Source organism: Dactylosporangium sp. NPDC050588 (assembly GCF_040654975.1).
Lineage (GTDB): Bacteria > Actinomycetota > Actinomycetes > Mycobacteriales > Micromonosporaceae > Dactylosporangium > Dactylosporangium maewongense.
In genome coordinates this window covers 57,672-113,471 of sequence record NZ_JBFAJA010000023.1, presented here as the reverse complement: position 1 = coordinate 113,471, position 55,800 = coordinate 57,672, and the positions used below count along the sequence as shown (strand labels likewise).

The 55,800-nt window shown below is 73.9% G+C and carries 53 protein-coding genes (2 of these 53 running past the window's edge); 34 read left to right on the top strand and 19 right to left on the bottom strand.

All coding sequences use genetic code 11. The features are described 5' to 3' along the window. On the top strand, positions 1-84 hold the final stretch of the coding sequence (locus AB0I21_RS18150) for a cold-shock protein (protein WP_360562411.1). It extends 120 nt beyond the left edge of the window; only the last 84 of its 204 coding nucleotides appear in the window; its start codon lies off the left edge, out of view; its stop codon occupies positions 82-84. A gap of 69 nt (positions 85-153) precedes the next feature. Here the strand turns inward: AB0I21_RS18150 and AB0I21_RS18145 are convergent, their stop codons facing one another. After that, complete coding sequence (locus AB0I21_RS18145; RefSeq protein WP_360562409.1) at positions 154-1,041, bottom strand: cobalamin-binding protein; 888 nt, start codon at positions 1,039-1,041, stop codon at positions 154-156. A gap of 228 nt (positions 1,042-1,269) precedes the next feature. Here AB0I21_RS18145 and AB0I21_RS18140 point away from each other — a divergent pair, with 228 nt between their 5' ends. Then, a complete protein-coding gene (locus tag AB0I21_RS18140) occupies positions 1,270-2,520 on the top strand; it encodes an acyltransferase (protein WP_360562407.1) in 1,251 nt (416 codons plus the stop codon). On the opposite strand, the gene AB0I21_RS18135 is transcribed toward AB0I21_RS18140, so the two are convergent. From AB0I21_RS18135 to AB0I21_RS18125, 3 genes are all read right to left on the bottom strand, one after another. After that, complete coding sequence (locus AB0I21_RS18135; RefSeq protein ID WP_360562406.1) at positions 2,492-2,803, bottom strand: STAS domain-containing protein; 312 nt, start codon at positions 2,801-2,803, stop codon at positions 2,492-2,494. The two genes, AB0I21_RS18140 and AB0I21_RS18135, sit on opposite strands and share 29 nt — an antisense overlap. Before the next feature lie 168 nt (positions 2,804-2,971). Then, a complete protein-coding gene (locus tag AB0I21_RS18130) occupies positions 2,972-3,910 on the bottom strand; it encodes a hypothetical protein (protein ID WP_360562404.1) in 939 nt (312 codons plus the stop codon). A gap of 115 nt (positions 3,911-4,025) precedes the next feature. Beyond that, positions 4,026-5,003, bottom strand: a complete 978-nt coding sequence (locus AB0I21_RS18125) for an alpha/beta hydrolase (protein WP_360562403.1) — start codon at positions 5,001-5,003, stop codon at positions 4,026-4,028. A 122-nt stretch (positions 5,004-5,125) separates the two neighbouring features. Between AB0I21_RS18125 and AB0I21_RS18120 the strand changes: the two genes are divergently transcribed. Continuing rightward, positions 5,126-5,773 carry an acetoacetate decarboxylase family protein gene (locus tag AB0I21_RS18120; protein WP_360562402.1) on the top strand — a complete coding sequence of 216 codons (648 nt, stop codon included), beginning with the start codon at positions 5,126-5,128 and terminating at the stop codon, positions 5,771-5,773. Here AB0I21_RS18120 and AB0I21_RS18115 read toward each other — a convergent pair. Together AB0I21_RS18115 and AB0I21_RS18110 are read right to left on the bottom strand one after the other, a co-directional pair. Next, complete coding sequence (locus tag AB0I21_RS18115; RefSeq protein ID WP_360562400.1) at positions 5,743-7,194, bottom strand: NAD(P)/FAD-dependent oxidoreductase; 1,452 nt, start codon at positions 7,192-7,194, stop codon at positions 5,743-5,745. The two genes, AB0I21_RS18120 and AB0I21_RS18115, sit on opposite strands and share 31 nt — an antisense overlap. Next, positions 7,191-7,808 carry a TetR/AcrR family transcriptional regulator gene (locus AB0I21_RS18110; protein ID WP_360562398.1) on the bottom strand — a complete coding sequence of 206 codons (618 nt, stop codon included), beginning with the start codon at positions 7,806-7,808 and terminating at the stop codon, positions 7,191-7,193. Before AB0I21_RS18110 ends, AB0I21_RS18115 begins: the two co-directional genes overlap by 4 nt. A 54-nt stretch (positions 7,809-7,862) precedes the next feature. Here AB0I21_RS18110 and AB0I21_RS18105 point away from each other — a divergent pair, with 54 nt between their 5' ends. Further along, the gene (locus tag AB0I21_RS18105; RefSeq protein WP_360562396.1) at positions 7,863-8,717 is read left to right on the top strand and encodes an alpha/beta fold hydrolase; all 855 of its coding nucleotides are present in this window, start codon (positions 7,863-7,865) and stop codon (positions 8,715-8,717) included. 222 nt (positions 8,718-8,939) lie between these two features. Here the strand turns inward: AB0I21_RS18105 and AB0I21_RS18100 are convergent, their stop codons facing one another. Further along, positions 8,940-10,262, bottom strand: a complete 1,323-nt coding sequence (locus tag AB0I21_RS18100; protein WP_360562394.1) for a zinc metallopeptidase — start codon at positions 10,260-10,262, stop codon at positions 8,940-8,942. Between the two features lie 256 nt (positions 10,263-10,518). Here AB0I21_RS18100 and AB0I21_RS18095 point away from each other — a divergent pair, with 256 nt between their 5' ends. The 3 genes from AB0I21_RS18095 to AB0I21_RS18085 are packed head-to-tail and all read left to right on the top strand — an operon-like array spanning position 10,519 to position 12,591. Then, complete coding sequence (locus AB0I21_RS18095; protein ID WP_360562392.1) at positions 10,519-11,352, top strand: alpha/beta hydrolase; 834 nt, start codon at positions 10,519-10,521, stop codon at positions 11,350-11,352. A 60-nt stretch (positions 11,353-11,412) separates the two neighbouring features. Continuing rightward, complete coding sequence (locus tag AB0I21_RS18090) at positions 11,413-11,988, top strand: hypothetical protein (RefSeq protein ID WP_360562391.1); 576 nt, start codon at positions 11,413-11,415, stop codon at positions 11,986-11,988. Positions 11,989-11,991: 3 nt separating this feature from the next. Continuing rightward, the gene (locus AB0I21_RS18085; protein ID WP_360562389.1) at positions 11,992-12,591 is read left to right on the top strand and encodes a phosphoribosyltransferase family protein; all 600 of its coding nucleotides are present in this window, start codon (positions 11,992-11,994) and stop codon (positions 12,589-12,591) included. Here AB0I21_RS18085 and AB0I21_RS18080 read toward each other — a convergent pair. After that, positions 12,555-12,938 carry a hypothetical protein gene (locus tag AB0I21_RS18080; protein WP_360562387.1) on the bottom strand — a complete coding sequence of 128 codons (384 nt, stop codon included), beginning with the start codon at positions 12,936-12,938 and terminating at the stop codon, positions 12,555-12,557. The two genes, AB0I21_RS18085 and AB0I21_RS18080, sit on opposite strands and share 37 nt — an antisense overlap. Positions 12,939-13,158: 220 nt before the next feature. Between AB0I21_RS18080 and AB0I21_RS18075 the strand changes: the two genes are divergently transcribed. Further along, the gene (locus tag AB0I21_RS18075) at positions 13,159-14,505 is read left to right on the top strand and encodes a hemolysin family protein (RefSeq protein WP_360562386.1); all 1,347 of its coding nucleotides are present in this window, start codon (positions 13,159-13,161) and stop codon (positions 14,503-14,505) included. An 82-nt stretch (positions 14,506-14,587) separates the two neighbouring features. Continuing rightward, positions 14,588-15,682 (top strand): hemolysin family protein, encoded by a 1,095-nt coding sequence (locus AB0I21_RS18070; RefSeq protein ID WP_360562384.1) that lies wholly within the window; start codon positions 14,588-14,590, stop codon positions 15,680-15,682. On the opposite strand, the gene AB0I21_RS18065 is transcribed toward AB0I21_RS18070, so the two are convergent. Further along, complete coding sequence (locus AB0I21_RS18065) at positions 15,632-16,852, bottom strand: PP2C family protein-serine/threonine phosphatase (protein ID WP_360562382.1); 1,221 nt, start codon at positions 16,850-16,852, stop codon at positions 15,632-15,634. The two genes, AB0I21_RS18070 and AB0I21_RS18065, sit on opposite strands and share 51 nt — an antisense overlap. A gap of 159 nt (positions 16,853-17,011) precedes the next feature. On the opposite strand from AB0I21_RS18065, the gene AB0I21_RS18060 reads away from it, so the two are divergent. From AB0I21_RS18060 to AB0I21_RS18030, 7 genes are all read left to right on the top strand, one after another. Then, a complete protein-coding gene (locus AB0I21_RS18060) occupies positions 17,012-17,392 on the top strand; it encodes an STAS domain-containing protein (protein ID WP_360562381.1) in 381 nt (126 codons plus the stop codon). 116 nt (positions 17,393-17,508) lie between these two features. Then, positions 17,509-18,834: an alpha/beta hydrolase domain-containing protein gene (locus tag AB0I21_RS18055; protein WP_360562379.1), complete on the top strand. Its 1,326-nt coding sequence runs from the start codon at positions 17,509-17,511 to the stop codon at positions 18,832-18,834. 56 nt (positions 18,835-18,890) lie between these two features. Further along, a complete protein-coding gene (locus tag AB0I21_RS18050; RefSeq protein ID WP_360562377.1) occupies positions 18,891-20,273 on the top strand; it encodes a ferredoxin reductase family protein in 1,383 nt (460 codons plus the stop codon). 16 nt (positions 20,274-20,289) lie between these two features. Then, positions 20,290-20,841 carry an FMN-binding protein gene (locus tag AB0I21_RS18045; protein ID WP_360562375.1) on the top strand — a complete coding sequence of 184 codons (552 nt, stop codon included), beginning with the start codon at positions 20,290-20,292 and terminating at the stop codon, positions 20,839-20,841. Continuing rightward, a complete protein-coding gene (locus AB0I21_RS18040) occupies positions 20,838-21,608 on the top strand; it encodes an FAD:protein FMN transferase (RefSeq protein ID WP_360562374.1) in 771 nt (256 codons plus the stop codon). Before AB0I21_RS18045 ends, AB0I21_RS18040 begins: the two co-directional genes overlap by 4 nt. A gap of 40 nt (positions 21,609-21,648) precedes the next feature. Continuing rightward, on the top strand, positions 21,649-22,341 hold the full coding sequence (locus tag AB0I21_RS18035; RefSeq protein WP_360562372.1) for a response regulator transcription factor: 693 nt from the start codon (positions 21,649-21,651) through the stop codon (positions 22,339-22,341). 44 nt (positions 22,342-22,385) lie between these two features. Continuing rightward, positions 22,386-23,798: a HAMP domain-containing sensor histidine kinase gene (locus AB0I21_RS18030; RefSeq protein ID WP_360562370.1), complete on the top strand. Its 1,413-nt coding sequence runs from the start codon at positions 22,386-22,388 to the stop codon at positions 23,796-23,798. Here AB0I21_RS18030 and AB0I21_RS18025 read toward each other — a convergent pair. After that, positions 23,773-24,681, bottom strand: coding sequence for an EamA family transporter (locus AB0I21_RS18025; RefSeq protein WP_360562369.1), 909 nt, complete (start codon positions 24,679-24,681; stop codon positions 23,773-23,775). The genes AB0I21_RS18030 and AB0I21_RS18025 overlap by 26 nt on opposite strands. Positions 24,682-24,810: 129 nt before the next feature. Here AB0I21_RS18025 and AB0I21_RS18020 point away from each other — a divergent pair, with 129 nt between their 5' ends. Together AB0I21_RS18020 and AB0I21_RS18015 are read left to right on the top strand one after the other, a co-directional pair. After that, positions 24,811-25,668, top strand: coding sequence for a LysR family transcriptional regulator (locus tag AB0I21_RS18020; RefSeq protein WP_360562368.1), 858 nt, complete (start codon positions 24,811-24,813; stop codon positions 25,666-25,668). A gap of 83 nt (positions 25,669-25,751) precedes the next feature. Next, positions 25,752-26,459 (top strand): alpha/beta fold hydrolase, encoded by a 708-nt coding sequence (locus AB0I21_RS18015; protein ID WP_360562366.1) that lies wholly within the window; start codon positions 25,752-25,754, stop codon positions 26,457-26,459. 4 nt (positions 26,460-26,463) lie between these two features. Here AB0I21_RS18015 and AB0I21_RS18010 read toward each other — a convergent pair whose 3' ends face one another. Beyond that, positions 26,464-28,584 carry an MMPL family transporter gene (locus tag AB0I21_RS18010; RefSeq protein WP_360562364.1) on the bottom strand — a complete coding sequence of 707 codons (2,121 nt, stop codon included), beginning with the start codon at positions 28,582-28,584 and terminating at the stop codon, positions 26,464-26,466. A 144-nt stretch (positions 28,585-28,728) separates the two neighbouring features. Between AB0I21_RS18010 and AB0I21_RS18005 the strand changes: the two genes are divergently transcribed. Then, positions 28,729-29,925: a hypothetical protein gene (locus AB0I21_RS18005; protein ID WP_360562362.1), complete on the top strand. Its 1,197-nt coding sequence runs from the start codon at positions 28,729-28,731 to the stop codon at positions 29,923-29,925. 281 nt (positions 29,926-30,206) lie between these two features. Here the strand turns inward: AB0I21_RS18005 and AB0I21_RS18000 are convergent, their stop codons facing one another. Further along, positions 30,207-31,052 (bottom strand): expansin EXLX1 family cellulose-binding protein, encoded by an 846-nt coding sequence (locus tag AB0I21_RS18000; protein WP_360562361.1) that lies wholly within the window; start codon positions 31,050-31,052, stop codon positions 30,207-30,209. 110 nt (positions 31,053-31,162) lie between these two features. On the opposite strand from AB0I21_RS18000, the gene AB0I21_RS17995 reads away from it, so the two are divergent. The 6 genes from AB0I21_RS17995 to AB0I21_RS17970 all read left to right on the top strand — a co-directional run bounded on the left by AB0I21_RS17995 (position 31,163) and on the right by AB0I21_RS17970 (position 40,629). Beyond that, complete coding sequence (locus tag AB0I21_RS17995) at positions 31,163-32,542, top strand: phthalyl amidase (RefSeq protein ID WP_360562359.1); 1,380 nt, start codon at positions 31,163-31,165, stop codon at positions 32,540-32,542. A 163-nt stretch (positions 32,543-32,705) separates the two neighbouring features. Then, positions 32,706-33,689, top strand: a complete 984-nt coding sequence (locus AB0I21_RS17990; RefSeq protein WP_360562357.1) for a serine hydrolase domain-containing protein — start codon at positions 32,706-32,708, stop codon at positions 33,687-33,689. Positions 33,690-33,786: 97 nt separating this feature from the next. After that, the gene (locus AB0I21_RS17985; RefSeq protein WP_360562356.1) at positions 33,787-37,392 is read left to right on the top strand and encodes a BTAD domain-containing putative transcriptional regulator; all 3,606 of its coding nucleotides are present in this window, start codon (positions 33,787-33,789) and stop codon (positions 37,390-37,392) included. A gap of 73 nt (positions 37,393-37,465) precedes the next feature. Then, entirely contained in the window at positions 37,466-38,839 is a 1,374-nt protein-coding gene (locus AB0I21_RS17980; protein ID WP_360562355.1) for an FAD-binding oxidoreductase, read from the top strand. Positions 38,840-39,070: 231 nt separating this feature from the next. After that, positions 39,071-39,388, top strand: coding sequence for a transposase (locus tag AB0I21_RS17975; RefSeq protein WP_360562354.1), 318 nt, complete (start codon positions 39,071-39,073; stop codon positions 39,386-39,388). Positions 39,389-39,648: 260 nt separating this feature from the next. Next, on the top strand, positions 39,649-40,629 hold the full coding sequence (locus AB0I21_RS17970; protein WP_360562352.1) for a glycine betaine ABC transporter substrate-binding protein: 981 nt from the start codon (positions 39,649-39,651) through the stop codon (positions 40,627-40,629). Between the two features lie 30 nt (positions 40,630-40,659). On the opposite strand, the gene AB0I21_RS17965 is transcribed toward AB0I21_RS17970, so the two are convergent. Continuing rightward, positions 40,660-41,382: an SDR family oxidoreductase gene (locus tag AB0I21_RS17965; RefSeq protein ID WP_360562350.1), complete on the bottom strand. Its 723-nt coding sequence runs from the start codon at positions 41,380-41,382 to the stop codon at positions 40,660-40,662. A gap of 70 nt (positions 41,383-41,452) precedes the next feature. On the opposite strand from AB0I21_RS17965, the gene AB0I21_RS17960 reads away from it, so the two are divergent. Continuing rightward, positions 41,453-42,319, top strand: a complete 867-nt coding sequence (locus tag AB0I21_RS17960; protein ID WP_360562348.1) for a LysR family transcriptional regulator — start codon at positions 41,453-41,455, stop codon at positions 42,317-42,319. A gap of 53 nt (positions 42,320-42,372) precedes the next feature. Here AB0I21_RS17960 and AB0I21_RS17955 read toward each other — a convergent pair whose 3' ends face one another. From AB0I21_RS17955 to AB0I21_RS17945, 3 genes are all read right to left on the bottom strand, one after another. After that, positions 42,373-42,696, bottom strand: coding sequence for an IS3 family transposase (locus tag AB0I21_RS17955; protein ID WP_360562435.1), 324 nt, complete (start codon positions 42,694-42,696; stop codon positions 42,373-42,375). Between the two features lie 502 nt (positions 42,697-43,198). Continuing rightward, the gene (locus tag AB0I21_RS17950; RefSeq protein ID WP_360562347.1) at positions 43,199-43,591 is read right to left on the bottom strand and encodes a MerR family transcriptional regulator; all 393 of its coding nucleotides are present in this window, start codon (positions 43,589-43,591) and stop codon (positions 43,199-43,201) included. 3 nt (positions 43,592-43,594) lie between these two features. Further along, the gene (locus AB0I21_RS17945; RefSeq protein ID WP_360562345.1) at positions 43,595-44,395 is read right to left on the bottom strand and encodes a serine hydrolase; all 801 of its coding nucleotides are present in this window, start codon (positions 44,393-44,395) and stop codon (positions 43,595-43,597) included. Between AB0I21_RS17945 and AB0I21_RS17940 the strand changes: the two genes are divergently transcribed. Beyond that, positions 44,394-45,182 (top strand): endo alpha-1,4 polygalactosaminidase, encoded by a 789-nt coding sequence (locus AB0I21_RS17940; RefSeq protein ID WP_360562343.1) that lies wholly within the window; start codon positions 44,394-44,396, stop codon positions 45,180-45,182. The two genes, AB0I21_RS17945 and AB0I21_RS17940, sit on opposite strands and share 2 nt — an antisense overlap. Positions 45,183-45,189: 7 nt before the next feature. On the opposite strand, the gene AB0I21_RS17935 is transcribed toward AB0I21_RS17940, so the two are convergent. The 3 genes from AB0I21_RS17935 to AB0I21_RS17925 all read right to left on the bottom strand — a co-directional run bounded on the left by AB0I21_RS17935 (position 45,190) and on the right by AB0I21_RS17925 (position 48,358). Continuing rightward, a complete protein-coding gene (locus AB0I21_RS17935; RefSeq protein WP_360562341.1) occupies positions 45,190-45,357 on the bottom strand; it encodes a hypothetical protein in 168 nt (55 codons plus the stop codon). Between the two features lie 977 nt (positions 45,358-46,334). Further along, positions 46,335-47,699, bottom strand: coding sequence for a HAMP domain-containing sensor histidine kinase (locus AB0I21_RS17930; protein ID WP_360562340.1), 1,365 nt, complete (start codon positions 47,697-47,699; stop codon positions 46,335-46,337). After that, a complete protein-coding gene (locus tag AB0I21_RS17925) occupies positions 47,696-48,358 on the bottom strand; it encodes a response regulator transcription factor (protein WP_360562338.1) in 663 nt (220 codons plus the stop codon). The genes AB0I21_RS17930 and AB0I21_RS17925 overlap by 4 nt, the downstream gene beginning before the upstream one ends. Positions 48,359-48,445: 87 nt before the next feature. Here AB0I21_RS17925 and AB0I21_RS17920 point away from each other — a divergent pair, with 87 nt between their 5' ends. From AB0I21_RS17920 to AB0I21_RS17890, 7 genes are all read left to right on the top strand, one after another. Further along, complete coding sequence (locus AB0I21_RS17920; protein WP_360562336.1) at positions 48,446-49,375, top strand: ATP-binding cassette domain-containing protein; 930 nt, start codon at positions 48,446-48,448, stop codon at positions 49,373-49,375. Between the two features lie 47 nt (positions 49,376-49,422). Beyond that, positions 49,423-50,931 (top strand): ABC transporter permease subunit, encoded by a 1,509-nt coding sequence (locus AB0I21_RS17915; protein ID WP_360562334.1) that lies wholly within the window; start codon positions 49,423-49,425, stop codon positions 50,929-50,931. Beyond that, positions 50,928-52,034: a hypothetical protein gene (locus AB0I21_RS17910; RefSeq protein WP_360562333.1), complete on the top strand. Its 1,107-nt coding sequence runs from the start codon at positions 50,928-50,930 to the stop codon at positions 52,032-52,034. The genes AB0I21_RS17915 and AB0I21_RS17910 overlap by 4 nt, the downstream gene beginning before the upstream one ends. 785 nt (positions 52,035-52,819) lie before the next feature. Beyond that, positions 52,820-53,677, top strand: a complete 858-nt coding sequence (locus AB0I21_RS17905; protein ID WP_360562331.1) for a diacylglycerol kinase family protein — start codon at positions 52,820-52,822, stop codon at positions 53,675-53,677. A gap of 23 nt (positions 53,678-53,700) precedes the next feature. Next, positions 53,701-54,579 (top strand): hypothetical protein, encoded by an 879-nt coding sequence (locus AB0I21_RS17900; RefSeq protein ID WP_360562330.1) that lies wholly within the window; start codon positions 53,701-53,703, stop codon positions 54,577-54,579. 8 nt (positions 54,580-54,587) lie between these two features. After that, entirely contained in the window at positions 54,588-55,622 is a 1,035-nt protein-coding gene (locus tag AB0I21_RS17895; protein WP_360562328.1) for an LLM class flavin-dependent oxidoreductase, read from the top strand. 28 nt (positions 55,623-55,650) lie between these two features. Further along, positions 55,651-55,800 carry the start of a dihydrofolate reductase family protein gene (locus tag AB0I21_RS17890; RefSeq protein ID WP_360562327.1) on the top strand. Its footprint extends 432 nt past the window's final position, so 150 of the gene's 582 nt are visible here — the first part of the coding sequence; the start codon lies at positions 55,651-55,653; its stop codon lies off the right edge, out of view.

The window sequence follows — 55,800 nt, the reverse complement described above, 5'->3', positions numbered from 1 at the left end:
GAGCTCACCGAGGGCCAGAAGGTCGAATACGACGTGACCCAGGGCCAGAAGGGCCCGCAGGCGGACAACGTTCGCGGTCTCTGACCTTCTCGATCCTGCTTCGGAAGCCGCGCACCTGCCGGTGACCGCTTGCATGACGGGCCCGTGCGACGCTCACACGATGGGCGTGGCGCGGGCCCGTCGCCATTGCTGAGGGCAGGCGTCCGGGTGCAGCAGCGCGGCGAGCGCCTCCACCCCGTCGACGAGCCGCGGGCCGGGCCGCACCACGATGCCGTCGGCGTCGATCGCCCACACCGCGGCGTCCGGAAAGCGCGGCGCGACGAGCCGGGCCTGTTCGGCGGCGCCGTCGAGATGGAACCCGCACGGCGACACCACGACCACGTCCGGCCCCACCGCGGTCAGCGCGTCCCAGGTCGTCGCCTGTGACCGCGCGCCGGGATGCGCCGCGACCGGCTCCCCACCGGCGGCGGTGACCAGGTCCGGCACCCAGTGGCCGGCGGTGAACGGCGGGTCGACCCACTCCACGACCAGCACCCGCGGCCGGGGACGTCCGGCGACCGCCGCGGCGACCGCGTCCAGCCGCGCCCGCAGGTCCGCGACCAGCCGGTCCGCCCGGTCCGGCACCCCGGCGCGGGCGCCGACCGCCTCGATCGTGCCGAGCACCTCCGTCAGCGAGTGCGGGTCCAGCGACAGCACGTCGGCGCGGCAGCCGAGGTGCTCCAGGGCGTCGGACACGTGCCCCGACGGCAGCGCGCACACCCGGCACAGGTCCTGCGTCAGGATCAGCTCCGGGTCGAGCGCGGCCAGGGCGCCGGCGTGCAGCGTGTAGAGGTCCTCGCCCGCGGCGAACCGCTCCCGCACATACGCGTCGATCTCCGCCGGCGCCATCCCGCGGGTGTCGCGCCCGCCGACGACCACTGTCTTGCCGGTCCGCGCGGCCGGCGGCTCGTCGCACTCGAACGTCACGCCGACCAGGTCGTCGCCGAGCCCCAGCGCGTAGACGATCTCCGTCGCGGACGGCAGCAACGACACCAGGCGCACGCCGGCCAGCCTAACGGGTGAGTGAACGGACGCCGGGATTCACCCGTCGACACTTCACCGTGCTGCCGCCCCGCATTCACACGGCGTCCCGAGATCGGTGGGATAGCCTCGTCGAGGACGCGGAGCCCGCGTCCACTCCCCCCGTGAAATCCGCGATTGTCTCGAGGTCTGACGCTGGTCCGCCCGGCCCGCGTCCCGACCCGTCGCGCCTGCGCGAGGGAGAGGTATGTGTTGACGCGAGTTCGGCCGCGGCACGGGCGCAGGCCCGCGACGCTCGAGCAGTTGTATGCGGGACGGGACAACGGGATCGGCGCGATCCGGCTGGGCCTGGCGATCGTCGTCGTGTTCACGCACGGCACGTCGCTCGGCTTCGGCTGGGAGGACCTCGGCGAGTCGCTGTTCCTTGGACAGACCAACACCGGCACCCTCGCGGTGTTCGGCTTCTTCGTGCTGTCGGGGCTGCTCATCACGCGCAGCGCGGCGCGCACGACGATCGGCCGGTTCGTGTGGCACCGGATGCTGCGCATCCTGCCGGCGCTGTGGGTGTGCCTACTCGTGACGGCGTTCGTGGTCGCGCCGCTCGTCGCGTTGCATGAATGGGGGACGCTCAAAGGGTTCTGGTCCGGGCCGAAGGGGCCGCTGCAGTACGTCATCGGCAACTGGTTCGCCGGCGTCCGCCAGTACGGCATCCACGACCTGCTCGGCGCGTCCACCCCCTGGGGGCGGCAGTCCGGCGGCAGCGTGTTCGACGGTGCGTTGTGGTCGCTGGTGTACGAGGTGCTCTGCTACGGGCTGGCCGGGGCGCTCGCCGTCACCGCGGTCCTGCACCGCAGGCGGTGGCTGGTCGTGTGCCTCGCCGTCGCGCTGTACGGCGTCGTCGTCACCGACCAGATCCAGGGCCGCCCGCTGATCGGGCCGCCGACCCCGCACTACGGCCAGGTGCACCTGCCGCTGCTGGGCGAGGTGTCGTTCCACTGGCTCATGTACCTGGGGTTCCTGTTCCTCGCCGGCGCGGTGATGGAGCTGTACCGCGACCGGGTCGTCATCCACGACGGCGCCGGGTTCGCCGCCCTCGCCGCCCTCGCCGGGTCGCTGCTGTTCGGCGGCTTCTTCGTGATCGGGTTCCCGGCCCTGGTGTACACGCTGATCTGGGCGTCCGTTCGGCTGCCGGCCGGGCTGCGGTGGATCGGCCGGCGCAACGACTACTCGTACGGCGTCTACATCTACGGGTTCATCGGCCAGCAGGTCTTCGCCGGTCTCGGCTGGAACCGGTGGGGGTACCTGCCCTACATCGCGATGTCCCTGGCCGCCGCGTTCGGCGCCGCAGCGCTGTCGTGGCACCTGGTCGAGCGGCGCGTGCTCGCGCTCAAGGACTGGACGCCGCGCCGTATGCGCCCCGTCGCGAAGGTGCCGGTCCAGGCGGCGGGCCCGGTCGCCGTCGCGGACGTCCCTATTGCGGTGGGAGCCCGAACAGACTGATCAGCCCGGCGGTGCGCAACGTGCGCAGCAGCGTCGCCGACGGGTGCTCCAGCACCAGCCGCGAGCCCGTCTGCTCGGTCTGCCGGTGCGCGGCCACCAGGGCGCCGACGCCGCTGGAGTCGATGAACGTGACGAGGCGCAGGTCGAGGTACAGCGTGCCCGGCGGCGGCTGCAGAGTCCGCTCGACGCAGCGCCTGAACCGGTCCGTGGCGCCGTAGTCGAGATCGCCACGGACCACGATGACGACGCCGCCACCGATGCGGCCTTGCACGTGCAGGCTCATGTCCACCGAGAAACCGTCCCAACTCCGGATCGGTGAACCCTATCGACCCTGCTCAGCGACGGTTCGTTGCCATCCGGCAAGCGAAGCGGCGGGGCGCGGGCGAGACTGCGGGGCGGCGGGGGCGCGGGCGAGCTGCGGGGGCGCGGTGAGGCGCCCCCGCAGGCGTGTTCAGCGCACGAACTGGGTCTCCACGCCGGCGTCGACGGCGTCGCCGATGCCGTAGACCCAGGCGGTGCCGACCGGGTCGCCGAGCTGGGCGCGCAGCCACAGCGCGGCCCACCGGGCGATGTTCTCCACGCCCGCCGCCTGGTTCAGGGTCTGCGGCGACAGGTCCGGCCGGGCCCCGGCCGGGTTCTGCGCGTCGGTGATGCCGTAGTGGTTGGCGCCGGCGACACTCACGTACAGCTTCGGCGCGCCCTGCAGGACCGCGTACGTGCCGAGGCCGTTGGCGGGGGTGCCGATGCCGTCCACGGCGCCCTGGATGAGCGCGACCGGGACGGTGTTGGCGACCGGCGGGATCACCGGCGAGCCGGGGGCGGCGTTGTTGGTGCCGTAGAACGCGGCCGCCCGCAGTTGCGCCGGCGCCGGGATCGGCACGTCGGTGAACGGTGGCGTGGACAGGCCCGTGGTGAGACCGAGCCCGGCGGCGCCGCCGAACGAGTGGCCCGTGAGCAGCAGCGTGCCCGCGTCGATCTGACCCTTGAGCGGCGAGCCGGCGCGGGCGTTCTCGGCGGCGGCCCAGGCGACGGTCCAGGTCGCCTCGGCGCCGTCGGCGTACAGGCCGGGGACGCCGAAGATGACCCGGGTGTGGTCGGGGACGACGACCACGAAGCCGTAGGAGGCGACCTTCCGCGCGAACCCGGCGTAGGAGGACCGGGCCACGTTCGCGCCCTGCAGCAGCAGGACGACCGGCCACGGCTGGTGCGGTGAGGAGGTGCTGGGGTGGTACACGTCGGCCTGGTCGCCGTTGACCGTGGTGCCGTAGGTGCCGACGTTCGAATACGCGGCGTCCGCCCGGGACGGGCCGATCAGGGCGCCGGCAGCGCCGGCAAGGGCGGTGCCACCGGCTGCGAGCAGCACGCCGCGGCGGCTGAAGCGTTGAGCCATTCGGACCTCTGTTTCCTCTAGTGAAACACAGTTTCCTTTACGACACGCGCCAGCGTACGGGAACAGTGGGGCCCGCCGTCAATGCCTTGACGGCGGGCCCTTGTGTCCGTGAAGGTCAGGCGCCGCTGAGCGTCTGGGTCACGCCGCCCGTCAGCAGCGACTGGTAGTACGCGCCGCCGGGGTAGTACGTGGCGGTCGTCGTGCCCGCGACGGCGTCGCCGGCCCAGGCGACCGCGAAGGTCTGCAGCGCCGTGACGTTGCCCGACTGGGAGGCGCCGTTGGGCACGGTGCACAGCCCGTCGGTGCTCGCGCCCTCCGCGTCGCAGTGGGAGCCGGTGGTGAGACGGACGCCGAGGAACGGCCGGTGCACGTCGTTGGTCAGCTCGACCGTCCCGTTCGCGTTGGAGTTGGCGAGGTACGGCGGGGACGAGATCGCGAGGACCGGCGTGCCGGTCAGGTTGAGGCCCTTCAGGCCGGTGGCCGTGTTGGAGCCGATGAACGACTTCACCGGGTCGAGCAGCTGGACGAGGCGCACCCGGGCGAACTGCGACGGGAACGTGGTGCGCAGCCGGTTCGCGACGTACGCGGCGACCTCACCGCCGGCCGAGTGGCCCGCGATCACGTACGAGGTCGGCAGGGTGCCCGCCGGGCGGCCCGCCTTGCCCAGCGCGTCGGCGTAGCTGCGGGCGAGCGCGCCGCTTGCACTGTTCGCCTGCCCGAGCCAGGTCGCGACGTTGTTCAGGAACGGGGCGTTGTTGCCAAGGTTGCTGACCGTGCAGCCGAAGATGTCGGCGGACGGCAGCGTCGGCGCGAAGACCACGAACCCGGCCGCGGCGTAGTGCTCGGCGAGGTCGGCCAGGTTGCCGTTGGAGCGGGAGAAGCCGTGCTGCAGGTAGACCAGGCCCTTGGCGGTGCCGGCGGGCAGGAACCAGTCCGCCGACGGCCGGTAGGTCAGCCCGGCGCACGAGACGTCGACGGTGTTGCTGACCTGGGTCCATGCGCCGGCAGCTGTCGCCGCCCGCGCCGGTGCGGTCAGGCTCACCGTGGCGGCGATGAGCAGGGCGGACAGGGCGGTCAGCCGTTTGGAGAACATCGAGCGCTTACCTCCTGACGTGTATCGCTGGACGAAACGCTGTTTCCTGAGGATCGATTAAGCTCCGCTTGTTGGCAGGCTGTCAAGAGGCGTAGAGTGCCGTCGTGGAGGGAAGCCCGTCGATGTCGTATCCACCTTCGCCGTGGTCTCTGCACGGCCGGATGCACGTGTCCGTGTGGGCCGTGCCGGTGGCGGACGTGCCCGCGCTGCCGCCTGCGCTGGACGGCGCCGTCCGGGTGCTGCGCGTCGGGAGGCGGGCGTTCGTCGGCACCGCGTGGGTCGACTACCGGCCCGGCGGCGACATGGCCTACCGGGAGCTGCTCTCGGCCGTGCTGACCCGGGCCGGCTGGCGGCCGCGCGTCACCATCACGCACATCTGGGTGGACAGCGTCGCGTCCCGGGACGGCGGCCGGGAGCTCTGGGGCATCCCGAAGGACCTCGCCGACCTGACGATCCCCGCGGCGTCCGGCCCCGCCACCGTGTCCACAGTGGACGGTCCGATCGCGTCAGCCGCGCTGCCGCGCGGGGACGGGCTGCCGCCGCGGCTGCCGGCCGGGTTCCGGGTCGTGCAGGCCCTCGCAGGGCGCGCCGAGACGACGCCGGTGCGCTCGACCGCGCGCTACGGCCCCGCCCGGGTCGCGTGGACGATCGCTCCCGAGGGCCCGCTGCGGTTCCTCGCCGGCCGCCGGCCGCTGCTGTCGTTCGTCGCCGGCGACTTCCGGATGCGGTTCGGCGCGCCTCAGCGCGCCGCTGTGGAGTCCTCTGGGTAGTTCGCTGTGTAGTCCGCTTCGCTCAGGTGGGCCGTGCGCGCCGCGTATTCGGCCGCCATCCCCGGCCAGTTGGTGACGACGCGCCCTCCGCCGGTGCGGTACCAGCTGTCGCAGCCCACCCAGACGCTGTCGCCGAGCCGGCGCTGCATCTCGGCGTCGAACGCGCCCGCGACCTCCGCCCGCACCTCCACCGGACCCCGGCCCGCCAGCATCCGCACCGCCTGCACGATGTAGCGGGCCTGCGCCTCGTGGAAGTACACCACCGACGTGTTGCCGGTGTTGGTGTTCGGCCCGTACATCAGGAACATGTTCGGGAAGCCCGGCACCGCGATGCCGAGGTGCGCGTAGGCGCCGCCGCGCCACTCCTCCCGCAGGTCGCGCCCGTCCCGCCCGGTGATCCGCACCGGTGCGAGGAACTCGGTGGCCGCGAAGCCGGTGCCGTACACCAGGACGTCGCACTCGTGCACGGCGCCGTCCTCCGTGCGGACGCCCCCGGCGGTCAGCCGCTCGATGTCGGCGGTCACCAGGTCGACGTCGGGGCGGCGCAGCGTCCGGAACCAGTCGCCGGTGAACAGCACCCGCTTGCACCCCATCGCGTAGTCCGGTGTGACCCGCTGCCGGATGCCGCGCGCCTGCAGCACGCGCTGCGCGCTGGACAGTGTCCAGACCGCGAGGCGCGCCGGCCGGTTGCCGGTCACCGCCTTGCCCGTCACGACGGTGAGCAGCCACGTGCCGGCCCGCGCGGCCCGCATCACCGCCGGGACCCTGCGGTTGAGGGCCCGCCGCCAGCTCCCGTACCGCCGGTTCGGCTTCGGCAGCGTCCACGGCGCCGTGCGCTGGAAGACGGTGACCCGCGCGGCGTGCGGCGCGATCGCCGGCACCAGCTGGATCGCGCTGGCCCCCGTGCCGATGACGCCGACCCGCCTGCCGGTCACGTCGACGCCCGGATCCCAGCGCGCCGTGTGCATCGCCGGGCCGGCGAACTCCTCCGCGCCCGGCAGCACCGGGATCACCGGCCGCGACAGCTGCCCCATCGCCGGGATGAGGACGTCGAACTCGTCGCCGGAACCGTCCTGATAGGACACCCGCCACCGCCCGCCGGTCCAGGCGGCGGCCACGACCTCGGTGCCGAGCCGCAGGTGCGGCTCCAGGCCGAAGTCCCGGACGCACCGCCGGAGATAGCCGAGGATCTCCGGCTGTGGCGGGAAGCGCTGCGACCAGTCGGGGTTCGGCGCGAACGAGTACGAGTACAGCGGCGCCGGGATGTCGCACGCGCAGCCCGGATACGTGTTGTCGCGCCAGACCCCGCCGACGCCATCCGCCTTGTCCACAATGGTCAGATCGCGGAAACCGGCCCGGCGCAACAGGTGCGCGGCCGCGATCCCGCCGAACCCGGCGCCGACGACCAGAATCCGCGTCATAGCTTCCTGAACACCTGCTCCACGAGCGTGATGAGGCTGGTCGACAGCAGCACATGCACCTGGTCCCGGCTGAGCACGCCGCGCTCCAGCCACTCGCGGGCGGTCGCCTTCGCCAGCCCGCAGTAGGCCCGGACCATCGCCCGCAGCTCGTCGCGGTGCTCGGCCTGGCCGTCGAGCCCGACCGCCACCAGGATGCTGTCGGCGGCGATGTCGTCGGCCTCGCGGAGCACCCGCTCGATGTCCGGGTCCCGCCCGACCCCACCGCCGTCGACGGCCGCGAGCCACGACCGGCTGTGCCGGGACACCACGTCGAGGAACCAGGTGACGCTGGCGTCGACCCGGGTCGCCAGGTCGCCCTCCGGCAGCTGCTCCACGGCGACCGCGGGGATCGTCACGAGCACCCGGACCGCCTCGACGAACAGGCCCTTCTTCGTGCCGAAGTAGTGGTTGATCAGCCCGCGGGCGACCCCGGCCGCCTCGGCGATGTCCGTGGTGGACACGTCCGCGTAGGCCCGCTCCCCGAACAGCCGCACCGCGACGGCGAGGATCTGCTCCCGCCGGACGTCAGGCTCCAGCCTCCGCCCCCGCTCGACGGTCTCCCCGCTCATCCGCATGGCAGCCACCGTGCCCTGTTGTTGGCTGGCTGTCAACAACGTACGGTGACCCCCGTGACCACGCTGTCGCACCACCGGTCCGGCACCGGCGAGCCCCTGGTCCTGCTCCACGGCATCGGCAGCCGCTGGCAGCTGTGGGAGCCCGTCCTGCCCGCCCTCCGCCCCCACTTCGACGTGCTGGCGCTGGACCTGCCGGGCTTCGGCGCCTCCCCACCGACCGCGGGCGTTTCCTTCGGCGCCTCCCCACCAACCGCGGGCGTTTCCTTCGGCGTCTCCCGCACGGGCGCCGGCGCCGACGTTGCCTCGTTCGCCGACGCGGTGACCAGCTTCGCCGCCGCCGCGTTCCCGGGTGCGGCGTCGTTCCACGTGGCGGGCAGCTCGCTCGGCGGTGGGATCGCGCTCGAGCTGGGCCGGCGCGGCGTGGCCAGGTCGGTGACCGCGTTCGCCCCGATCGGCTTCTGGGGCCCGCTCTCCCGCCGCTGGTGCCAGGCCTCGGTCACCGGCGCCCGGGTCTTCGGCCGCCTCACCCGCCCCGCGCTGCCCGCCCTCGCGTCGACGGCCGCGGGCAGGATCGCCGTGTTCGGCCTGTTCTTCGGCCACCCGGCCCGCCTCGACCCCGCGGTGTGCCTCGCCGACGTCGACGCCCTGGTGGCGGCCCCCGCCTTCACCGCCGCCAGGTCCGCGTTCGCCGGCCACCGCTTCCCCGGCCCCGGCGCCCTTGACACCATCCCGGTCACCGTCGCCTGGGGCACCCGCGACGCGATCCTCCCCGCCTTCCAGTCCCGCCGCGCCGCCGCCGTGCTGCCACACGCCCGCCACGTCAGCCTCAAGGGCTGCGGCCACCTCCCGTTCTCCGACGCCCCGGACACCTGCGCCACCCTGATCCGGACCACCGCCGCCACCACCTGACCCGATTCGCAGGCGACGTGACGCCTGCGAAGCGCGGGGATTCGTCTTCCAGTGCGTGCTCCGTAACGCCCGGAGCCATTGGCCGATGACCCGCTGGCCTTGCGGTTCACGTCCTGGTCGGCCTTGACGACCCCGCACGACGCCCGGACCCGGTGACCGCCGACAAGCCCCGCTCCTCCCGAGCCGGCCGGAAGCGACGCGGCCGGGCCGGCGGCACAGGACCTAGACGCACCTGGGCAGGCCGCCGAGGGTGCCGTCGCGGAAGGCGGCGATGCGGTCGAAGGCGGTGGCGTCGTTGCTGGAGCCCGCGCGGCCGAAGGCCAGCAGGGCGGCGACGGCCTCGTCCAGGTCGCCCGGGGAGAGGCGGAGGCCCTCGGTGCGGTTGAGCAGGTCGTTGGTCCAGGAGCCGGCCAGGCAGTCGACCGTCAGCTGGCCCTCGCGACCGGTGGCCGGCGCGCCGCGGCGTTCCTGGGCGACGCGGGCGAACAGGTCGGCCAGGAGCATGCCGATCGCGTTGTCGCCGATGTGCTCGTACAGCTGCGGGCCCAGCTGCTTGTCGTCGAAGGCGATGAAGTCCCGGCTCGTGCAGGCGAAGGCCGGCGACGGGTCCTGGCCGGGGCAGTCGGGCGGGTCGGCGGGGTCGAACGGGACCACCTCGACCTGCTTCCACGGCTTGCCGGTGAGCCGGGGGTAGGCGCGGCTCCAGTACGCGGAGGCGTCGGCGGACAGCTCGGACACCGCCTGCCCGTAGGGCAGGTCGCCGCCGGACGCGGCCTCCTCCTCGGAGCTGAAGGGGACCTCGGTCACCGGCAGGTTGCGGGCGTTGTACGCGGCGCACCGGCCGGCGCCCTGCTCGACGCCCTCCTGCAGGGCCCGGACCCGGTCGAAGGCGTTGCCGTGCGCCTGCTCGGCCTGGGCCGGGACGCCTGGCTCGTCGCGGAGCGTGAGCATGCCGGCGACGGTGCTGTCGAGCTCCGCGGGGGTGGCGGCGGCGAACTTCGAGGAGTGCCCGGCGGCGATGTCGGCGATCCAGCTGCCGGCGTAGCAGTCGGCCTGCTGCTCCAGCACGATCGTCGGCTGGCCACCCTGCTGGAGGCGGGTCTGCACGGCGTGGCCGTACTCGTGGGCGAAGACGACCGCGACGAGCAGGCGGCCGAAGTCGGCGTCGAGCTGCGGGACGAGGGTCTCGGCGTCCCAGGCGATGAAGTCGCCGGCCGAGCAGTAGAAGGCGTTCGGCTGGTACTGCCACCGTTCGGGCCCGCACGGCGGTGGCGGGTCCTGCCGGGTGTACGGGTGGTAGCCGCCGGTCACGGGGCGGAAGGGCACGCCGCCGGACAGGCGCGGGTAGGTGGCGGACCAGAACCGCTCGACGTCGGCGATGGCGTCGCGCGCGGTCTGGTCGGCGCGGGTGGCGTCGGGCGCGCGGCCCAGGACACCGCCGAGCGGGGCGCCGCGCTGCTCCTGGTCGCCGCCGGTGCCGATGGCGCAGCCGGCGCCGACCACGAGGGCGACCGCCGCGGCCATGACGCGAACGAGACGGCTCATGCCGCTGCGCTTCGGCGTCGGCCTGAGCCAGGCACTGCGATCCCGGTCCGCAGCCATCCGCTGCGCTCCCTGCCCGCTCACGCCGCTGCTTCCGCTGCGCTCCTGCCAGCTCACGCCGCTGCTTCCGCTGCGCTCCTGCCAGCTCACGCCGCTGCTTCCGCTGCGCTCCCGCCCGCTCACGTCCTGCCCATGCCCCACCGGGTCCGGCGCGAAACGCGGGCTGAACTCGATCGAGCGGCACGCATATCATCGCCCGGTGGACTTCTTCGACGGTGCCGACGGCACCCGGCTCGCGTACCACCGCGGCGGCGCCGGCAGCCCGCTGATCTGCGTCCCGGGCGGGCCGATGGTGGCCTCGTCGTACCTCGGCGACCTCGGCGGGCTGTCCGCGCATCACGACCTGGTGCGGCTGGACCTGCGCGGGACCGGCGCGTCGGAGGAGCCGCGCGACCCGGCAACCTACCGCTGCGACCGGCTCGCCGACGACGTCGAGGCGCTGCGAGAGCACCTCGGGCTGGACCGGATCGACCTGCTGGCGCACTCCGCCGGTGCGGCCGTCGCGGTGCTGTACGCCACCCGCCACCGCGACAGGATCGGCCGGCTCGTGCTGGTGAACCCGTCGCCCCGGGTGGTGGGCCTGGAGGTCGCCGACGCGGACCGGCGGGAGGTCGCGCGGCTGCGCCACGCCGAGCCGTGGTTCCCGACCGCGTTCACCGCGTTCGAGCGGGTGTGGGCCGGCGAGGCCGTCGCCGCCGACTGGGCGGCGATCGCGCCGTTCAGGTCCGGGCGGTGGGACGACGTCGCCCGCGCGCAGGCCGCCGAGCAGGACCGGCTGCGCAACGAGGAGGCGGCGAAGGTGTACTACGACGGCGTCGACGCGGCGGCGGCCCGGACGGCGATCGGCGGCCTGCGGGCGCGGGTCCTGCTGATCGCGGGCGAGTATGACGTGGCGCTGCCGCCGAAGCGCGCCGCCGACTACGCGGGCCTGTTCCCGCACGCCGAGGTGGCCGTCCAGCCCGCCGGCGGGCACTCCCCGTGGCTCGACGACCCGGCCTGGCTCGCGACGACGGTCAGCGCGTTCCTGAAATAGGCCGTTGCATCGCCTATGTACGTTGGTCCGCGCACACGAACCGACGATCAAGGAGCATGCATGAAGCGCCTGGCGCTTTCGACTTTGTTGGTGACGTTGATCGGCCTCACCGCCGCCGGCTGCAAGGCCGACGAGGCCGACTCCCCCGCCGCACCGGCGACCACCGCCGGGGCGGCCGCGACCCAGGGCGGGGACCAGTACCCGAAGGGTGACGACGGCGCGAAGGCGCTGCTGCAGGCGCTGCCGAAGGACCCCGCGCTCGTACAGAAGCTGCAGCCGACGGCCGAGGACTACAAGGCGCTGTTCGTCGGCGCCGCCGCGGCGAAGGCCGAGCAGTTCTACAAGAAGAACGTGTGGACCGGGCAGAAGGTCGAGGTCACCGGCAGCGCGGCCCAGACCGAGCTGAAGGTGTCCAAGGCCAGCAGCGACGACCTGAAGGCGTGGACCGCCGCGGCCGAGGCCGAGTTCCCCGGCGGCTACAAGGACGTCGGGCCGCACCTGCAGCCCGGGGTCACCTGGTACCGGTGGAGGTACACCGAACCGGGCAAGGACTCCGGCATGGCGTTCGACGGTCTGGTCCACGTCAACGGACACTGGGTGTGGACCCCCAAGCCGTGGAAGGCGCTCGAAGGGTAGGCGATGGAGGAGCGGGAAGAGCTGAGCTGGCAGGAGTTCGGCGCGGCCTCGCGGGAGCTGGCGCAGGCGGTCGCCGACGACGGGTTCCGGCCCGGCGTGGTGCTGTCCATCGCCCGCGGCGGGCTGCTGCTGGCCGGCGCCCTCGGGTACGCGCTCGACGTGAAGAGCATCGTGATGATGAACGTCCTGTACTACACGGGCGTCGACGAGCGGCTCGAGGCTCCGGTGGTGCTGCGCCCGACCCCCGACGGCGCGGATCTCGCCGGCGCGCGGGTGCTCATCGCGGACGACGTCGCCGACACCGGCGCCACCCTGCGGGTCGTGCGCGACTTCTGCGTCGCGCACGCCTCGGAGGTGCGCATCGCGGTGCTGTACGAGAAGCCGCAGAGCGTCGTGCCGTGCGAGTACGTGTGGCGGCGCACGGACCGCTGGATCAACTTCCCGTGGTCGGCTGAGCCGCCGGTCACCAGCGCATGGCGGCGGGGGCGCGGCCGGTCCGCGCCCCCGCCTGCGCCGTCACACCGCGTGGCCGTCACACCGCGTGCTTTCGCGTCGCGTGCCGGGTTTCAGCGGGTCGTCCGCGCCGGGCCGCTCGTGTTGTAGCCGCGGCCGTTGTACGAACTGCCGTTGTACGCGCGCCACAGGTCGCCGTCGCCGGGCTGTCCGTCCCGGAAGTCGCCCTCGCCGAGCCGGCCGACGACGAACCCCGCCGCGGCGGCCGCGAGCAGGAACGTGTCGGGCCGGCCGCGGGCGGCGTCCCGCACGCACTCCAGGACGCCCTCCGGCTCGTGCCCGGCGAGGTAGTCCGCGGCCCGGTGGCCGCATCGCGGCATCCGCGTGACGGCCTTGTTCGCGGAGGGGCCGCCCCGCCCGCCGGTCATCCGGTCGAGCTCGCCGGCGGAGCGGCGCACGCCGGTCCCGCCCCGATCCGCGGGTTCGAGCTCAGCCATCACAACCTCCAGGGTGTTCGGGGGATTGCCGCCCCATACCCGGCGACATCGGAGGTAATCACCGCGACACGGATGGATCGGTCGAGCCTCTGGATCGATTCAGTCACACGGCACCGGTCCATGGTGCTTCCCAGCGATCGTTCAGCGAAGCCTGCTAGCGTCGGATCATGGTTGGTTGGAGTACCGGGCCGGGCACTGCCCGGCTGGCTCATGGTCCCTCATGCTGATCCTCATCGGCCTCGCACTCATCGTGGTCCTCACCGCCGCCACCGGCTACTTCGTGGCGGCCGAGTTCGCCTACGTGGCCGTGGACCGCGCGAAGCTCAAACGCGCCGCCGACGGCGGTGACCTGGCGTCGCGGCGCGCCCTGCGCGTCACCGGGCGACTGTCCTTCATGCTGTCGGGCGCGCAGCTCGGCATCACCGTCACGGCCCTGCTCGTCGGCTTCGTCGCCGAGCCGTACCTGGGCACGGGGCTCGCGCGGCTGCTCGGCACGGCCGGGGTGCCGCAAGCGGCGAGCGCGTCGGCGGCGGTGGTGCTGGCGCTGCTGACGGCGACCGTGGTGCAGATGGTCCTCGGTGAGCTCGGCCCGAAGAACTGGGCGATCGCCCGGCCGGAGGCCCTCGCCCGGGCCCTGGCCCGGTTGACGCTGGTGTACCTGGCGGCGGCCGGCCCGGTGATCCGCATGTTCGACGCGGCGGCGAACCGGTTGCTCCGGCGGGTCGGCATCGAGCCGATCGAGGAGCTGCCCGAGGGCGCCACCCCGGAGGACCTGGAGCGCATCATCGCCGAGTCGCGCACCGGCGGGCTGCTCGACGCCGACACCTCGCAGCTGTTGCAGCGCGGGCTCGCGTTCCGGGCGCGCACCGCCGAGGAGGCGATGATCGCCCGGGTCGACGTGGTCACGGTGGCCGCGACCGACCCGGCGATCCGCCTCGTGGAGCTGTTCGACACCGGGCACACCCGCTTCCCCGTCGTCGGTGAGAGCGTCGACGACCTGATCGGCGTCGTCGGCGGCGCCGACCTCGTGGCGCTGCCCGCCGCGGACCGGCACAAGATGACGATGGCGGAGATCGCGCTGCCGCCGGTCCTGGTGCCGTCGACGGCGGCGCTGCCGGCGGTCCTGGAGCGGCTGCGCACCGAGCACCGGCAGCTGGCCTGCGTCATCGACGAGTACGGCGGCTTCGCCGGCATCATCACCCTGGAGGACGTCGCCGAGGAGCTGGTCGGGTCGATCCGCGACGAGGACGACGCGCCGGAGCCGTCCGCCGTCCGCCAGCCGGACGGCTCGTGGCTCGTCCCGGCCCGCTGGCGGGTCGACGAGGTGGCCCGCACGACCGGCGTGACGCTGCCGGAGAGCGACGACTACGACACCGTCTCGGGCCTCGTGCTCCAGCGCCTCGGCCGCATCCCGCGCCCCGGCGACACCGTGGAGGTCACGCTGCCGCCCGCACTCCCCGACGACGACACCCCGCCCCGCGAGGTGCGCCTGGAGGTCCTGACCGTGCACCGCCACGTCCCCGACACCGTCCGCGTGTCCGTCCTCGCGAAGAAGGTGACGGCGTGAGCGGCCAGCGGAGCGTCTCGGGCCGCTCACCAGCATTGCAGGTTGGCTCAGGCCGGCGCCGGAGCGCAGCGGAGGTGACGGCGTGAGCACGGGTTGGGCGCTTCTCGTGTCGGCGGTGCTGCTGGCGGCGAACGGGTTCTTCGTGGCCGCCGAGTTCGCCCTCGTGGCCAGCAAGCGGCACCGCCTCGAGCAGGCCGCCGCCGACGGGAGCCGGGCCGCGGCCGCCGCGCTCGCCGGCAGCCGCGAGCTGTCGCTGATGCTCGCCGGCGCGCAGCTGGGCATCACGCTGTGCTCGCTGGGGCTCGGCGCACTCGCCGAGCCCGCGATCGCACACCTGCTCGACCCGCTGTTCCACGCGGTGGGGCTGCCGGAGCGCTTCAGCTACCCGGTCGCGTTCGTGATCGCGCTCGCCGTCGTGGTGTTCCTGCACATGGTGGTCGGCGAGATGGCGCCGAAGTCGTGGGCGATCAGCAACCCGGAGCGCTCCGCGCGAGGGCTGGCACTGCCGTTCCGGGCGTTCACCCGGGTCGTGCGGCCGCTGCTGGCGCTGCTCAACGGCCTCGCGAACGCGTGCCTGCGGCTCGTCAAGGTGCAGCCGCAGGACGAGCTGTCCGCGGCGCACGGGCCGGAGGAGCTGATGATGCTGCTGGAGTCGTCCCGGCAGCACGGCACGCTCGCCCAGGACCAGCAGGAGCTGCTCAGCCGGGTCCTGCAGCTGCAGGACACCACCGTCACGCAGGTGATGACCCCGGCGGCGGCGATGGTGACGGTGCCGCTGGAGGCCACCGCGACCGACGTCGAGCTCGCCAACCGGTCCACCGGCCGGTCCAGGTTCCCTGTCGTCGGCGCCACGGGCGGCGTCGTCGGTGTCGTGCACGTCCGCGACGCGCTGCGGGCGACGACGGCCGGCACGGCGGCGACCGCCGCCGACCTGATGATCACCGCGTTCACCCTGCCGGCCCGCACCAGCGTGCTCGCCGCGGTCCGGGCGATGCGGGAGTCCCGGGCGCAGCTCGCCGTCGCCACCGAGGACGGCGCGCCGGTCGGCCTCGTCGCCCTGGAGGACCTCCTGGAGGAGGTCATCGGCGAGTTCGACGACGAGACCGACGTCACGGCCGGTGCGCGGTCAGGTCAGGCGCTGCTGGTACGGAGCGCTGCGCAGCGCCGCGACCGGTGACCACTCGGCGAGCACGAGGGTGGCGTCGTCGGCCGGCGCGCCGCCCTGGTGCTCGGCGACGGCGTGCGCGAGCCGGCGCAGGGTCTCCGGCGCGGGCAGCCCGGCGCTCGCGTGCCGCTCGGTGAGGTCGATGAGCCGCCGCACGCCGAACTCCTCCCCGGCGGCGTCGCGGGCCTCCGTGACGCCGTCGGTGTAGAGCAGGAGCCGGTCGCCGCCCTCCAGGTCCTCCTCGGCCACCTCGACGTCGTCGTGCACCCCGAGCGGCATGCGGCGACCGGCCGCGAGGTCGTGCACGACCCGCCCGGTGCGCAGCAGCAGCGGCCGGGGGTGTCCGGCGTTGATGTACCGCAGGCGCCCGGCCTCCAGGTCGAGCTCCGCCAGCACGGCGGTCACGAACCGGCTGTCCGGGAACTGCTCGGTCAGCGCGGTGTCGGCGGCCCGGGCCTGCGCCCGCAGGTCACCGCCGTCGCGGCGGACCGCGCGCAGCGCCGACATCGCCACCCCGCAGGCGAGGCTGGCCGCGAGCCCGTGCCCGACGGCGTCGAGGATCACGATCCTGGCCCGCGCGCCGTCGATCGCGTAGTCGAAGCCGTCGCCGCCGACGTCGTAGCACGGCTCGAGGATCGCGCTGATCACCATCCGGTCGCAGGCCGACGTGAGCGGCGGCAGCAGCTGCCGGAGCAGCTCCGCGGCCGGCGTCATCGACCGGGACCGGCGCACCTGGGCGAGGAAGTCACCCTTGTGGGAGGTGACGGTGACCAGGTGGCCGATCAGCCCGGCGAGGGTCTCGCAGCGGGCCCGCAGGGATCCGTCGCGCACCTCCGGCTCGGCCTCGCCGATCTCGAACTCGACGACCCCGAGCCGGTCGGTGCCGTTGACCATCGGCACGCACCAGCCGCCGTCGCCCCTCGGCTTCGACGTGACCATCGCGAAGGCGCGCCCCGCCGCCGTCGTCTCCACCGGCTGCGGCGGGGGCAGCGGGGCCCCTGGACGAGGCACCGGACACAGGACCCGCTGCTCCTCGTCGACCAGGTAGATGGTCGCGTCGATCCCGAGCGGCGCCAGCGCCGCGTCCACCGCCGTCGCCAGCCCGTCCGGCTGGAACAGGTGCGATCCGTCGAGAATCGCGCTGAACGCTTCGAGCCAGCGCGCTTCCATCGTCGCCGCCATGCCTCGCTCACCCCTCGGCAAACCAAACACGGTCGCGTGTGCGACCCGTCCGTCACACCGGCCGCTCGTGTCACCCGCGGCCGGTGTACGGATTCCCAACCGCGCCGCGCGGGAAACGGACCCTGCGGCTGTCCGCAGGTTCCCGTTACGCTCGGGGTTGTGGAGTTCTCCCTGGACCGTGACGAGTCCCAGGTGGCGGATGAGCACGTCACCGCCGACGTCACCGACCGCGACGGTGCCGTCGTCGTGTCGGTGCGGGGCAAGGTCCTCTACGACACCCTCGCCCCGCTCGCCGACGTCCTGTCCGATCTGACCCAACGTCCCGAGCTGCACCTGGTGCTGGAGCTGTCGGACGTGCCGATGTGCGACTCCAGCGGGCTCAACCTGTTCGTGCGGACGCGGTCGAGGCTCGCTGAGACCGGGGGCTGGCTGCGGCTGACCGGCACCCGCCCCCTGGTCGACAACGTGCTGCACATCACCAACCTCGACCGCATCCTCACCCGCTACGCCACCGTGGAGGAGGCCCTCGACGCCGGCTGACGGCCCGGCACCGTTGAGCAAGGTGGCGGTCAGCAAGCCGGCGAGCGAGGCCGCGGGCCGGAGCACCGGCGATTCCACCGATGCCGCCGCCCGCCGTCGCGGCGAGGGTGGCATCCATGGCACCCAATGCATCGGCACGACTCGCCGCCACCCTTCTGGCCGCCCTGACGCTCATCGGCGCGCCGGCCGTGCCCGCGCACGCCGCGCGGGAGGCGCCGCCGGTCACCGTCACCGGGCCGCTGCCGGGGACCGTCCCCGGTGACCCGAAGGCCGCGGACATCCGCGACACGTATCCGTTCTTCTCCACCACCGACGACCTCGCCGCCGCCGGCTACGTCGAGGAGGAGTTCCTCGTCGCCGGGGCGGCCGACGGCTGGGACACCGCCGGCAACCAGGTGGCGACCGGCGTGCCGTTCCGGACCAGGGTCGTGGTGCGCCGGCCCGCCCACCCGGCCCGCTTCAGCGGCACCGCGCTCGTCGAGTGGCAGAACGTGACCGCCGGCTACGACCTCGACGCGTTGTGGGACCACGACGCCATCACCCGGCAGGGGCACGCGTGGGTCGGCGTGTCCGCGCAGCGGGTCGGCGTCGAGCAGCTGCGCGGCTGGAGCCCGGCCCGGTACGGCACGCTCGACGTCACCGGTGGCGGCCGGTTCACCGCCGATGAGCTGTCCTACGACATCTTCGCGAAGGCCGCGGCGGCCGTCACCCGGTCGCTCCGGCCGCGGACCACGCTCGCGATCGGCGCCTCACAGTCCGCCGCCCGGATGACGGTGTACTACCAGAGCATCCTGCCGAAGGTGACGCCGGTCTTCGACGGCTACGCGTTCGTCGTCGGGTCCGCGCCGACCCGGGTGGGCGTCGAGCCGGTGTTTCAGGTGCTGTCCGAGACCGACGTGCGGACCCCCGACCGGCCCGCCGACACCGAACGGTTCCGCCGCTGGGAGGTCGCCGGCGCCGCGCACTCCGGCTGGCGCGGCCAGGAGTACCGGGCGCCGATCTCCGTGCGGGACCTGGGGGCGGCACCCCAGTACACCTGCGGCAGCCCGCCCTTCAGCAGGGTGCCGCTCGACCATGTCGTCGCCGCCGCCTACGACCACCTGATCCGCTGGGTGCGGCGGGGCACTCCCCCGCCGGTCGCGCCCCCGCTGGTCTTCGGCGCCGACGGCACGAAGACCCGCGACGCGCTCGGGCTCGCCACCGGCGGCATCCGGTTGTCGCAGGTGTCGGTGCCGACCGCGCTGAACACCGGCGACAACACCGGCGAGACGTTCTGCCGGCTGTTCGGCACGCACCAGCCGTTCGACGCCGCGACGCTGCGGCGCCTGTACCCGCACCGCGGCGAGCACCTGGCGAAGGTGATCCTGGCGGACCTCGCCAACGTGCGGGCCGGATACCTGCTGCCGGCCGACGCGTGGCAGAACGTCGTGGGGCGTTCTTAGAGAACCTTTAACCGGCTCACAGGCACCTGTCAGCCGGTCCCCCAATAGTTGAACGCATGACGATGACAGTTGCGGCGCCGCGCCCGGCCGCGACCCCCAGGTGGTGGGCGGACGCGGGCGGCGTGGCGGCCACGGCGAGCCTGCTCGTCGTGGCCGCGCTGTGGGTGGCCAACGGCGGCGTCCAGCAGCTCCTCGCCGGCGGCGGCGACGCGTGGTCCGCGGCGGGCCGGCTCACCGGCCTGGTCTCATCCGACCTGCTGCTGCTCCAGGTGCTGCTGATGGCGCGGGTGCCGCTGGTCGAGCGGGCGTTCGGGCAGGACCGGCTGGCGCGCTGGCACCGCTGGACCGGGTTCACCTCGTTCAACCTGATGGTCGCGCACATCGTGCTCATCACCGTCGGCTACGCGATCGCGTCCGGCGCGAACGTGTTCGCCGAGGTATGGGAGCTGACCGTCGAATACCCGGGGATGCTGCTCGCCGCCGCCGGCACGGTCGCGCTGGTCATGGTCGTGGTCACGTCGACGCGGGCCGCGCGGCGCCGGCTGCGTTACGAGTCGTGGCACCTGCTGCACCTGTACGCCTACCTCGGCGTGGGGCTCGCCCTGCCGCACCAGCTCTGGACCGGCGCGGACTTCCTCTCGTCGCCGCTGTCCACGGCGTACTGGTGGACGCTGTACGCCGTGTCCGCCGGCGCCGTCCTCGTCTACCGGGTCGGCCTGCCGGTGTGGCGCAACGCGCGGCACCGCCTGACCGTCAGCCACGTCGTGCCGGAGGGTCCGGGGCTGACCTCGGTCTACCTGACCGGCCGGCACCTGCACGAGCTGCCGGTCCGGGCCGGTCAGTTCCTCCAGTGGCGGTTCCTGGACGGTCCCGGCTGGACGAGGGCGCACCCGTACTCGCTGTCGGCGACCCCGCACACCGGGGTGCTGCGCATCACGGTGAAGGACCTCGGCGACGGCAGCTCCCGCGTCGCGTCGCTCACGCCGGGCACCCGCGCGCTGGTCGAGGGCCCGTACGGGCGGCTCACCGGCGAGTCGTACACCGGCGGCCCGGTCGTCATGATGGCCTGCGGCATCGGGGTGACGCCGCTGCTCGCGCTGCTCGGCGAGCTGCCCTACCGCGCCGGCGGGGCGACCCTGCTCTACCGGGCGCGCAGCGCGGCGGAGATCGCGTTCCGCGACGAGCTGGACTGGCTGGCGCGGCAGCGTGGCGTCCGGGTCGTCTACCTGCTGGGCCCGCGCGCCGGTGCCGCGTCGTGGCTGCCGCGGCACGCCGCCGGGATCGGCGACGCGGAGGCGCTGCGCAGGATGGCGCCGTCGATCGCGGCGGCCGACGTCTACGTCTGCGGGCCCGACTCGTGGACCGAGGCGGCCCGCGCCGCCGCCCGCGCCGCCGGGGTCCCCGCGTCGCGCGTGCACACCGAACAGTTCGCCTGGTAACGGAAAGGATCGCCCCGTGCGACGGATCACCTTGTGGCTGCTGTCGACGCTCGCCGCCGTGGTGCTGCTGTTCAGCTACCGCACCAGCCTCGGCGGCACCGCGACCGCGTCGACCGGCTCAGCAACCGCCTCAGGCGGCGGAAGCGGCACCACGAGCGGCACCACCAGCGGCGGCACCGGCAGCGACGGCAGCGGCAGCGGTACGGGCAGCGACAGCAGCGGCAGCGGCAGCGGTACGGGCAGCGACGGTACGGGCAGCACCGGTGGCACGGGCAGCGACGGTACGGGTGGCACCGCATACAACGGGTCGGTGGTGTCGACGCGCTGGGGCGACATCCAGGTCACCATCACCGTCGCCGGTGGGAAGATCACCGGTGTGACCGTGCCCGTGTACCCGGACGCCAACGGCAAGGACCGCCAGATCAACGCCCGCGCCCTGCCGATCCTCAACAAGGCGGTCGTCGCCGCGCAGAGCGCCGACATCGACACCGTCTCCGGCGCGACCGTCACCAGCGACGGCTACAAGGAGTCGCTGCAGGCCGCGATCGACGCCGCGCACCTGTCATGACCGCCACCCTGCCCCGCCGCGCGTGGGTCGAGCAGATCATGGGGCTGCCGGTCTCGGTCCACCTGCGCGGCCCCGGCGCCGGCGACCCGCCCGCCGAGGCCGCGGTGGCCGCGGTCTTCGCGGACCTGCGCCGCGACGACGCGGCGTTCAGCCCGTACCTGGACGGCAGTGACCTGTCCCGCTGGGAGCGGGGCGAGGCGCCGCCGACGCCCGAGCTGGAGGCCGTGATCGCGCTGTGCGACGAGGCGCGGGAGCGCACCGGCGGGTGGTTCGACCCGCGGGGGCTGCCCGACCCGCGCACCGGCCGCCCCCGGTACGACCCGTCGGGGCTGGTCAAGGGGTGGGCCGTGCAGCGGGCGGCGGCGCACCTGCCGGACGGCCTCGGCTGGTGCGTCAACGCCGGCGGCGACGTGCTCGTCCACGCGCCGGACGGGCAGCCGCCGTGGCGGATCGGCGTCGAGGACCCGGACGCGCCCGAGGACCGGGTGGCGCACGTCGTGACCCGGGGTACGGGCGCAGTCGCCACCTCCGGCCGCACCCACCGCGGGGATCACATCGTCGACCCGTACACCGGCAGTCCCGCGACCGGAGTACGGGCGGTCACCGTGACCGGCCCGGACCTGCTGTGGGCCGACGTCTACGCGACCGCCGCCGCGGCCCGCGGACCCTGGGCGATGGACTGGCTGGAGGAGCTCGACGGCTACGAGGCGCTCATGGTGACGGCGTCGGGCCTCGTCCGGGTCACCGAGGGCTGGCCCGCCGGCTGAGGCCGGAGTGAGGCAAGCTGGGCAGCGGAAGGGGGACGGAATGCGGATCCTCGTCGTGGACGACGACGCCGCCGTGCGGGACTCGCTCGCGCGGACCCTGCGGTTCGAGGGCTACCAGGTCGACACCGCCCGGGACGGGCAGGAGGCCCTCGACGCCGCGCACGCCGACGAGCCCGACGTGATGGTCCTCGACGTCAGCATGCCGCGGATGGACGGCCTGCAGGCGTGCCGCCGGCTGCGCGGCGAGGGCGTGCTGGTGCCGGTGCTCATGCTCACCGCCCGCGACAGCGTCGGCGACCGGGTCGCCGGCCTCGACGCGGGCGCCGACGACTACCTGGTGAAGCCGTTCGCGCTGCAGGAGCTGCTGGCCCGGATCCGGGCGCTGCTGCGCCGGGCGCTGCTGTCCGCGCCGCCGGAGCCGCCGTCGGAGCTGCTCACGTTCGCCGACCTGCGGCTCGACCCGGCGACCCGGGAGGTGTGGCGGGGCGGCAACCCGCTGCGGCTGACCCGCACCGAGTTCACGATCCTCGAGGTGTTCCTGCGCCACCCGCGGCAGGTCCTGACCCGCGGGACGCTGTTCGAGCACGTGTGGGGCTACGACTTCGGCGAGACGTCCAACAGCATCCACGTGTACCTCGGCTACCTGCGCCGCAAGCTGGAGGCCGACGGCGGCCCGCGCCTGCTGCACACCGTCCGCGGCGTCGGCTTCGTCCTGCGGGAGGAGCCCCTGTGAAGCCCGCGGGAGGAGCCTCTGTGAAGCCCGCGGGAGGAGCCCCCGTGCGGCGGGCCCGGGCGGTGCTGGGGCGGTGGTGGCGGCGCAGGACGCTGCATGACCGACTGTCGCTGCTGGTCACGGCGGCGGTCGCGGCGGCGGTGCTGACGGTCGCGGGGATCGCGTTCGCGGCGGTCGCGCAGATCCAGCGCCAGCAGCTGCGCTCGCAGCTGGAGACCGACGCGCGGTCCGTCGTCGCGCAGCCGGAGCTGTGGCGGGACGGCCCGCCGCAGGGGCCGGGCGGGCGGCGGGATCCGCGGTTCCGGCGCGACATCGGGCCGCGCTGGCAGGTGCTCGGCCGCGACGCCACCGTCACCGCGCACTCGACGAACGACCTGCCGGTCACCGACGGCGCGCGGCGGGTCGCGACCGGTGAGGAGCAGCAGGTCCAGGAGCGGGTGCTGCTCGACGGGCACAGCTACCTGATGCTGACCGTCGCCGCGGGCCGGGGCGGCGGGGCGGTGCAGGTGGCCGCCGACCAGACCCCGGCGAACCGGACACTGACCATGTTCGGGCTGCTCATGGCCGCCGGCTGCGTGCTGGGCATCGGCGGGGCCGCGGCGCTCGGCCGGACCGTCGCCCGCGCCGGGCTGGTCCCCGTGCAGCAGCTGACGAAGGCCGTCGAGGACGTCGCCGTCACCATGGACCTGAACCGGCCCGTCCCGATCCACGGCGTCGACGAGATCGCCCGTCTCGGCCAGTCGGTGAACACGATGCTGGCCGCGATCGACGCCGCCCGCCAGTCGCAGCGGACCCTGGTCGAGGACGCCAGCCACGAGCTGCGGACCCCGCTGACCAGCATCCGCACCAACATCGAGCTGCTGCTGGCGGTGGAGCGGCAGCCCGAGCTGGCGCACCGGCTGCCGCCGGAGGAGCGGGCGAAGCTGCTGCGGGACCTCGACGCCCAGGTCGGCGAGCTGGCGGCGCTCACCACCGAGCTGGTCGAGCTGGCCCGCGAGGAGACGACCCGGGAGCCGGCCGAGGACGTCGAGCTGACCGACGTCGTGGCGGCCGCGATCGACCGGGTGCGCATCCGCGTCCCGGCGGTGACCTTCACGTTCGACGCGGACGCCGCCCCCGTCCACGGCCGGCCCAACGAGCTGGAGCGCATGGTCGTCAACGTCCTCGACAACGCCGCCAAGTGGAGCCCGCCCGGCGCCACCGTGCACACCGGGCTCACCGCCGAGCAGGGCTGGTGCGTGCTGCGGATCGCCGACACCGGTCCCGGCATCGACGCCGAGGACCTGCCGCACGTCTTCGACCGCTTCTACCGCTCGCCGGCCGCCCGTGGCATGCCGGGCTCGGGCCTCGGCCTCGCCATCGTGGCGCAGACCGCCGCCCAGCACGGCGGCACGGTCACCGCCGCCCCCAACGACCCGCGCGGGACCGTCGTCACGATCCGGCTGCCGCGCCTGTAGCGGCCCCGCGGTCCTTCCACAGCACCACGCCCGCGCTGGCCGTGACGACGAACCCGATCGCGGCGATCTGCGCCGGGTGCAGGTCCTGGCCGAGGAGCACCCACCCCATCAGCGCCGCGATCGCCGGGCCGAGGCTCATCAGCACCGCGAACGTCGACGTCGGCAGGCGGCGCAGCGCGGTCAGCTCGAATGTGTACGGCAGTACCGACGACAACACCGCCACCGCGGCGCCCAGGGCGAGCACGCGGGGGCCGGTCAGCGCCGCGCCGGCGTCGAGGATCCCGGCGGGCAGGGCCAGCAGCGCGGCGACGAGCATCGCGAGGGTCAGGCCGTCGCGCTTCGGGAAGGTGGCGCCGGCCCGCGCCGACAGCATGATGTAGCAGGCCCAGGCGGCGCCGGCGAGGAACGCGCAGCCCACCCCGAGCGGGTCGAGCTGGTCGAACCCACCGCCGCCGAGCAGCGCCACCCCGGCGAGCGCGAGCAGGGCCCACAGCCACGCCACCCGCCGCCGCGCGGTGACCACCGACAGCGTCAGCGGCCCCAGCACCTCCAGAGTGACGACGGGGCCGATCGGCATGCGCGCGATGGCGACGTAGAACGCGAGGTTCATGCCCGCGAGGACGGCGCCGAAGAGGCCGACGAGGATCCATTGCCGGGTGGTGTACCCCCTGAGCCTCGGCCGTCCGATCGCGACGAGGACCGCGCTGCCGATGAGCAGCCGCAGCGACACGACGCCGGCCGCCCCGGCGAGCGGGAAGAGCGTGGTGGCGACGGCGGCTCCACTGTGGACGGACGTCTGCGACGCGAGGACCCGCCACACCCCGCCGCCCTTGGACTCGACGGCGACGGTGGTCGGTGCGGGCGCGGTCAGGACGTCGGTCACACGGCAACGCTATGCAGTGGCGCGGATCATGGGAAATGCCGCTTCGCCACTGGTTATGCTTGACACGCATGACCAGTCCGCAGCGCCGCGGATGGGCCGGTCATGCGTGGGGCCTTGAAGGCGGCGGGAATGGCGACCATCGAGCTGCGGCACCTCCGGGGGTTCCTGGCCATCGCGGAGGAGGGCAACCTCACCCGCGCGGCCGCCCGGCTGCACCTGACCCAGCCTGCGTTGACCCGCACCCTGCAGCAGCTGGAGGCGCACCTCGGGGCCCGGCTCGTCGACCGCTCCACCCACCACCTGGCGCTGACCCCGGCAGGCCACGAGTTCCGCCGCAACGCGGCCGCCGCGGTCGCCGCCGTCGAGCACGCCCTCGACCCCGACCGGTCCCGGGGGCTGCCGGTCCGGCTCGGCCACGCGTGGTCGGCGCTCGGGGCGTACACCACCAGCCTCCAGCGACGGTGGAAGCGGGCGCACCCGGAAACCGTGCTGGAGCTGCTCCGCCTCAACGAGCGCAGCGCCGGCCTCGCGTCCGGCACGGTCGACGTCGCCGTGCTCCGCGGCGCGCCCGACGTCCCCGGCGTGGTGACGGCCCACCTGATGCGCGAGCCCCGGTTGGCCGCCGTCGCCGACGACAGCCCCCTGGCGGGCCGCGCCTCGCTGACGCTCGCCGACCTCGCCGCGGAGCCCCTGGCCCTGAACACGGTGACCGGCAGCACGACCCTCGCCCTGTGGCCGCCGGACGCCGCGCCGTCACAGGTCGTGCCCGTGAAGAACACCGACGACTGGCTGTCGGTCATCATCGCCGGCGACGCGGTCGGCGTGACACCCGCGGGCACCGCCGCGATGCACCCCAACCCGGCGGTGCGCTACGTGCCACTCACCGACGCACCCCCGGTCGACGTGATCCTCGCGTGGCGGGAGCCCTTCACCCACCCGGCCGTGCCCGACCTGCTCCGCCTCGCCCACGACGTCGTCAAACGCTGACCGGCCCCCCAGATCGTGCCCGTTCCCCCGGATGCGACCATCGTCGGCGCGCTGTCACGCGCGCGACCGATGGGAAACGACCTATGACGCTGCGGCGCAGCCACGGGGGGCGGACGGCGAAGGCCGTGCTGCTGCTGCACGGGTACACGCACGGGCCGCGGCAGGTCGAGCGGCTCGCCGGGCTGTTCTACGAGCGCGGCTGCAACGTCTACGCGCCGGCGGCGCCTGGGCACGGCACGCCGGACGCCACGCACCGGGGGTTCACGTCGCGGGAGCTGCTGCGGTACGCCGGCGACGCGCTCGACGTCACCGCCACGCTGGGCGACGAGGTGGGGGTCGTCGGGGTGTCGGCCGGCGCGGCCCTCGCCACGTGGCTCGGCGCGAGCCGCGGCGACACGGTCGCGCGGCTGCTGCTGATCACGCCGCTGTTCGCGCCCCGGCGGCGGGTGCCGTGGCCGCTGACCACCCTGTACGGCCGGCGCCTCCTGCCGGACCACGTCGACGCGCGGGGCTACTCGTTCACGGCGGTCGCCCAGTACCTGCGGGTCGCGGCGAGCCTCCCGAAGCGGCCGGTGGTGGGCGCGCTGCGGCGGGTCGCGGTCGTGACGTCGCCGGGCGACACGGTCATCGACGCGGCGCGCGCCGTGGCTGTGCCGAGACGGCTGGCGGAGGCGGCCGGCGCGGCCTTCACCCACCATGAGCTGCCGGAGGGTGAGGGCCACGCCCACAACGTCATCGGCGCGCACGCCGAGGCGCTCGACGAGCTCTACGCCGACCTGTACGGCGCCTGACCCGTCACCCCGCGTGCCGCCCCGGCGCCCCGGTCGCGACGTGCCGGCCCGGGTGATGCGCCGGCTCGTCCAGCCCCTGATCGGACCGGCCGGAAGACGAAGCCGTGGCAGGGCGGGCCGGCCACCAGAAGCGCTCGCCGAGCAGCAGGGCGATCGCCGGCACGACCACGGTCCGCACGACCAGAGTGTCCAGGACGACGCCGATGCCGACGATCACCCCGATCTGCGTCAGCACGATCACCGGCAGCACCCCGAGCACGGTGAACACGGCCGCGAGCAGGATGCCGGCGGAGGTGATGACGCCACCGGTCGCGCCCAGCGCCCGGATCATGCCCGCCCGGGTGTCGCCCAGCGCCGCCGCCTCCTGCCGGGCCCTGGTGACGAGGAAGATGTTGTAGTCGACGCCGAGCGCCACGAGGAACAGGAAGCTCAGCAGCGGCACGCCCGCGTCGAGGGCCGGGATGTCCAGGACGTGCCGCAGCACGAGGCCGGCGGCGCCGACGCTCGCGGCGAAGCTGACGATGACGGTGAGCAGGAGCAGCACCGGCGCCACGACCGAGCGCAGCAGCAGCACGAGGACGAGCAGCACCACCAGCAGCACCAGCGGGACCACGACGGTGTTGTCGCGGCTGTACGCGTCGCGCTTGTCCAGGTCCGCGGCCGGCGCCCCGCCGACGAGCGTCTCGCCGGCCGAGAGCGCGCCGAGGGCCGACCGCAGCGCCCGGACCGTGTCGTCGGCGGCCGGCGTGCCCGATCCGGCCTTCAGGTCGACGCGCAGCTTGGTCAGCGCGCCGTCGTCGGAGCGCTCGGGCCGGCCGACCGCGGCGACGCCGTCCGTGCCCTCGACGGCGGCCACGACCCGGTCGGTGGCGGCCGCGGGGACGATCACGGTCACCGGCTGCGCCGACCCGGCGGGGAAGTGCCTGGCGAGGGCGTCCTGCGCGGTGACCGACTCGACCTGCGTGCGGAACTGCTCGGTCTGCGACAGCCCGATCGACGTGCTCAGCAGGCCGGCGGCGAGCACGGCGAGCAGGACGGTGGCGCCGGCGAGGACCCTGGCGGGGTGCCGGCCGACGGCGTGCGCGACGCGGGACCACAGGCCGCGGGTCGTCGGGTCGTCGCTGCCGACCCGCGGCACGAACGGCCAGAAGATCCCGCGCGGCAGGCACACCAGCGCGGCGGGCAGCACCACGAGCCCGAACAGCAGCGCCACGACGACCCCGATCGCGGCGGCGACGCCGAGCGTCCGGTTCGCGGTCAGGACCGCCGCGAGCAGCGTCAGCAGCGCGAGGACGACGGTGCCGGCGCTGGCGACGACGGCCGGCGCGGCGTTGCGCAGCGCGACCCGCATCGCCTCCCGGCGGTCCTCGGTGCGGCGCAGCTCCTCGCGGTACCGGGAGATCAGCAGCAGCGCGTAGTCGGTGCCGGCGCCGAAGACGAGGACGGACACGATGCCGCTGACCGACGCGTCGGTGCGCTCGCCGACGAGCCCGGCGACCCACGGCAGCAGCTTCGCCACGACCTGGTCGCCGACGCCGATGACGACGAGCGGGACGACCCAGAGCAGCGGGCTGCGGTACGTGATGAGCAGCAGCAGCGCGACCACGCTGGCGGTGGCGATGAGCAGCGTGACGTCGGCGCCCTCGAACGCGGCGGAGATGTCGCGCCCGAACGCGGGCCCGCCGGTCACCTGCGCGGTCAGCCCGGCCGGCAGGCCGCCGTGCACGGTCTCGCGCAGCTTGTCGACGGCGGCGTACAGCTCGTCGCCCTCGCCGGTGAGCGTCACGGGCAGCAGCGCGGCCCGCCCGTCCTCGGCGACGACGGCCGGCGCCTGCCCGCCGGCGGTGGTCCTGGTCCGCTCGATCGCCGCGCGGTCGGCCTCGGTGAGGGGCGCGTCGCGCCGCTCGTACACGACGACGGCCACCTCGGCGCGGCCGCTGGCGAACCGGTCGGCCAGCTCGACGACCTTCGTCGACTGCTTGCCCGCCGGCAGCCCGTCGGCCGGCTCCTTCTCCGGCTGGGCGGGCGAGGTGAGGAACACCAGCGCCGTCAGCCCCACCGTGACCAGCAGGATCAGGACCGCGCCGAACCGGCTCGTGACGGCCGCCGTCACTCGTGTGCCCACGCTCTGTACCTTCCGGAGACAAATATTTCGACGATCGAACTTCCGTTGCCCCCTTGATACCCGCCCAACCCAAATCGACGCAAGAATCGACGCAGAAACTCGACCTGGATCACACCCCTCGTTTCCCGGCCCTGGCAGGCCGGCGTGGCCGGCTCGCCCCGCGGCCCGGCCGCGCTGCTGGTCAGCGGCGGCGGGGGCTACCAGGCGATGGACCTGCCCTTCACGTACGGCAGCCGCATCAGCGCGATCGGCCGCGACGGCTCCTACCGCGTCCTGCCGTTCGGCACCACATACCTGCAGGCCGGCCAGGACGTGCTGCTGTCCCCGGACGGCCGCTACGCCGCGGGCAACGGCACCTACGAGCGCCTCCTCGGCACCGGCGACACCGACGTGTCCATCGTGGACCTGACCACCGGCGAGGAGCGGCGCCACCAGGGCTCCGGCCCCGCCGTCCCGGTCGCGTGGAGCCACGACGGCCGCCGCCTGCTGGTGCACCGGTCCGGCGCGTCCTCCTGGTCCGACACGCCCTTCGACGGCGCCGACACCACCGGGTCCGACAACGGCGCGCTGTGGCTGCTCGACGTCGGCTCCGGCGCCGCGACGCACCTGCTGGACCTGGGCCGCACCCGCCGCGGCGCCGCCGCCTTCTCCCCCGACGGCCGCACCGTCGCCGTCCAGCTCGGCCGCGAGCTCGCCCTGCTCGACTCGGCCACCGGCACCCGCCGCCCGCTCGCCACCCTGCCGGCCGGCGCCCACCTCGGCGGCCCGTGGTCGTACACCGCGGACGGCACCGGCCTCGGCGTCCTCACCGTCGCCGACGGCTGCACCACGGCCTGCTCCAACGCCGCCCGCAACGCCAGGTCCTGGCGCCTCACCGTCCTGTCCACCGCGACCGGCACCGCGCTGCCCACGACGTTCCCCACCTTCGGCGGTGCCACGGCCCGCCTCGCCGGCTGGCAACGCGACGGCACCGCGGTCCTGGTCCGCTACACCAACGAGACGAACGGCGGCGAGCCCTCCTACGACCCACCGGCCGCCTACCGCGCTGTCACCGACGCCGACCTCCTGGCCCTCACCCCCGGCGGCGCCACGAAGTCCCTGCTCACCAAGCCCAAGGGCGTCATCTGGGACGTGGACGTCGCCACCGACCTGGTGACGGCCGGCGCCTTCGGCGGCCCCTCCCCCGCCCCGTCGGTGCTCCCACTGGCCCGCTGGGCGGCGACCACGGTCTTCGTCGCCCTGTGGGCCCTGGCCATGCTCGCCTGGCTCGCCGTCACCCTGCGCCGCCGCACCCGCCGCCGCCCACCCCTGCGCCCCGCCGCGCGTCCAAGGGCCACCTGATGCCGGCGGGCGGGGTCGTCGTGCGGCCGGATGAACGACGTCGCGCTCGCAGCGCTTGCGAGCGGAGTTGGAGGACTGGCGCAAGCTCGCCGAGGCGGATGAGGTAACCGCAGTCTCATTCGCCCGCGCCGAGCGCCGGGTGCTGTCCGCGGCATCCATGACCGTTCATCAGAAGTAGTCATGCTGCGCTGGGTCCGGAAGTTGGCGGCAGCAGCCGAAGCAATCGCGGCACCCTCCCGCCGTTTGCTGCTTCCCCCTTCGCCACCAGCGTGCGCTCTCGTTCAGCAGGTGGGCGGGGCGGTGCTGGCCGCGGCGGCGACCGGGGTGGTGGCGGCGGCCGACGGAGACTCCGACGGGGAGGGCGACGGCGACGGGGACGGAGAGGGTGGGGCCGGGCTGTACATGAGGGTGGGCGTCTGCTGGAACGCCGATGAGCCCAGGGCGATCCCCGGCAGCGTGACCTGGTGGCCGGAGGCGTCCGTGACGCGCAGGGTGACCGGGCCGGTCAGGCCCGACGGGCCGGTCCACGTGTTGTCGGTGTTGTGCTTCAGCGGCGTCCAGCCGGCGGCCGTCTGGAGCTCCACAGTGGACAGCCGGTTGCCGTGGTTGTCCAGGACGACCGAGAGGGACGAGTAGCCGGTGCCGCCCTTGGCGCGGACCTTCAGGGGGCCGGGGAGGTCGGGGTCGCGGACGGTGCCGTAGGTGATCTGGATGATGCCGGCGCTGACGGAGCCGATGCGGGAGAAGGCGCCCTTGCTCAGGTCGATCTTGCCGGCGGGGCAGGACGGGCACTGGTCGACGACCTGCACGTTGGTGGTCTGGCCGTTGGGGCCGGTCACGGCGAGGTAGGAGCCGCACGCCGCGCCACCGGCCCACTCGGCGGGGCCGATCGCGGCGTAGGCGTCGGTGGAGGGGGCGCCGAGGTTGCACATGCCGTTGCGGTTGGTGCTGTAGTACGAGGCGCTGCCGGAGCGCACGTTCTCCACCACAGGTGCCTGGATCGGCGCGGCAGGGACCGCGGCGCAGGCCGCCTCGCCGGTGTCCTGCAGGACGAGCACGAGCGACACGACGACGGCGAGCACGCCGCCCGCAGCAGGGATGATCCAACGCAGGTGACGGCGCTCCATGGGTCCGGGAGTCTAGAAGGCAGACCGCGAAACCCGAAATCGACGACAACAAGCACGATGAGTGCACACAGTCGTTGACAGCAAGGCATCGACGGGCGTCTCATGTGTGGATGCGCAGCGTAGCGTCGTTGGTCCTTGTCGCGGGCATTCTCGCCGTCCCGGCGTCCGCCGCCGCGGACCCGCCGGTCTGCGGCCCGCCGGTCGTGAGCACCACGCAGCCCGGCTACACGGTCGCGGATCCGGACTGCGACGTGAACGGCACACCGTTCGTGCCGGTCAACGGGTCGAGCGTGTGGACCGGGATCACCGACGGTGCGGCGTACCGCATCGAGAAGCCCGCCGACTGGAACGGCGAGCTGGTGCTGTACGCGCACGGGTACCGCGGGCTCGGCACGACCGTGTTCGTCGACAGTCCGTCGCTGCGCGCGCACTACCTGTCGCGCGGCTTCGCCTGGGCCGCGTCCAGCTACGCGACCAACGGCTACGACGTCGGGCAGGGCGTGCGCGACTCGTACACCCTGATCGACCGCTTCAAGGAGCGCACCGGGCTGCGCGCCAGGTCCGTCTACATGACCGGCGCGTCGATGGGCGGGCACGTCACGGCGGTGGCCATCGAGGAGCACCCGCAGGCGTTCGTCGGCGCGATGCCCGTCTGCGGCGTCCTCGGCGACGCGGAGCTGTTCGACTACTTCCTCGACGCCAACGTGACCGCGGCGGCGCTGACCGGCACCGCCATCACGTTCCCGAAGGCGCCCGTCGATCCGTCGTTCCAGGAGGTGTACCGCCAGCAGGTCGCCCGGCAGGTGCCGCTGCTCGGCCAGGGGGCGGGACTGACCGCGCTGGGCCGCACGTGGGGCGACTTCGTCGAGCAGCGCAGCGGCGGCACGCGGCCGGGCTTCGACAACGCGATCGCCTACTGGAGCGCGCTGCCCGGGATCCCGCCGCTGACCACTGTGCCGTTCCTGTTCGGGGTCTACCCGGGGCTGTCCGGCGGCACCGCCGGCATCGCCGAGGGTAACCTCACGTCGAACCGGTTCACGCTGTACCAGAGCGACGACAGCCCGTGGCTCAACCGTGACGAGCTGCGGGTCAACCGCGACGTCCTGCGGGTCGACCGCACCGACCGGCCGTCGCGGGACCTGTCCGGGGTGCCGCGCGTCGACGGGCGCCCGCGGGTGCCGGTGCTGTCGATGCACACGATCGGCGACCTGTTCGTGCCGCTGTCGATGGAGCAGGAGTACGCGCGCCGCGCCGCCCTGCAGGGCCGCGGGAAGCTGTTCGTGTCCCGCGCGGTGCGGGCGCTCGGGCACTGCGAGTTCACCGTGCCGGAGCTCGCGCAGGGCTTCGACGACCTGGTCTCGTGGGTCAGGACCGGGCACCGGCCGGCCGGCGACGCGATCCTGGACCGCCGGGCCGTGGCCGCGGACGACTTCGGCTGCCGGTTCACGCTGACGCAGCGCCCGACCTTCGGGGCCGCCTGCCCCGCCTGAACTGCCGCCTGCCTCGCCTGAAGTGCCGCCTGCCCCGCCTGAAAATGAGGGGCGAGGTCGCCGCGGTCCCCGGTACGGTGGCCGCAGCGACTTCCGGTGCGCCGGTGACGGTTACTTCTCTCAAAAAGCGCGCCGTCACCACCGAAGATCTCGGGAGCTGCCCATGCTCGGCGACATCGCCGGCTTCTCCGGCGCGGTCCGTGTCGACCGTGCCGGCGTGACGGAGTTCGCCGCGGCGTACGGTCTCGCCGACCGCGCGGCGGACGTGCCCAACACGGTCGGGACCAGGTTCGGCGTCGCGTCGGCCACCAAGGGGCTGACGGCCCTCGTCGTGATGAGCCTCGTCGAGGACAAGACGCTCGCGATGGACACACCGGCGCGGGAGCTGCTCGGCGCCGACCTGCCGCTCATCGGCGCGGACGTCACCGTCGAGCACCTGCTGGCGCACCGGTCCGGGATCGGCGACTACTTCGACGAGGACGCCGCCGTCGACATCACCGACTTCGTGCTGCCGGTGCCGGTGCACGAGCTGGCGGACACCGAGGACTACCTGAAGGTCCTCGGCGGCCATCCGGCGAAGTTTCCGGCCGGCGAGCGGTTCGCGTACTGCAACAGCGGCTACGTCGTGCTCGCCCTCATCGCCTCCCGCGCCGCCGGGCTGCCGTTTCACGACCTCGTCGCGCGGCGGGTGTGCGAGCCGGCGGGGATGACCGGCACCGGGTTCCCGCGCTCCGACGAGCTGCCCGCCGGGGCGGCGCGAGGCTACCTGCACGCGTCGGGCTCCGACCGGACCAACGTGTTCCACCTGCCGGTCCGCGGCAGCGGCGACGGCGGCGCGTACTCGACGGTCGCGGACTTCGGCGCGTTCTGGACGGCGCTCTTCGCGGGGCGGATCGTGCCCATGGCACGGGTGCGGGAGATGCTCCGGCCGCGCAGCGACGCGACGGAGGGCCCCCGGCGCTACGGGCTCGGCTTCTGGCTGCACGGGACCGGCAAGGCGGTCGCCCTCGAAGGCTATGACGCGGGTGTCTCGTTCCGCAGTGTCCACGACCCGGACACCGCACTGACGTGGACCGTCGTGTCGAACACGTCCGACGGCGCATGGCCCGTCGCCCGGCGCCTGGCCGAGCTGCTGGCCGGAGGCTGAGCGGCCGCGCCGCCCGCCGACGGCGCCGCGGCGGGCACTGAGTCCAAGATCCGACGGGTCGGCCCCAGGGCGCCCGCCGGCGGATAGCGTGGCGACCGTGACGCGGCTCGACTTCCGGATCCTGGGCCCGCTGGAGGTCCAGCCGCCCGGCGGCGCGCCACTGGACCTCGGCGCGCGCAAGCAGCGGGCCGTCCTCGCGCTGCTGCTGCTCGACCCCGGCCGGGTCGTGTCGCTCGACCGGATCATCAACGGGCTGTGGACCGGCGAGGCGCCGTCGAGCGCGACCAGCACGCTGCAGGTGTACATCTCGCAGCTGCGGCGCGTCCTCGAGCCGGACCGCCCGCCGCGGACGCCGCCGTCGGTGCTGGTGACCCGGGATCCCGGGTACCTCCTCGCGATCGACGCCGGCCAGGTCGACGCCGCCCGCTTCACCCGCGGCGCCGAGGACGGCCGGGCGCGGCTCGCGGCCGGCGCGTACGCCGCGGCCGAGTCCCTGCTTACCGCGGCCCTGCGGGAGTGGCGGGGCGGGCCGCTGGCCGACTTCGCCGGCGAGGAGTTCGCCGCCGCGGTCGCCGCGCAGCTCGGCGAGGTGCACGACGGCGTCGTCGAGGACCTCGTCGACGTCCACCTCGCCACCGGGCGGCACGCGGCGGCGGCCGCGGCGGCCGTGGCGCTGCTGGACCGGCACCCGTTCCGCGAACGGTCCTGGGGTCAGCTGATGCTCGCCCTGTACCGCGACGGCCGCCAGGCCGACGCGCTCGCCGCGTTCCGGCGGGCGAGGGCGGTCCTCGACGAGGAGCTCGGCCTGCCGCCCGGCCCGCACCTGCGCGACCTGGAGGCGGCCATCCTCCGCCACGATCCGGCACTGACACCCGCGCACGGACCTTCCATCACGGCCTCCCCTGGCACCCCCGGCCCCGCGCTCTCCTCCGGCAACCCGAGCCCCGCGGCCTCGTCCGGCACTCCCGGCCCCGCGCCGTCGTTCGGCACCCCCGGCCCCGCGGCCTTGTCCGGTCCCGCGGCCTCGTCCGGCACCCCCGGCCTCGCGCCTTCGTTCGGCACCCCCGGTCCTGCGGCCTTGTCCGGCCCCGCGGCCTTGTCCGGCACCGCGGCCTTGTCCGGCAGCGCCAGTTCCGCGGTGCTGGCCGGCAGCGTCGCGCAGGTGGCCGAGCGCCCACCGGGGACGGTGCTCGTCGGCCGGGCGCGGGAGGAGCGGCACCTCGACGAGCGGCTCGCCCAGGCGGCCGCGGGCCAGGGCGGCGTCGTCCTCGTCGTCGGTGAGGCCGGGCTCGGCAAGACGCTGCTCGCCGAGCGGGCCGCCGCCCTCGCCGAAGGGCACGGGCTGCGGGTCGCGTGGAGCCGGTGCGTCGAGGCGAGCGCGACCCCCGCGTTCTGGCCGTGGGCGCAGATCCTGCGGGCGCTGCCCGACACCGACGGCCGGCGGCACCTGCTCGACGTGCTCGCCGGGCGCGGCGAGAGCGGGTGGCGGGCCGAGGAGCCCGGCACCGCCCTGTTCCACCTGCACGAGGCGGTCGCCGAGACGCTGTCGGAGTGCGCCGCCGGGCAGCCGCTGCTGCTCGTCGTCGACGACCTGCACGTCGCCGACGCGTCGTCGCTGCAGCTGCTCGCGCACCTGGCGCCCGCCCTGCACCGGCGGCCGATCCTGCTGCTGGGCACGATGCGCCCGGACGTCGCCGACGGCGACCCCGCACTGCGGGAGACCCTCGCGCTGCTGGCGAACGAGCGCGGCGCCGACCGGATCCGGCTCGGCTCGTTCACGGCGGGAGACGTCGCCGCGTACCTCCAAGACGACGCGCCCGGCGACGTCGTCCTGGCGCTGCTGGAGCGCACCGGCGGCAACCCGTTCTACCTGAAGGAGCTGCTGCGGCTGCTCACCAGCGAGCACCCCGGCGGCTGGGGCACCGCGCAGGCCGTCGCCGACCTCGACGTGCCCGAAGGGGTCCGGGACGTCGTCGGCCGGCGCGTGTCACGGCTGCCGGAGGCGACCCAGGCGATGCTGCGCACGGCGGCGGTCATCGGGCGCGACGTCGAGCTGGTCCTGCTGGAGGCCAGCACCGACGCCGAGAACGAACAGGTGATGGGCGCCCTGGAGCCCGCGGTGGTCGCCGGGCTGCTCACCGAGGTGCCCGGCACCTGGGACTACCGCTTCTCGCACGCGATCGTCCGCGACACCCTCTACGGCGCGCTCACCCGCCTGCAACGCTCCCGGCTGCACCTGCGGGTCGGCGAGGCCCTCGAGGCGTTCGACCAGCCCGACGACCCCGCGCTGCTCGGCCGGCTCGTGCACCACTTCACCATGGCGGCGCGGCTCGGCGGCGCGGAGCGGGCGGTCGGCTACGCGCGGCGGGCCGCCGACCTGTCGATGGCGCAGCTGGCGTACGACGAGGCCGCCGCCTACCTGGAGTCGGCCCTCGGCGCGCTGGACCCGACCCGCCCGGGCGCGGCCGCCGACCGGTGCCGGCTGCTCGTCCAGCTGGGCGTCGCGCGTCGCGCGGGCGGGGACCTCGCCGGCACCCGCGCCGTCCTCGACGAGGCGCTCACCCTCGCCCGGCAGCTCGGCGACGACGACCTCACGATGGACGCGGCCACGCTCTTCGGCGGGGTCACGCTGTGGACGTGGCGGCCCTACCTGGTCGTCGACGAGCGGATGATCGGCATCCTCCGCGACCAGCTCGCCCGCCTCGGCGACACCGACCCCCGCCGCCGGGCCGTCCTCCTCGGCACCCTGGCGGTCGAGCTGTACCACAGCGAGGACCGGCCGGCCGGGGAGGCGCACGCCGCGGAGGCCGTGGCGATCGCCAGGCGCACCGGCGACGCGGAGCTGCGCGCCCGCACCCTCGACAACCTCTGGAACGTCGCCCTGGTCCCGCAGGCCGAGCGGCTGCGCCGGGCCGCCGTCGACGAGCTGCTCGCCATCGACGGGCTGCCGCGCACCGTGGAGCTCACCGGCCGGCTGCACCGCATGATGAGCGCCGTGACCGCCGGTGACCTCGCCACCTTCGAGACCGACCTGGCCCGCGCCGTCCACCTCGGCGACCAGCTGCGCACCGGGGTCCTCGCCGCGCAGGTCCGCTACGCGCGGGCCGGCCGGGCGATGCTCGACGGCCGCTGGGACGACGGCGAGCGGCTGGTCGGCGAGGCGTTCGCCCTGCAGGCGCACACCAGCCTGTGGGGCACCCACTGGATCCGGCTGGCCATGCTGTACACCAGCCGGCGCTTTCAGGGCAGGCCCGGTGAGCTGCTCGATGAGCTGGTCCGCCGCGCCGACGAGCCGCACCTGGAGCTGCTGCGCCCGACCGCGGTCCTGGCTGCCTGCGAGTCCGGCGACGAGGACCTCGCCCGGCGGCTCGTCGACCGGTGGGGCACGCGCCGGGAGATGCTGTGGTGCTGGAACCTCGTGGCGTTCCAGCACGCGCTCGTGGCGGCGCGGCTCGACCTGCCGCAGTGTGCCGAGTTGTACGAGGAGATCCTCCCCTTCGCCGACCAGTGGGCCACGGTCGGGACGGGCTGCGCCACGTGGGGCTCGATGCACTACGCCCTCGCCGCGCTCGCGCACCGGCTCGGCCTCCCGGACGCTGGGGTCGAGCACGCCAACCTGGCCCTGGAAGCGCACCGCCGGCTCGGCGCCGCGCATCTTGAGGCCGCAAGTATTGCTCAAGTCGCGCGTTTAAGTGGCGATTAACCGGCAGCCAAGCGCCGTCGTGCACCGTGGTCCGTGGCGCTGCCGTGCGCGCCCCGACCTTGAGGAACCTCTGATGACCGCATCGACCGACCTGTCCTTCGCCGACCTCGCCGCCGCCGTCAACGGCCCCGTGCTCCTTCCCTCCGACGACGGCTTCGCGGAGGAGATCTTCGCCTGGAACGTGGCGAACCCGCACCGACCCGCCGTCGCCGTCGGCGCCACCAGCATGGCCGACGTCGCCGCGGCGGTCAGGTGGGCCGGCCGTCACGGCCTGCCCGTCGCCGTCCAGGCCACCGGCCACGGCGCCGTCCGCCCCGCCGTCGACTGCGTCCTGATCACCACCAGCCGCATGCAGTCCCTGTCCGTCGACGTCGCCGGCAAGCGCGCCCGTGCCGCGGCCGGGGTCCGCTGGTCACAGGTCATCGAGGCGGCCGCACCGCACGGCCTCGCCCCGCTGAACGGATCCTCGTCGCAGGTCGGCGTGGTCGGCTACACGCTCGGCGGCGGCCTCGGCCCCCTCGGCCGCACCTTCGGCTTCGCCGCCGACCACGTCCGCTCCGTCGAGATCGTCACCGCTGACGGCGTCGTCCGCACCGTCGACGCCGCCCACGAGAGCGACCTCTTCTGGGCCGTCCGCGGCGGCAAGGGCAACTTCGGCATCGTCACCGCCATCGAGTTCGACCTCTTCGACGTGCCGTCGCTGACCGGCGGCGGCTTCTACTTCCCGGCCACCCACGCCGCCGAGGTCCTGCACGCCTACCGCGCGTGGGCGCCGACCCTACCCGAGCGGATGAACACGTCCCTCGCGATGCTCCGCCTGCCTCCGCTGCCGCAGCTGCCCGAGCCGCTGCGCGGGGCGTTCGTGGTGCACCTGCGGGTGGCGTACCTCGGCGACACCGACACGGCGTCGGAGCTGCTCGCTCCCATGCTCGCCGCCGCCCCGGTCCTGCTCGGCGGCGTCGGCGAGATGCCCTACCAGGCCGTCGACTCCATCCACCAGGACCCGGTCGACCCCACGCCCACCCGCGAGGGCGGCGCCCTCCTCGGCGACCTGACCGCGGCCACCGTCGAGGGCCTGCTCGCCACCGCCGGCCCGCAGGTCGACGTCCCGCTCATCGCGGTCGAGCTCCGCCACCTCGGCGGCGCCCTCGCCCGCCCGCCGGCCGTGCCGAACGCGATCCCCGGCCGCGACGCCGCCTTCTCGCTCTTCGTCATCGGCCTGGGCGTCCCGGAGCTGGTGCCGGCCGTCGACGCCGTCACCGCCGCGGTCCTGGCCTCGGCCGCGGACGCCACCGTGCCGGGCGGCTTCATGAACTTCTCCGGCGGCGCCGGCCCCGAGGCCCTCCAGTCCAACTGGCCCGCCCCGGACCGCGACCGCCTGCTGCGCATCAAGCGCTCCTACGACCCGACCAACGTCTTCTCCACCAACCAGGCCCTCCTGCCCTGACAGTGAGGATGTAGGTGGGTCCCACGCCGGTCGATCTGACCCTTGCACTGACTGACTTCGGGTCCTGAACGGGATCTGTCGACTGTGCCGGCGTGGGACTCACCTGCACTCACCGGACGCGGCGGTGTGACCTCATAGGAGCCTGTGTCAGCAGGCACCCATCACAGTCTTGTCCATCTCGCCCGGCTGGTGCGTGCCGCCCTCACCCGGTCGAATGGAGCACGACGGTCCATGTCCACGATGGCACGGCCGCAGGTCGAGGTCACCGGCGGTGTCGACACGCACCAGGACACCCACACCGCCGCCGCGCTCGACAGCGCGGGACGGACCCTCGCCACGGCACAGTTTCCCGCCACCACCGCCGGATACGCGGCGCTGCCGGCCTGGCTGACCGGGTTCGGCCGGCTCGTCCTGGTCGGCGTCGAGGGCACCGGCGTCTACGGCGCCGGCCTGGCCCGGTACCTGCGCCGGCGCGGGATCGACCTGGTCGGTCGCGGCCGGACACACCGACCCGGTCCCGAGCCAGGTCTCCCCAGCCCCTGCCCCTGACCCTGACCCGAGCCAGACCTCCTCTGTGCCCCCTCCCGAGCCAGGTCGCCGCCGCGCCCCTCCCGACCCAGACCTCCTCCGTGCCCCTTCCGAGTCAGGTCGCCGCCGCAACCGCCCCGAGTCAGGTCTCCTCTGCTCTGGCGCTTGACGTTCCCGGGGCGGCGGACGGCCTCTCCGTCCCGCCCGGTGCGGGCGAGGGCGTGGCGCCAGTCGTACATCTGCCGAAAACGCCACCAGAGGCAGCGATCCCACGTAGACGGATGCGGGCGGTGCTGGCGGCCGGCGTCGTCGCGCTGATAGTCGCGGCCGGCGTCGCGTACGCCGTGACACGGAACGGCCGGAAGGACGGCTCCGAGGCGCGCGGGGCCACGGCCGCGGGCTGCGCGCCGGTCGCCGGTGCGGGGCTCGTCGCGCTGTCCGACGACAAGCGGGTCGCCCGCGCCGACAACATCCTGCCGGTCATACGGCGCGACGGCGTCGTGGCCGCGGTGGTGCAGCAGCTCGACCTTGTGTCCACCGCCCTCGACACCCGCGAGCTGGCCGGCCTCAACCGGCGCATCGAGGCCGATCACGCCGCACCCGCCGACGTCGCGCAGGAGTTCGCGGCCGCGAACAGGCTCACGAAGAAGGTGGACCTGCGGATCACGTACGGCCTGACGATCGGCACGACCGGCCTGCCGGAGCAGCAGGTCGTCGCGCACCTGTACCGGATCTCGCTCGAGGCCGCCGGCTACCGGACCACGGTGAGCACGCTGGCCGACCACGCCGCCCTGCACGCGGCGCTGACGTCCGGGAGCGTCACCCTGGCGCCCGAGTACACCGGCAGCTACGCCGCGTTCCTCAACGACCGGGCCCGCGGCGAGCCGAACCGCTTCGCAGCGCCCGAATTCGTTGCCCAGTCGCTCGCGTACCGCGGCGGCGAGCTCGGCCTGTCCTTCGGCCTCGCGTCGCCGGCCGCGGCGCAGGACGTGTTCGCCGTGTCGAAGGCGTTCGCCGACAAGTACCACGTGACGAGCCTCGACGAGTTCGCACGCGCCTGCTCGGGCACCGCGACCGTCCTCGGTGGACCCGCCGAGTGCCCGGCCGGCTACCCGTGCCGGCAGTCGCTCGCCGACGTGTACGCGCTGCGCGCCGGCGCCTGCACCGAGCTGCCGGACCGCGGCCCCGCCGCCCGCGCCGCGCTCACGGGAGGCACGGTCTCACTCGCCCTGATCTCCAGCAGCGACCCGGCGTTCGCGTAGCGTCGCCCCTACCAGCCCTCTACCAGCCTCCTACCAGCGGACCGGGCCCTCGTCGTCGAAGAAGCCGCCGGACGGGCCGTCGTCGGGCAGGGTCGCGAGGTGCACCGCGATCGCCGCGCCCTGCTCCGGGGTCCGGAAGCCGCTGTGGTGGTTCAGGTCGGTGGCGCAGTAGCCGGGGCAGCCTGCGTTGACCAGGATCGCCGTGTCGCGCAGTTCTTTGGCGTACTGGACGGTGACGGCGTTCAGGAAGGCCTTCGACGGCGCGTACGCCACCGACGCCGGCATCCCGCTCAGCGGCCCCTGCGGGTCGGTCTGCTCCGCGAACGAGCCGACGGAGCTCGACATGTTCACGATCCGCGGCCGCGGGGACCGGCGCAGCAGCGGGAGCATCGCGTTGGTCACGCGGATCACCCCGTACACGTTGGTGTCCACGGCGGCCTGCACGACGGCCAGGTCGACGGTGCTCGGCACCTGCGGCGTGCCGCCGATGATCCCGGCGTTGTTGACGAGCACGTCGAGCTGGTCCAGTCCCGCCGCGGCCGCGTCGACGCTCGCCTGGTCGGTCACGTCGAGCGCGACCCCGAACGCGTCCGCGCCGCCCGCACGCAGTTTCTCCACCGCCTCCTCGCGCCGCCCCGCGTCGCGGGCCCCGACTCCGACACGCCACCCGAGCGCCCCGAGCCGTGCCGCGATCTCGTACCCGATCCCCTTGTTCGCGCCGGTCACCAGCGCGACGGTTGCTGCTGTGGTCATACCCACGATGCTGGTCGGCCCCCGCCCCGGCCGCCAACACCGTCTGGGTCAGGACCGATACCGTAGCGGTATGGAAACGCGCGAGCTGGCGTACTTCGTCGCGGTCGCCGAGGAGCTGCACTTCGGCCGGGCCGCCGCACGCCTCGGCATCGCCCAGCCGCCGCTGTCGCGGGCCATCCGCCAGCTGGAGCGCCGCCTCGGCGTCACCCTCCTGGAGCGCACCAGCCGCTCGGTCGCGCTCACCGCGGCGGGCGAGGTCCTGCTCCGCGAGGGCCGCGCCGCCCTGGACGCGGTCGCCGCCGCCGACCGCCGCACCCGCCGCGCCGGCCACCCCGCCGCCAAGCTCGTGCTCGCCACGAAGTCAGGCGCGGCCGGCGACCTCCTGCCCGCGCTGCTCTCGGCGTACACCGCAACCGCCCCCGCCGCCGTCACCATCGAGGTGCTCCTGTGCGGCATCGGCGAACAGGAACGCCTGCTCCGCGACGGCCGCGCCGACGTGGCCCTGCTGCACCTGCCCTTCGACGACGTGACCGGCCTCGACGTCGAGGAGCTGCACACCGAGGGCCAGGTCGCGGTCCTACCCGCCGGCCACCGCCTCGCCGGCCACACCCACCTGCTGACCGCCGACCTGGCCGGCGAGCCGTTCCCCACCTGGCCCGGCTCGCCCGGCTCGCCCGCCTCACCCGGCCCCGGCCCGCTGGTCCGCGACAGCACGCAGCTCTACCAGCTGATCGCCCTCGGCATGGTCATCGCCACCCTGCCGTCCTCGTGCCGCTCCCAGCTACGCCCCGACCTGGTCGCCGTCCCCGTCCTGGACGCCCCCACGGTGACCACGGTGATCGCCTGGCCCCCGCACAGCCGCTCACCCGCCCTGGCCACCCTGATCCGCTGCGCCATGGACCTCAGCACCCCCACAGCGCTCACAACTCCAGCCTGACCGCGTCGCCATCCTCCTAGAGCTCCCGGACCGACCAGCGTCACCCGTCTGCTTCAGACCGATGCAGCGCCCCCACGAGCACCGGCTGATCCCCGACCACACCCCAGATCCACACCGACCCGCGCGCTTGGGGCGATGCGTGTACGGCCGTGCCGGTGTCCGCCCTCGGCGAGTTCGGCGTGGACGCGTGGCGCGCCGTAGGTGCCCCTCGAAGTGTCGTGGATCGCGATGATCCGGGCGGTCAGATCCGCATCGGTGCGGACCGGGTCGGACCGGTGAGGGCGGCGGTAGTAGGCGGACCGGGAGACCTGCAGCAGCTTGCACGCCCGTTTGACGTTGTGCTTGCCGGCCTGCTCCGCCTCGATGAACGGGTACACGTTCACCGGGTCTCTCTGAAGGCGAAGAAAGCCGTCGCCCGCTTCAGAATGTCCACATCCTCCCGCAGCCGGCGGTTCTCCCGCCGCAGCCGGGCCAGCTCGGCCCGCGCATTCGACGTCAACCCACCAGAAGCCGGACCAGCGGCGGGATCCGCACCCGCGGGCTGTCAATCTCGGCCTGCTTCACCCCGCCCCGCACCGCGGTCTCGGTCAGATCGAAGTCCGGCACACCTGCGCGATCGAACGAGCCCCACGCTGACACAACTCCACGATCTCAGCCTTGAACGCACGACAAGGCCGAGGTCGCTGCTTGCCCATGCTCTCCATGATGCTGGACATCCTCCCGGCGCCCACAGGCTCCTGATCTCAGGTGTCCGCCAAACGGGGCAGGCCCACTATCGCTCGATGCCCGCCCGCGCGGTCACGCGTCCCAAGGGGCTCACGTCCGGGCACCGCCGGTGCCGTGATCAGGGCAGCGGCGGCGCGGGCGTGGACCTCTCCGTCACGCGGGGGCCTGGGCGTCGGCGGGGGCTAAGCGGGCGAGCTCAGTGCGGTACCAGCCGATCTTCTCCTTGATCCTCGACTGCTCGTCCCGCAGGTCGGCGATCTTCCGCTCGATGTCCCGGTCGTGCTCCTCCAGCAGCTCGGCGCGTTCGGCGAAGGTGCTGTCACCGTCGCGGGCCAGCTCTGCATACCGACGCATCCGCGCGATCGGCATGCCTGTGTCCCGCAGGCAGCGCAGGACCTCCAGCCACGCGAGGTCGTCGTCGGTGAACATGCGCTGCCCGCCGGCGGTGCGGTCGATGCCGTCAAGAAGGCCGATCCGCTCGTAGTAGCGCAGCGTGTCGAGGCTGAACCCGGTCTTCTGAACGGTCTCCCGTGGCGAGTACGGCATGCTTCAGTTTCCCACGAACGCACGAATCCCATCGCCCAGCTCACGCATGGTCGCGAGCACCTCACCGACCGTTGCCTCGTCCGGCGGCCAGTTGGCCAGCACCGCGTACGCGCACCCGTTCACGACACCGACGTCCGCCCGGACGCCTTCGTCGGTGCCGGTCTTGTTGCGCAGGACCAGGCCGTCGTGCGACAACGGGTCGAGCGCGAACGCCGACGCGACCATCGACAGATCCGCCGACGTGCGCATCCAGTCCAGGACCCGCTCGCCGCCCTCGATCCCCGGCAGCCGGTGCAACAGCAGCGACAGCTCGGCGGCGGTGCCCGACGACAGCCGCGGCGGATGCGCGGCCGTCCGCACGTCGCGGACCATGTCGTGCAGCGCCGTCGACGCCAGCCCCAGCTCGTGACCGAGGGCAGTGACCCGCTCCAGCCCGACGTGGTGCAGCAGCACGTTGGTCGCGAGGTTGTCGCTCACCGACGCGACCAGCACCGCCAGGTCGTGCGCGGGCAGCACGTCGGTGCGCAGGTGCTGCCACAACCCGGAGTCCGCCACCGGCTCGACGTCCCGCCGGTCACACGGCAGGTCCAGCGGGAGCGCGCGGGCGACCTCGATCAGCAGCAGCAGCTTGCCGACACTCGCTGTGGAGAGCACGGTGTCGGGGCGGTGGTCGTACACCACCTGGCCGCCGCTGTCACGAACACATACCGACCACGAGATGGGGCTGTCTGTCCCCCGGCCGGTCGGCGCATTCCGCCGGACCGTCAGATCAGGCCACCCGACGCCCGGCCGATGGCGAGGCATGCGACACACCCCCCGCGCTGTATTCCTGGCCGTCACAGCCATCTTCGCCGTCGTTTGCTCCACGGTACCGGCATCCGCCGCGACCTCCCCCGCGACCTGGTGGAAACCGACGGTCGGCGCCACCTGGCAGATGCAGTTCACCGGAAGGCTCGACACGTCCGTCGCCGCCGACGTGTACGACATCGACGGCGCCGACTCCACGAAGGCCCAGGTCACCCAGCTGCACGCGGCCGGCCGGAAGGTGCTCTGCTACGTCGACGCCGGCTCCTGGGAGGACTGGCGCGCCGACGCCGCCCGCTTCCCGGCCGCCGTGCGCAGCAAGGCCCTCGACGGCTGGGCGGGCGAACGGTGGCTCGACATCCGCCAGTGGGACACGCTGCGCCCGATCCTCGCCGACCGCTTCGCGACCTGCAAGGCGAAGGGCTTCGACGCCGTCGACCCCGACAACATGGACGGCTACGCCAACCCCACCGGCTTCCCCCTCACCGCCGCCGACCAGCTCCTGTTCAACCGCCGCGTCGCCGACCTCGCCCACTCCCTCGGCCTGGCCGTCGGCCTGAAGAACGACCTCGACCAGATCACCAAGCTGCAACCGTCCTTCGACTTCGCCGTCAACGAATCGTGCCTGCAGTGGAAGGAATGCGCCCTGCTCACCCCGTTCATCACCGCCGGCAAGCCCGTCTTCCACGTCGAGTACAAGGCCTCCCTGTGCCCGACCGCGGCCGGCCTCCGCTTCAGCTCGATCCGCAAGAACCTCCGCCTCGACGCCTTCCGCGCCGCCTGCTGACCGGCGCTCACTCGTCGAGCCAGTGCTGCTCCCCGAGCATCGCGACGCTCTCCTCGTACGTCGCGAGCCGCGGCTCCCCACTCACCGGATCCGTGGTTCGCCACGGCGGGTACAGCCGCCGCACCCACTCCGACAGCCATTCGCCGAGCGCGAGGTGGTGCGGCCACAGCTCCATGGTCGCCCCACCGGCAGCGCCACCCCAGCCACCCGCTCCACGTCGTCCACGACGGCCGCCGGCGCGGGCTTCAACGGCGGCAGCTTCTCCACCAGCCCTTGCCCCCGGGCCGCGACGTGACTCCACGACCCCCGCTCGTACGTGCACCGCCGCGCCGACGGCGCCTCGAAGTCATCAAGCAACCCGAGCAGCCCGAGGTCCACGACTTCCCAGCCGGGAATCTGGTCCCGGTCCTCACCTGCCGCAACCGCCTCGAAGACCTGGTCGTCCAGCACCCCGCCATTCTGCTGCGGTATCGTGCTCACCCCGCACCCACCACGGGCGACCAACCCGGTCCGACGGCCCGCCCGACGCCCGTGCCGCAGCACCTGGCACGCCTGGATCGTCCGCAAGCCGCCGGCATTCACGACGGCTCCCGGGCCCTCCGCTCCGCGACGACCGCCGCACCCATGACGAGCGGCCCACCACGACGCAACATCACTCGATCGCCGCCCCCATCCCGCGCGGCTTTCCCCGCAGACTGGCAACCCACCAGCCTGACGAGAGGTGGCGGACCACAGCCCTTGACGAAGCCACCTCCCTGCACGACCCCGCACCGCGACCCTGCGCAACACCAGAATCCGGCATTGCGGCGCCATGCACGGCAGACAGCCCGACACAGCACCACAGGTCTCCGCGCCGCACGACCGCGCCCTCCCGACCACGGCGTACCTGGCCGGGCCCACTTCGCCGCACCACCCCGCCCACAACGTCCCGACCGAGGCGAACCCGGCCGCACTCACCCCTGACCGCCTCAGCCCGTGCCGTCCCGATGCCACGCCCGGCCCGCGCCCTCATCAACTGCCCGCCCAAGTCCGCACCCTCCTCACCGGGCCCGCCAACCCGTGCCATCCCGACGCCACGCCCCGGCCCGGACTCTCCTCAAAGGCCCGGCCCGCGCGCTCCTCACCTGGCGGCCCCAGCCCGCGCCGGTCGAGCTAAGCGCTGCGGTCGACCGGCGGCGGGAAGTCGACGGTCACGTCGAGGCCGCCTTCCGGGCGGGGCACGACGCATAACGTGGCGCCGTGCGCGGTCGCGATGGCCTGCACGATCGCAAGGCCGAGACCGTGCCCGCTCGCAGCCCGGCCGATCCGTTGCCCCTCCAGTCGCTGAAACGGTTGCAGCAGCCGCCCGATCTCCTCCACCGGGACCGCCGGCCCCGTGTTGCGCACCGTCAGCCGAGCCACCTCCCGCACGGTCGGACCCGCGCCACGCGCCGTCGCCCCGGCCGCGCCACGGGCCGTCGCCCGGGCCGCGCCCCGAACCGGCGAGCGCGCACCCCAGGGCAGAAGCCGACCCACGCCCCGCGCCGCCCGAGCCCCGTCCCCTGCCGTTGGTCCAGGCGCGTCCCGGACCGGAGCGCCGGCACCCCGCGCTGCCAGCCGAGCCGCGGCACGACCCGGCTGGCTGCCCGTGCTCTGCGTCGTCGGCGGGGTGGCGTCCTGCACCGTGGACGTGACGACCTCGATCCAGCCGCCGTCGAGGTTGTGCCGCACCGCGTTGTCGACCAGGTTCGCCACCAGGCTCTCCGCCAGGCGTGGGTCGCCGGCGCCGACGGCCGGGCCCAGCGTGGCGTCGACGCGGACGCCGCGGACCTTCGCCTCGCTCGACCGGCGGCGGATCGCGGCGGCCGCGATCTCGGCCAGGTCGACCGGTTCCGCCTGCTCAATGCCCTGCTCGCCGCTGGCGAGGGTCAGCAGGGCGTCGACGAGCCGCTCCTGGGCGGCGCCGAGAGCGAGCACCTCGCGGCACGCTTCGCGGAGGGTGTCGGCGGTGGCGTCGGGGTCGGCGAGCGCGACCTGCAGCAGCGCCCGCTCCGCGGCCAGCGGCGTGCGCAGCTCGTGGGACGCGTTGGCCACGAACCGCCGCTGCGACGCGAACGCCGCCTCCAGCCGCTCGAAGACGCTGTCCAGGGTCTCGGCGAGATCCGTGAACTCGTCGTCGTCGCCGGTCTTGCCGAGCCGCCGGTCCAGGCTCGTCGCCGAGATGTCCTGCGCCGTGGCGATGATGGTGCGCAACGGACGCAGCAGCCGCCCGGCCGTGATCCAACCGCCGATCACCGCGACGACGCTGGCGATCAGCACCGTGAGGGCGATGACGCGGAACATCCGCTCCTCGTAGAAGTCGGTCGGAGGGTCGCGAATGATCCGGACGCCGCCGACGGTCTCGCTGGCGGGAGCGGACACGCTCTCCCCGAAGGAGAACAGCGCGATGCCGGCCGTCACGGCGATGATGAACGGCACCGCGTACAGCGTCGTGAGCCGCAGCTGCAGCCCGCGCCGCCGCCGGCGTCGGGTGCTCACGGTGCCCCGATTCGGTAGCCGGCCTCGCGGACCGTGTGGATGAGCTCGGGCGCGCCGAGCTTGCCGCGCAACCGGCGGATCGTCGTCTTCACCACCGTGGTGAACGGGTCGGCCGCCTCGTCCCACACCCGCTCCAGCAGATCCTCAGCGGAGACGGGCCGGCCGTCGGCCGCGAGCAGGCATTCCAGGACGCCGAACTCCTTGGGGCTGAGCTCCAGGCGGCGCCCGCCCCTCGACGCGACCCGCCGGGATGGGTCGAGCGTCAGGTCGCCCAGCTCGTACACCAGCGGCAATGCCTCAGCGGGGCGCCGCGCGAGCGCCCGAATGCGGGCCACCAGCTCGTCGAAGTCGAACGGCTTGGGCAGATAGTCGTCGGCGCCGAGGCCGAGGCCGTCCACGCGCTGCTTGACGGTGCTCGCCGCGGTGAGCATCAGCACGCGGCTGCTGGCGCGGGCCGCGACGATCCGCCGGCACACCTCGTCACCGTGGATGCCTGGCAGGTCGCGGTCGAGGACGACGACGTCATACCGATTGACGGTGAGTCGCTCGAGCGCCTCCGTGCCGTCGAGGACCACGTCGACCGCCATGCCCTCACGGCGCAGCCCCGTCCCGACCGTCCTGGCCAGGACCTCGAAGTCTTCAACCACCAGCACCCGCATGTCCACCACCATGCCAGGTCGTAGGTGTCAGTGAGGTGTCAGCCGCTGTCACCGTGATGTCACCGGCCGCCACGTACAACGGACCGCATGATTGTCGTCAGCGGACTCCGCAAACGATTCGGGTCGCACACCGCCCTCGACGGGATGAGCTTCGCCGTCGAGCCTGGCCAGGTCACCGGCTTCGTCGGGCCCAACGGCGCCGGCAAGTCCACCACGATGCGGGTGATCCTCGGCCTCGACGCGCCCGACGCCGGCACCGCGCTCGTCGCCGGCCGCCCTTATCGCAGCCTCACCCGCCCGCTGTGCCACCTCGGTTCGCTGCTCGACGCGGGCGCGTTGCAGCCCGGCCGCACCGCACGCAATCACCTCCTGTGGATCGCGCATTCACAAGGGCTGCCGAGTCGCCGCGTCGACGAGGTCCTCGAGCGGGCCGGCCTGCAGACCGTGGCCCGGCGCGCGGCTGGCGGGTTCTCCCTCGGCATGCGTCAGCGTCTCGGCATCGCCGCCGCGCTGCTCGGTGACCCGCCCGCGCTGATGCTCGACGAGCCGTTCAACGGCATGGACCCCGAGGGGATCGTGTGGATGCGCCAGCACCTGCGCGGGCTCGCGGCGGAGGGCCGCGCAGTCCTCGTCTCCAGTCACCTCATGAGCGAGCTCGAGGACACCGCTGACCATGTCGTGGTCGTCGGCCGGGGCCGGGTGATCGCCGACACTAACATCGCCGCGCTGCTCAAGACGGCCGCCGCAGGCAGAGTCACCCTGCGCGCAGGTGCTTCTTCGATCGATGTCGCAGCAGGTGTACTGGAAGCAGAAGGCGCCTCCGTCAGCCGCACCGACGCCGGCACGCTGACGGTCACCGGGCTGCCCGCCGAGGCCGTCGTGACGCTGCTGACCACGCGTGGCGTGCCGTTCGCGGAGATCTCGTCGCACCGGGCGACCCTCGAGGAGGCCTATCTCGAACTGACCCGCGACGCCGTCGAGTTCCGGGCCGCGACCGGGTCGGAGGCGGCGGCATGAGCGCGTTCGCACGGCTCGTACACGCGGAATGGACGAAATTCAGGACGGTGCGTGGCTGGTTGATCGGCATGGCCGCGGCCGCCGCCGCCATCGTCGGTCTCGGCCTGTTCCCAGGCATGGAGGGCACGTGCGGCTCCGGCTGCGGCCTGCCCGTCGGTCCAGGGGGCGAGGAGGTCACGGACGTGTTCACGTTCGTGCACCGGCCCCTCGCCGGCGACGGCACCATCACCGTCCGGGTCGCGTCGCTGACCGGCGAGCTGCCGCCCGACGGGCCGGGCAAGGAACCGCAGCCGGGGCTGGTGCCGTGGGCGAAGGCGGGCCTGATCGTCAGGAGCGGCACGAAGCAGGGCGCCACGTATGCGGCGGTCATGGTCACCGGCGCGCACGGCGTGCGGTTGCAGCACGACTATGTTCACGACCGTGCCGGGAAGCCGGGCGGCGTCAGCGAGTCCGCGCCGCGTTGGCTGCGCCTGACCCGCGCCGGCGACGTCGTCACCGCCCTGGAGTCCGCCGACGGCACCTCGTGGACGGGCGTGGGCACCGTCCGCCTCAAGGATCTGCCGGCGACCGCGGAGGTCGGGCTGTTCGTCACGTCGCCGATGTTCGTGGAAGGGATCGGCGCGGCCGGCGCGTCCAGCGCCCCCAGCCTCGCCACCGCCGGCTTCGACCACCTCACCACGACCGGCGGCTGGCAGTCCGCGACCTGGACGACCGAACGCATCGGCGGCACCTCCGACGAGCACCCGATCGGCGGCGGCCCGCCGCCCGGGCCGGCAGCGGGTGACGCTTCCGGTGGAAGCAGGGCACCCGCCGGAGGGCAGGCGCCGGGCGCCGAGCAGACCGGCGACGGATTCACGGTCAGCGGCTCCGGCGACATCGCCCCGGCCGTGGCCGGGGCCGCCGGGCTCGGCACGACGATCAGCCAGACGCTCGTCGGCACGTTCGCCGGTCTGGTCTTCGTCGTCGTAGTCGGCGCGATGACGATGACCGGCGAATACCGGCGCGGCCTGATCCGCACGTCGCTCGCCGCCGCGCCCCGCCGCGGTGCCGCGCTCGCCGCGAAGGCGACCGTGCTCGGCGCCGTCACGTTCGTCGTCGGAGTCGCCGCCGCGGCCGTCGTCGTCACCATCGGGCCGGGGCTGCTCCGCGACAACGGCGTGTACGTCCATCCGGTCTCCACCGCCACCGAGCTGCGGGTCATCGCCGGGACCGGCGCCCTGCTCGCCGTCGCCGCGGTCCTCGCCCTCGCGTTCGGCGTCCTGCTGCGCCGCGGCACCACGGCGGTCACGCTGGCGTTTGTGGCGACGGTCCTGCCGTACCTGCTGTCGATGACCGTCCTGCCCGTCGCCGCGGGCGCGTGGCTGCTGCGCGTGACGCCGGCCGCCGCGTTCGCCATTCAGCAGAGCACGCCGCAGTACGCCCAGGTGGAGGGCCTGTACACGCCCGCCAACGGCTTCTTCCCGCTCACCCCGTGGTCGGGGCTGGCGGTCCTGCTCGCCTGGGCGACCGTGGGGCTGGCCTTTGCCGCGTACCGCTTCCGCAGGAGGGACGTATGAGCCGCGACCTGCTTCCGCCGGAACGCCGCGGGAACCACGACCTGCCACCGCCGCCCGGCGAACACCGGGACCGCACCCCGCCACCGCTGGACGGCCGGGCCGGCTCCTGGGAAGCCCGCCACCAGCATGGCATGGACCCAGGGCGCCTGCCTGCGGCGCCACGACGCACCCCGACGACCGACCCGCAGCCCGACCTGACGACCGGGCCGCGGGCCGAGCCGCAGCGCGAGCCGACAGCCGGGCCGCAGCGCGAGCCGACAGCCGGTCCGCGACGCGAGCCGACAGCCCAGCCGCGACATGAGCTCACGGCCGAGCCGCGACATGAGACGACAGCCGGGCTTTGGCGCGGGCTGGCGGCAGAGTGGCGGCGGTACCTGCGGGCGGAGTGGACGAAGCTGCGGACCGCCACGGAGACCGTGTGGCTGGTGCTCGGGATCGTGGCGGCGACCGTCGGTGTCGGCCTCGTCGTCGTGCTCAACGTTCCGTGCACCACTGAGTTCTGCGGCGGCGACCCGACGAAGACGGGCCTCACCGGCGTCCAGCTCGGGCAGGCCGTCGTGGCGATCCTCGCCGTGCTCGCCGTCGGTGGGGAGTACGGCACCGGCATGATCCACGGCACCCTCGCCGCCATGCCGCGCCGCACCGGGGTGCTCGCGGCCAAGGCCGTCGTGGTCACCGCCGTCATCGCGCCCGCGGCGGCGGTGGCAGTAGCGGTCTCCGCCCTTACCGGCCGTCATTTCCTGCCGGCGGACGCGTCATGGCCGTCGGTCCTGCGGGCGACGGGTGGCTCGGTGCTGTACCTGATGCTCATCGGACTGCTCGCCCTCGGCGTGGCCACGGTGGTCCGCAACGCCGCCGCGGCGGTCGGGGTGGTGCTTGCCCTGCTGTTCCTGTTCCCGATCCTCGCCGCCGCCGCGCCCGACCCGACGTGGGAGCGGCACCTGCTGCAGGTCGGCCCGATGACCGCCGGCCTCGCCATCCAGGCCACGACGGATCTGGACAAGTTGCCGATCGGGCCGTGGGCAGGCCTTGCCGTGACCGCGGCCTGGGCGGTGGGGGCGCTGCTCGCCGCGGTCATCGCCCTGGAGGCCCGCGACGCCTGACCATCTCAGCACGCTGACGACCCACCGCCTGACCGTGATGCGTCGGCCCGGGGTGGCGCACGATGGTCGCCCCGCGACATTCCAGCCGTCGGGCCGAGGCTGACGAGGGGGTCCACTCCTGCCAGTCCAGCGCAGACCGACGAACCGCAGCGGGCAACCAGCGACACGACGGCCACCGCAGCCGTGACCGCGGCAGGGACCTGGCGTCGGGCGTTCACCACGGGTGGCGCGGCGCTTCGATGGGGGTTGTGCGCGGCACCTTCGGGCCACCCGCCGGTCCAGGCGCGAACACCACCGATTGCCCGAACCCGGCGGCGCACCCGCGGCACCCCCGGGTTGATCGAAGGATGAAAACGGCCAGCCACACGACCAGATTCAGCCTTCGAACAACCCCGCCGGCGCGCTCCCAGCGCGGGGTTGTGCGCGACGCCTTCGGACCACCCGCCGGTCCAAGTGCGAACACCACCGATTGCCCGAACCCGGCGGCGCACTCACAGCACCGCCCCGGTTGATCGAAGGATGAAAACGGCCAGCCACACGACCGGAATCAGCCTTCGATCAACCCGCCCGCGCGCCGCCGGCGTGAATTGTGCGCGGCGACTTCGGGCCAGGCGTGAGCACCACCGATTGCCAGATCCGGGCGGCGCGCTCGTGGCACCGCACAGGTCGAAGGATGGGAACGGCCGGGCGCGCGGCCGGACGAAGCCTTCGATCAGCCCGCCGGCGTGAGTGGGAGTGCTTAGTGGGAGGGGCGGATGGGTACCGGGGCGGGTGTGAATGTCGCTGTGGTTGCGCATGCTGGGAAGAGCATCGGTGGAGGGCTTGACGAGCTGCGGCGGGAGCTGACCCGGGCGGGGGTCGAGGCGCCTGACTGGCGGGAGGTGCCGAAGAGCAGGAAGGCGCCGAAGCAGGTGCGCAAGGCCGTCGAGCGCGGTGCGGACCTGGTGTTCGTGTGGGGCGGCGACGGCATGGTGCAGCGGTGTGTCGACGCGCTGGCCGGGTCGGACGTGACGGTGGCGATCGTGCCTGCCGGGACCGCGAACCTGTTCGCCACGTCGCTGGACATTCCGCAGGACATCGGTGCGGCGGTGAGGATCGGGCTGGAGGGGACGCGGCGGCGGTTCGACCTGGGGAAGGTCGGCGGGGAGCACTTCGCGGTGATGGCGGGTGCCGGGTTCGACGCGGCGATGATCGATGACGCCGATCGGGGCATGAAGAGCCGGGCGGGGAAGCTGGCGTACTTCGGCACCGCCGTCCGGCATGTCAAGGACGAGCCGGTCGAGGCGACCGTCGAGCTGGACGGCGCCGAGTGGTTCTCCGGGCCGGCGACCTGTGTGCTGCTGGGCAACATCGGCACCATCGCCGGTGGGATCGAGGCGTTCGACGACGCGAGTCCGTTCGACGGGCGGCTGGAGGTCGGGGTGTCCACCGCGCACGGCGCCCTGCAGTGGGCCCGGACGCTGGGGAGGATGGCGTTCGCGCGGACGGACGGCTCGCCGTTCGTGAGGGTGGCGAGTGCCCGCAAGGTCAAGGTGCGGTTCGCGGAGCCGGTGCTGCTGGAGCTCGACGGCGGCTCCCGGACCGAGGTCCGCAAGCTCAAGGCCCGCGCCGTGCCGGCGGCCATCAGCATCGCCGTCCCTTGATGCGGGTGTGATAGGACACCGGCATGCATCGCGGGCGATGGATCGCTGGGGTACTGGTCACGCTGCTGGCCGGTGGGTGCGGAGCGCAGGACGAGGCGGTGCCGCCGGCGGAGAGCGGGGATCAGCTGCGGCGGCAGGCGCGGGAGGCGTTGGACCGGCACGACCAGGCGGTCGAGCGGGCCGGCGGCCAGGGAATCGTCGTCGTCGGAGCGCGGACCGGGCAGGTCGGCGAGTGGGAGGACGACAAGGCGCGGTTCAAGGTGTCGCTGCTCGTGGGCAAGGTCGCCGCTGTCGCGGCGCTGCCCGCCGCCCCGCCGGCGGACGGTGTGGTGGTGTGGGACGGGGGCGCCAGTCGTACAGTGGCGATCATCGCTGCCGGAGCGGCCCTCGCGGAGCTGGTCGAGGACGGTGCCGGGGACTGCGCCGACTGCCCGGTGATCGAGGTGACCGGAGCGCGGCTCGGCACGGCACGGATCCAGACGGCGCAGGGTGCGGCGACGGCGCCGGCGTGGGAGTTCGCGCTGCGGGGGTCGGCGGTGCTGGTGACCAGGACGGCGTTCGCGGGCGTGATGGTGGTGCCGCCGCCGTGGAACGCCAGCCACCCGCCGGGCGGGCTGAGCATCCAGACGGTGCGGGTCGACGGCACGACGCTGACGGCGGAGTTCGTCGGGGCGGTCGATCCGGCGAGCGCCGGACCGTGTGGGGTCGACTACACGGCGGAGGCGGTCGAGTCGCCGAACGCGGTCGTCGTCATCGTCCACGAGCATCCGGCCTCCACGAACGCCCGGTGCACCGCCCTGGGCGCGACCAGGACGGTGACCGTGCAGCTGGCTGCGGAGCTGGATGGCCGGGCCGTGCTCGAAGTGCGACAAGGACTGCCGGTGCCGGTCACGGGCGGATAATCGACGGTGTGGCACTGGAGAAGCTGGGTTTCCTGACGATCGGGTTGTTCGACGAGGCGGATCCGCGCAAGGGTCACGAGTCGACGCTGGAGGTGATCGAGCTCGGGGAGCGCCTCGGGTTCGACAGTGCGTGGGTGCGGCACCGGCACCTGCAGTTCGGGATCTCGTCGCCGGTGGCGGTGCTCGCCGCGGCCACGCAGCGGACCAGCAGGATCGAGCTCGGCACCGCCGTCATCCCGCTCGGCTGGGAGAATCCGCTCCGGCTCGCCGAGGACCTGGCGACCGTGGACGTGCTGTCGGGCGGGCGGCTCAACCCGGGCGTGAGCGTCGGGCCGCCGATGCACTTCGAGCGGGTGAAGGACGCGCTGTACCCGCACACCGCCGGCACCGAGGACTTCGGCTACGACCGGGTGCGACGGCTGCTCGACCTCGTCCGCGGGGTTCCGGTCGCCGAGGCGGCCACGGAGGGCTTCGAGGTGTTCTCCTACCGCGTGCAGCCGCACTCCCCCGGTCTCGGCAGCCGGATGTGGTACGGCGGAGGCAGCCTCGCCTCGGCGCGCTGGGCGGGCGAGCACGGCATGAACTTCCTGACCAGCAGCGTGGTGAAGGCCGAGGAGTCGGAGGACTTCGCCGGGATCCAGCGCTCGCACATCCGTGCGTTCCGGGCCGCGCACCCCGACGGCGACCGGGCCCGCGTCTCGCAGGGCCTGGTCGTCATCCCGACGGACTCCGCGACGCCTGAGCAGCGGCGGCGTTACGAGGTGTACGCGGAGCAGCGCCTTCCGCGCACCGCGACGCCACAGGGACCGGCCCGGTTGATGTTCGCCCCGGATCTGGTCGGGCCGTCGGCACTGATCGCGGAGCGGCTGCACGCGCACGTCGGCTACCAGGAGGTGCGGGAGGTGGCGTTCGCGCTGCCGTTCACGTTCGAGCACGAGGACTATCTGCAGATCCTCACCGACATCGCCACGAATCTCGGCCCCGCGCTCGGATGGCGGCGGCGGGATGTCGATCCGGGCGGGGCGAGTTCGTACAGCGGGTGAAGGCAAGTCCGCACACCTGGAGGTACGCATGCGCACACTGAACGTGATCGAGTTCCTGACCCTGGACGGGGTCATGCAGGGGTTGGCGTCGCCGGACGACGATCGCGACGGCGGGTTCGAGCACGGCGGGTGGGGCGCGCCGTACTTCGACGACGTCCAGACGGCCGCCGCGCTGGAG

Excerpts from the sequence above, each read along its gene's own strand:
- AB0I21_RS18135 (WP_360562406.1), bottom strand. The coding sequence starts at position 2,803 with ATGAGCCTGCACGTGCAAGGCCGCATCGGTGGCGGCGTCGTCATCGTG.
- AB0I21_RS18130 (WP_360562404.1), bottom strand. The coding sequence starts at position 3,910 with ATGGCTCAACGCTTCAGCCGCCGCGGCGTGCTGCTCGCAGCCGGTGGC.
- AB0I21_RS18125 (WP_360562403.1), bottom strand. The coding sequence starts at position 5,003 with ATGTTCTCCAAACGGCTGACCGCCCTGTCCGCCCTGCTCATCGCCGCC.
- AB0I21_RS18120 (WP_360562402.1), top strand. The coding sequence starts at position 5,126 with ATGTCGTATCCACCTTCGCCGTGGTCTCTGCACGGCCGGATGCACGTG.
- AB0I21_RS18115 (WP_360562400.1), bottom strand. The coding sequence starts at position 7,194 with ATGACGCGGATTCTGGTCGTCGGCGCCGGGTTCGGCGGGATCGCGGCC.
- AB0I21_RS18110 (WP_360562398.1), bottom strand. The coding sequence starts at position 7,808 with ATGCGGATGAGCGGGGAGACCGTCGAGCGGGGGCGGAGGCTGGAGCCT.
- AB0I21_RS18100 (WP_360562394.1), bottom strand. The coding sequence starts at position 10,262 with ATGAGCCGTCTCGTTCGCGTCATGGCCGCGGCGGTCGCCCTCGTGGTC.
- AB0I21_RS18090 (WP_360562391.1), top strand. The coding sequence starts at position 11,413 with ATGAAGCGCCTGGCGCTTTCGACTTTGTTGGTGACGTTGATCGGCCTC.
- AB0I21_RS18085 (WP_360562389.1), top strand. The coding sequence starts at position 11,992 with ATGGAGGAGCGGGAAGAGCTGAGCTGGCAGGAGTTCGGCGCGGCCTCG.
- AB0I21_RS18080 (WP_360562387.1), bottom strand. The coding sequence starts at position 12,938 with ATGGCTGAGCTCGAACCCGCGGATCGGGGCGGGACCGGCGTGCGCCGC.
- AB0I21_RS18075 (WP_360562386.1), top strand. The coding sequence starts at position 13,159 with ATGCTGATCCTCATCGGCCTCGCACTCATCGTGGTCCTCACCGCCGCC.
- AB0I21_RS18065 (WP_360562382.1), bottom strand. The coding sequence starts at position 16,852 with ATGGCGGCGACGATGGAAGCGCGCTGGCTCGAAGCGTTCAGCGCGATT.
- AB0I21_RS18055 (WP_360562379.1), top strand. The coding sequence starts at position 17,509 with ATGGCACCCAATGCATCGGCACGACTCGCCGCCACCCTTCTGGCCGCC.
- AB0I21_RS18050 (WP_360562377.1), top strand. The coding sequence starts at position 18,891 with ATGACGATGACAGTTGCGGCGCCGCGCCCGGCCGCGACCCCCAGGTGG.
- AB0I21_RS18040 (WP_360562374.1), top strand. The coding sequence starts at position 20,838 with ATGACCGCCACCCTGCCCCGCCGCGCGTGGGTCGAGCAGATCATGGGG.
- AB0I21_RS18035 (WP_360562372.1), top strand. The coding sequence starts at position 21,649 with ATGCGGATCCTCGTCGTGGACGACGACGCCGCCGTGCGGGACTCGCTC.
- AB0I21_RS18020 (WP_360562368.1), top strand. The coding sequence starts at position 24,811 with ATGGCGACCATCGAGCTGCGGCACCTCCGGGGGTTCCTGGCCATCGCG.
- AB0I21_RS18015 (WP_360562366.1), top strand. The coding sequence starts at position 25,752 with ATGACGCTGCGGCGCAGCCACGGGGGGCGGACGGCGAAGGCCGTGCTG.
- AB0I21_RS18000 (WP_360562361.1), bottom strand. The coding sequence starts at position 31,052 with ATGGAGCGCCGTCACCTGCGTTGGATCATCCCTGCTGCGGGCGGCGTG.
- AB0I21_RS17995 (WP_360562359.1), top strand. The coding sequence starts at position 31,163 with ATGCGCAGCGTAGCGTCGTTGGTCCTTGTCGCGGGCATTCTCGCCGTC.
- AB0I21_RS17990 (WP_360562357.1), top strand. The coding sequence starts at position 32,706 with ATGCTCGGCGACATCGCCGGCTTCTCCGGCGCGGTCCGTGTCGACCGT.
- AB0I21_RS17980 (WP_360562355.1), top strand. The coding sequence starts at position 37,466 with ATGACCGCATCGACCGACCTGTCCTTCGCCGACCTCGCCGCCGCCGTC.
- AB0I21_RS17975 (WP_360562354.1), top strand. The coding sequence starts at position 39,071 with ATGTCCACGATGGCACGGCCGCAGGTCGAGGTCACCGGCGGTGTCGAC.
- AB0I21_RS17970 (WP_360562352.1), top strand. The coding sequence starts at position 39,649 with ATGCGGGCGGTGCTGGCGGCCGGCGTCGTCGCGCTGATAGTCGCGGCC.
- AB0I21_RS17965 (WP_360562350.1), bottom strand. The coding sequence starts at position 41,382 with ATGACCACAGCAGCAACCGTCGCGCTGGTGACCGGCGCGAACAAGGGG.
- AB0I21_RS17960 (WP_360562348.1), top strand. The coding sequence starts at position 41,453 with ATGGAAACGCGCGAGCTGGCGTACTTCGTCGCGGTCGCCGAGGAGCTG.
- AB0I21_RS17950 (WP_360562347.1), bottom strand. The coding sequence starts at position 43,591 with ATGCCGTACTCGCCACGGGAGACCGTTCAGAAGACCGGGTTCAGCCTC.
- AB0I21_RS17940 (WP_360562343.1), top strand. The coding sequence starts at position 44,394 with ATGCGACACACCCCCCGCGCTGTATTCCTGGCCGTCACAGCCATCTTC.
- AB0I21_RS17945 (WP_360562345.1), bottom strand. The coding sequence starts at position 44,395 with ATGCCTCGCCATCGGCCGGGCGTCGGGTGGCCTGATCTGACGGTCCGG.
- AB0I21_RS17935 (WP_360562341.1), bottom strand. The coding sequence starts at position 45,357 with ATGGAGCTGTGGCCGCACCACCTCGCGCTCGGCGAATGGCTGTCGGAG.
- AB0I21_RS17925 (WP_360562338.1), bottom strand. The coding sequence starts at position 48,358 with ATGCGGGTGCTGGTGGTTGAAGACTTCGAGGTCCTGGCCAGGACGGTC.
- AB0I21_RS17920 (WP_360562336.1), top strand. The coding sequence starts at position 48,446 with ATGATTGTCGTCAGCGGACTCCGCAAACGATTCGGGTCGCACACCGCC.
- AB0I21_RS17910 (WP_360562333.1), top strand. The coding sequence starts at position 50,928 with ATGAGCCGCGACCTGCTTCCGCCGGAACGCCGCGGGAACCACGACCTG.
- AB0I21_RS17900 (WP_360562330.1), top strand. The coding sequence starts at position 53,701 with ATGCATCGCGGGCGATGGATCGCTGGGGTACTGGTCACGCTGCTGGCC.